Below are 57671 nucleotides of genomic sequence, written 5' to 3'. Positions count from 1 at the left end.
AAACTCCTCGGCGCCGAGCAAGGCGCCGATGATGACGTCGCGGCCGGTCTTGAGCTGACCGTCAACCTGTACCACCACGCGGTCGCGCATGCCATTGAGCATGAGCGTCTGCTGGGTCTCTGCGAGGCCCAGCTCCCATGGCGTTCCGGCGTGCTTGAGCGAATTGAGCGGGCTCGCACCCGTTCCGCCATCGTGGCCGGAGACCAAGATCACATCAGCGAGAGCCTTTGCTGTGCCCGCGGCGACCGCACCAATACCCGACTGACTCACGAGCTTGGCGTGCACGCGGGCACTGGGATTGGCGCGCTTCAGATCGAAGATCAACTGCTTGAGGTCTTCAATCGAATAGATGTCGTGGTGAGGGGGCGGCGAGATCAGGCCAACGCCTGCCGTCGCGTGACGCGTTCGCGCCACCCAGGGGTAGACCTTCGTCGGCGGGAGCTGTCCGCCTTCCCCAGGCTTCGCACCCTGGGCGAGCTTGATCTGGATGTCGTCCGCTTCGGTCAGGTACAGGCTGGTCACACCAAACCGGCCGGAGGCAACCTGCTTGATGGCGCTGCGACGTTCTGGATCGAGTAGGCGATCAACATCTTCGCCACCCTCTCCGGTGTTCGACTTGCCACCGATGCGGTTCATCGCGATGGCGAGAGTCTCGTGCGCTTCGCTCGAGATAGAGCCATAGCTCATCGCGCCGGTCGAGAATCGCTTGACGATCGCCGACACTGGTTCGACCTCGTCGATGGGGATTGGAGTGCGACCCTCAGTGCGCAGCGTGAAGAGTCCGCGAAGGGTCTTCAGCTCCTCTGATTGGTCATCGATGAGCTTCGTGTACTCGCGGAAGATGTCATACCGGCGCGTACGCGTCGCGTGCTGCAGCCGGAATACCGTGTCGGGGTTGAACAAGTGAGGAGCGCCGTCGCGACGCCACTGGTACTCGCCGCCGGTCCAGAGGCGCTCGTGAGCGCGCACCGCGGCATCTTCGGGGTATGCGTAGGCGTGACGCGAAGCGTTCTCGGCCGCAATGACATCGAGGCCGATGCCACCGAGCTTGGTCTCCGTGCCGGTGAAGTACTCCTGGACGAATTCCGCCGAGAGCCCGACGGCTTCGAACACCTGTGCACCGGCGTAAGACGACACGGTAGAGATGCCCATCTTCGACATGATCTTCAGCACGCCCTTGCCGAGCGCATAGATGAAGTTCTTGACGGCTTTCTGCGGGGTGACGCCGTTGATGTATCCAGCTCGCACCAGATACTCCACGGTCTCCATGGCGAGATAAGGGTTCACAGCTGATGCGCCGTATCCCATCAACGTTGCAACGTGGTGTACTTCGCGCACGTCACCGGCTTCGACGACGAGTCCGACCTTCATGCGCGTTTGGTTGCGGATCAGGTGGTGGTGCACTGCTGCGAGCATGAGCAGCGACGGAATCGGTGCAAGGTCTTTGTTGGAATCGCGGTCGCTGAGCACGATGAACTCAGCGCCGTCTTCGATCGCGTCATCGACCTCGCGGCACATCTGCGCGAGGCGTTTCTGCATGCCCTTGTGTCCAGCCTCGACACGGTAGAGCCCTCGAATGGTCACCGAGGAGCGACCGGGCAGCGCCGTGTCGATGTGCTGGATCTTCGCCAGTTCATCGTTGTCGATCACCGGGAAGTCGAGCGTGACGATCTGAGTGTGGCCGGGGCCCCACTGCAAGAGGTTGCGCTCAGGGCCGAGACCGATCGATAGCGACGTCACGACCTCTTCGCGGATCGAGTCGAGCGGCGGGTTCGTCACCTGCGCGAACTGCTGAGTGAAGTAGTCGAACAGCAAACGGGGACGATCGCTGAGCACGGCCACTGGGGTGTCGCTTCCCATAGCGCCCAACGGCTCCGCGCCGTTTTGCCCCATGGGTGTGAGCATGATGCGCACTTCTTCTTCGGTGTACCCGAACGTGCGCTGGCGTCGTGTGATCGATGCGATTGGATGAACGATGTGCTCGCGCTCGGGCAGGTCTGCAAGGCGCACGCGGCCAGCCTCCACCCACTTCTCCCACGGTTCCAGCTCAGCAAGCTCTTGTTTGAGCTCGGTGTCGGGAACGATGCGCTGTTGGGCGGTGTCGACGAGGAACATCCGCCCTGGGCGAAGACGACCGCGACGCTTGATGCGCTCGGGCTCGAAGTCGAGAACACCGGTCTCGCTGCCGATGACGATCAGACCGTCGGTGGTCTCTGTCCAGCGACCAGGGCGCAGACCGTTCCGGTCGAGGGTGGCACCGATCATCGTGCCGTCGGTGAAGATGAGCGCCGCCGGGCCATCCCACGGCTCCATCTGCATGGAGTGGAAGTCGTAGAAAGCGCGCAGCTTCGGGTCGATATCGTTCTGCTTCTCGTACGCCTCGGGCACCATCATCATGATGGCGTGAGGCAGACTGCGACCAGTGAGGGTCAGCAGCTCGAGAACTTCGTCGAATGATGCCGAGTCGCTGGCACCCGTAGTGCAGATCGGCAGGATCGGGGCCAGGTCGCCGATCAGCTCGGACTCGAGCTGAGACTGGCGTGCGCGCATCCAGTTGCGGTTTCCGTTGACCGTGTTGATCTCGCCATTGTGGGCGAGCATGCGCAGCGGCTGAGCGAGCGGCCACGACGGGAACGTGTTGGTCGAGTAGCGCGAGTGCACGACGGCGAGTTCAGAGGCGAACCGCTCGTCTTGCAGATCAGGGTAGAACGGCTCGAGCTGGAGGGTGGTGACCATGCCCTTGTAGCCCAGCGTGCGTGCAGAAAGCGAGACGAAATAGGCATCGAGCTCGTTGCGTGAGCGCTTGCGCAAGCGGAACGTGCGCCGGTCCAATTCAATCCCACTCAGCGCAGGCTGGTCACCGACGGCTGGGCGTGAGACGAAGACCTGCTCAAACACCGGGCGAGCCGCGAAGGCAAGCTTGCCAAGGTTGTCTTCGGCAGTGGGCACTACGCGCCAGCCAAGAATCGTGAGTCCTTCCGACGCCGCGATTCGCTCGACGCCATCCTTCACCGCGGCCCGCGCGTCGTCGTCGCGTGGCAGGAACGCCATGCCGGCGGCGTACTCCCCCATGGGCGGAAGGTCAAAATCAACAACTTCACGAAGAAAGGCATCCGGCATCTGCGTCAGGATTCCCGCACCGTCGCCAGTGCCGGAATCAGAGCCGATCGCACCGCGGTGCTCAAGGTTGCGAAGCGCCGTCAGCGCCAGATCGATGATGTCGTGTCCGGCTTCGCCTCGCAGAGTGGCGACCATGGCGAGGCCACAGGCGTCCTTCTCAAAGGCGGGGTTGTACATCCCTTGCTTCGCGGGAAAGCTTCCCACATGCGACTGCGCGTTGATGATTCCCTCAGACGAGGGCTCGCGACGGGGGCTCGGTGCCATACCAACCGTCCTCACTTTGATGATCAAGATGGGACGACGTCGGCCCTGTGCTGATAGTTAATCTCGTCCCCATGGACGAAAGTCTCAGTTCGTGTCGGCTGTGCTTGTGGCGGTGCCCTTGACTACTTGGACGTAAGCGGTTCGCTGACGTCGACGAAGTCGTCGGTGTCTTGCGATTGTAGCGTGCCTTCTGCGTGCCACTCACGACCGGGTACGTACGGCGAGGGCTCCAAGCCCGGGTGGCGTCGCCTCTGCACGGTGAGCAGCACCAATCCGATGAGCACGCCGAAGATCGCGGCCCACACGTTCGTGCGCAGGCCGAAGATGATGTCGCTCGGATCGATGCGGATCGACTCCCACACGATTCGACCGGCGCTGTACCAGATGAGGTAGAGCGCGAACAGCCGGCCCCACTGCATCGAGAGCTTGCGTCCGGCCCACAGCAGCACCAGAACGCCCAGGCCGTTCCAGAGCACTTCGTACAAGAAGGTCGGGTGAAAGAGGGTGCCCTCGGCAAGTCCAGGAGGGAAGGCAGGATTGTCGTAGTCGATCTCAAGGCCCCAAGGAACGTCGGTGGGCAGCCCGAACAGTTCCTGGTTGAACCAATTTCCGAAACGTCCGATTGCCTGAGCCAAGAGCAAACCAGGGGCCAGCGCATCCGCGAATGTCCAAAAGCGAATGCCGGTCCACCGGCAGCCAAGCCATGCGCCGACTGCGCCACCGATGAGTGCGCCATAGATGGCAATGCCGCCCTCCCAGATGTAGAGGGCCGACAGCGGGTTGGCGCCTTCGCCAAAGTAGAAGTCAGAGTGGGTGAGCACGTGGTAAATACGCGCCGCGATGATCGCCAGCGGCACAGCCAACAGTGCGATATCGATGACTACCCACGGCTCAGCGCCGCGCTTAGTCAGGCGTCGGTTCGTCAGCAGGGCGGCGAAGACGATTCCCGTGATGATGCAGAGCGCGTAGAAGTGGATGCGGGGACCACCGTCCCACAGGTCGAAGTAGCTGACCGTGGGGCTGGGGATACTGGTGAGCACGCTGGCTGCGGCGGTGATCATGGGCGATCAGGTCCTAGCTGTTGTCGGTGACGGCGAGAAGCCGACGAGAAGAAGTCTAATTGCGACGTGTGCCAGCGGCGATGGCGCGGGTTGCCTCGGCAAGGCCCGCAAGTCCCCCGTCGCGCAGGGCGCGCACCAAGGCGGTGCCCACAATCGCTCCGTCCGCGTACTCCAGTACACCTGAAACCTGCTCGGCGTTGGAGATGCCGATACCGACGCAGGCGTTGACCTGGCCGTGTTCACGCATGCGTGCGACGAGGTTGCGCGCAGCCGCGTCGAGTTCCGTGCGCTCCCCCGTGATGCCCATGGTCGATACCGTGTACACGAATCCGGTGGAGTTCGCCAAGATCATCTGGAGCCGCTCATCGCTCGAAGTCGGCGCGGCGAGGAACACGCGATCAAGCCCGGTGCGCTCGCTTGCAGCGATCCAATCGGCCGCCGATTCGGGGGTGATGTCGGGTGTGATCAAGCCCGCGCCACCGGCCGCGGCGAGGTCATCAGCGTAGCGATCAACGCCGTACTGCATCACCGGATTCCAATAGGTCATGACGAGAACTGGAATGCTCACACGCTTGGCGATCTCGCGAACCGCCGTGAACGTATCGCGTAAGCGAAAGCCCGCGGCCAAGGCGTGCTGTGTTGCTTCCTGAATGACGGTGCCGTCCATGACCGGGTCAGAGTACGGCGGGCCGAGCTCGAGAATGTCGACGCCGTTCTCAGCGAGTGTGACGGCCGCATCAATGCTCGTTTGCAGGTCAGGAAAGCCCAGCGGAAGGTAGCCGATGAACGCACCGCGCCCGTCGGCAGCAGCAGCATCGATGGCCGCTGAGACGCGTGAGGTCATGAGCTGGCTCCATCATCGTAGAGGCCGAAATAGCGAGCGGCGGTGTCCATGTCTTTGTCGCCACGGCCAGAGAGGCAGACGGCTAGCACTGCGTCGGGGCCCATTTCGCGGCCCAGCCGCATCGCACCCGCAAGCGCGTGCGCGGACTCGATCGCTGGAATGATTCCCTCGGTCTGAGTAAGCAACCGCAATGCTTGCATCGCCTCGTCGTCGGTGGCAGGGATGTATTCCGCACGCCCGATTGAGGCGAGCCATGAGTGTTCGGGGCCAACGCCCGGGTAATCCAGTCCTGCAGATATCGAGTGCGACTCGGTGGTCTGGCCGTCTTCGTCTTGCAAGACATAGGTCTTTGATCCGTGCAGAACTCCCGGGCGTCCGCGCTCGATGGATGCTGCGTGACGTGGGGTGTCTACGCCGTCGCCCGCGGCTTCGACGCCGTAGAGCTTCACATCGGCGTCGTCGAGGAAGGCATCGAACATGCCGATCGCGTTGGAACCACCGCCCACACAGGCGATGACCGCGTCGGGCAGTTTGCCTACCTCAGCGAGCAGCTGGTCGCGTGCTTCTTCTGAGATGACCTTCTGGAAGTCGCGGACCATCGCAGGGAAGGGGTGCGGTCCAGCGGCCGTGCCGAAGATGTAGTTGGTGGTTTCAACGCTCGCTACCCAGTCGCGGTACGCGTCGTTGATTGCGTCCTTCAGCGTGCGGGAGCCTGTTTTGACGGGAATCACCTCGGCTCCGAGCAGACGCATGCGTGCGACGTTCAGCGCCTGGCGTTCGGTGTCGACTTCGCCCATGTAGATCGTGCAGTCAAAGCCGAACAACGCAGCCGCGGTAGCGGTAGCGACGCCGTGCTGCCCGGCGCCCGTTTCGGCGATGACACGGGTCTTGCCGAGACGCTTGGTAAGAAGCGCCTGGCCGAGCACGTTGTTGATCTTGTGCGAGCCGGTGTGGTTCAGGTCTTCACGTTTGAGGAACACTCGTGCGCCGCCTGCGTGTTCGGCGAAACGCGGAACTTCGGTGATGATCGACGGGCGGCCTGCATAGGTGAGCAGCAGGCGAGCGAATTCGGCGTGAAAGGCCGGGTCGGCTTTCGCCGAGTCGTATTCAGCAGCGAGCTCGTCAATCGCTGCAATGAGGGACTCAGGCATGAAGCGGCCACCGAAGTCGCCGAAGAACGGGCCTTGGGCGTCGCGCAGACTCATGAACCAGCCTCCAAAAATGCGGTGAGAGTAGTCACAGGGTCGTTTGTCACGAGGGCCTCTCCCACGAGCACAACGTCTGCCCCCGCGGAACGATAGTGCGCGACGTCGGCGGGTGAGAGCACCGCGGACTCCGCGATCTTGACGGCGTCTGCGGGAATTCGGTCGGCCAGAGATCCGAAAAGATTGGTGTCGAGCTCGAACGTGGAGAGGTTGCGGGCGTTGATACCGATCAATCGGGCGCCGATATCTGCTGCGCGGTCGAGCTCTTCGCCAGAGTGCGTTTCAACGAGGGGCGTCATTCCCAGCTCAAGCGTGAGCGTGTGCAGGCGGGCCAGCACATCTTCATCGAGCGCAGCGACAATCAACAGCACCAGATCAGCGCCTGATGCCCGTGCTTCGAATACTTGGTATTCGTTGGCGATGAAGTCTTTTCGCAGCACCGGCACGCTGACGCGAGATTTCACAGCTTCGAGGTCGGCGAGACTGCCCTTGAATCGGCGACCTTCGGTGAGAACCGAAATCGCGGAGGCGCCTCCCAGCTCATACCGGCTCGCTTGAAATGCCGGATCGGGAATGGTCGCCAAGTCTCCGCGCGATGGGCTCGCGCGCTTGACTTCAGCGATGATCTTCACCCGATCAGCGGGTTCGAGCGCTCTGAGTGCATCGAGCGCGGGTTTCTGTGCGAGCGCGGCTGCCTCAACGACAGCCAAGGGGCGTTCTGAAGCGCGAGCTTCGGAGTCTGCAACCGCGCCGGCCGTGAGGTCGGCGAGCACCTCAGTGGGCTTTCGGCGAGTACTTGGGCCCAGAGGCGCCGTACCCGGCTTTGGCCATGATCCAGCCGACGATGAGGCCGATGACGAGAAGTCCCGCCGATGCCCACACCAACGCGGGCATGTCAAAGAAGAAGAAAAGTGTGCCGAGAGCGACGGCGACCAACATGATTACGACTGCGGTCCAAGCCGCCGGCGAGTGTCCGTGGCCGGGGTCGTCGATGGGGTTGCTCATTGATGTCCTCCGAGGTAGCGCGGGCTTGGTCAGTCTAGCGGTCGAGCGGTGGGATCGTCGCCACGAGACAGGTCATCCCACGAGTCGATCGCATCGTGCGGTCGTGAACTATCTGCGCCAGCGGTGGCCGCAGGAGCGCTCTGGTCGGTGCGAAAGCGACGCGACGAGCCTGACCATGTTCGAGCCGTGGCGAGCGTGAAGATGCCGACAGCCACCAGCAGCCCGCCGGCGACCATCGTCATCGCTGGCCATGCGGTTGGCGTGATTGACGAGACGAGGGCAGAGACAGCGCTTTGACCGCTGATTCCGGTTGCGACCGACACCGTGGCAACGACCGCTGAGGTCGGCTGTTCGAATGCGATGGCAGCGGAAAGCCAGCCGACTATGGCCCCGATGATGACGGTGAGTACGCCGAAGGCGTAACGCAGTATCGTGCCGACGATGGTGAGAGCCAGACCGAGCGCGAGCACGGCAAGGCTGAGCGGAGCAAGCACCACCACGGCGTCGGCGCCTGAGACCGCAAGATCATCACTGCCGCCGTCTACCAGAGCTACGTGCAGCCAGGTCTGTGTGGACGAGATCACCGCCATTGCTCCACACAGCACGATCGCGCTGACAGCGATCAGGCGAGCGCGCTGGATCACGCGGGGGGCTCCGCCGCCGCGAAAGGCTCAAGGTCGACCGCGTCGAAGCACGTGCGAGTGCCGGTGTGGCACGCCGCGCCGACCTGTTCTACGGACACAAGAATCGTGTCGCCGTCGCAGTCGAGTCGTGCACCACGCACATACTGAGCGTGTCCAGAGGTGTCGCCCTTGCGCCAGTACTCGTTGCGCGAGCGCGACCAGAACGTCACTCGTCCTTCGATCAGAGTGCGTCGCAGCGCTTCAGCATCCATCCAGCCCATCATGAGCACCTCGAGGGTGTCCCACTGCTGAATGATGGCAGCAACAAGTCCCGCATCGTTGAACGTGACGCGGGCGATTCGTTCGTCAATCGATTGGTTCATGCGTGTACTTCTCTCACGGCGATTCCATCAGCCATCATGACTTCTTTGACATCTGCAACCGTGAGCTGGCCGGAGTGAAAGACAGATGCTGCCAACACTGCATCGGCGCCAGCAGCGATCGCCGGCGCGAAGTGTGAGGCATCGCCAGCGCCGCCCGAAGCGATCACCGGCACCGCTGAGATCTCACGCATCAGTCGCACCAGTTCGAGATCAAAACCTTCTTTGGTGCCGTCGGCGTCGATCGAGTTGACCAACAACTCGCCCGCACCGCGATCGATCGCTTCACGCGCCCATGCAAGAGCGTCGAGTGTGGTTTCGGTGCGCCCGCCATGCGTGGTGACCACGAAACCAGACGGGGTAGCGCCTGAGCGCTTTACGTCGAGCGAGAGCACGAGAACCTGCGCTCCGAATCGGTCAGCGATGTCATCGATAAGCTCTGGCCGCGCGATCGCTGCAGAGTTCACACCAATCTTGTCGGCGCCGACGCCGAGCAGCCGTGCGACATCTTCTGCGGAGCGAACGCCACCGCCGACTGTGAGCGGAATGAACACTTGCTCAGCCGTTCGTCGCACGACGTCGTACGTCGTCGAGCGCGCGTCGACCGTGGCCGTCACGTCGAGAAAGGTGATTTCATCTGCGCCCTGCTCGAAGTAGGCCTGGGCGAGCTCGACCGGATCGCCCATGTCGCGAAGGTTCTGAAAGTTGACGCCCTTCACCACGCGACCGGCAGCGACATCAAGGCACGGGATGACCCGGCAGACCAGGCTCATCACTAAAGCCTGGCGTTGTGGATGGCGGTGACGAGAATTGCGCGTGCACCGATCGCATAGAGGGAGTCCATGACGCGGTTCACGTCTTTGCGGGGGCTCATGACGCGTACCGCAACCCATTCGGGGTCGCGCAGCGGTGAGATAGTGGGCGACTCGATGCCAGGAGCAAGTGCTACGGCCTCATCGACAAGGTTCGCGGGCAGGTCGTAGTCGATCAGCACGTAGCGTCGCGCAACCATCACCCCGCGCAGTCGGCGCAACAGCGTTTCGGCGCCCTCAGCTTCGGTGGGCCCGGCGATGAGCACCGCCTCGGATTCCAGAATGACTGGACCGAAGATCTCAAGACCCGCCTGGCGCAGCGTGGTACCGGTGGAAACGACGTCGGCGACCGCATCGGCGACACCCAACTGCACGGCAGACTCGACGGCACCATCGAGCGGCACCAGGTCTACTGCGACCCCGTGAGCGTCGAGGAAGCCATCGACCAAACCAGGGTAGGCGGTGGCAACACGCAGGCCTTCGAGGTCTTTGATATCGGCGTAGACGCCGGGGCGGCCAGCGAATCGGAAGGTCGAGCCCCCGAAGCCCAGCTGCTCCACTTCTTGCGCACCCGGCATTCGGGCGTCGAGCAGCAGATCGCGACCCGTGATCCCAACGTCGAGCGCGCCGGAGCCAACATAGGTGGCGATATCTTTCGGGCGCAGGTAGAAGAACTCGACATCGTTCACCGGATCGATGACGTGCAGATCTTTCGGATCACGACGACCGGTGTAGCCGGCCTCGTTGAGCATTTCGGTTGCGGTCTCGGCGAGCGAGCCCTTGTTCGGCACAGCAATTCGCAGCATGGGAGCGTGGCTTTCTTGAGTCGAGGTGGGTGAGCGGGGTGAACTCACAGATGTCGGTAGACATCCTCCAGAGAAAGGCCCTTCGCGAGCATCATGACCTGCAGGTGATACAGCAGCTGCGAAATCTCTTCTGCTGCAGCATCCGTCGACTCGTACTCGGCAGCCATCCACACTTCGGCTGCTTCTTCGACGATCTTCTTGCCGATCGCGTGGACACCGGCATCCAGCTCCGCGACGGTTCCCGACCCCTCAGGGCGCTCAGCGGCTTTCGCGGCGAGCTCGGCATACAGAGTGTCGAACGTCTTCACAGTCCTAGGGTATCGAACCGAGAGGATGCTTCGGACGCTGTGACAGATTGGGTCGCGCTTGGGCCGGTCAATATGTGTGACGGTGGCGCGTTGCGATGTTGCGCAGATTCACGATCGCGGTGTCAGGATCGTCGGATCCAAACACCGCGGAACCCGCCACAAAGGTGTCGGCGCCTGCTTCGGCAGCTTCGGCGATGGTCGACTCGCCAATGCCGCCGTCTACCTGCAACCAGACCGCGCTCCCCCGTCGCTTCGCATGCTCCGCGAGTGAGCGAAGCTTCGGCATGGTCTCTGGCATGAATGACTGACCGCCGAAGCCGGGTTCTACGGTCATCACGAGAATCTGATCGAACTCATCGAGCACGTCAAAGAGGTTGTCGACGGGTGTTCCTGGCTTGACTGCCACGCCCGCGCGCGCCCCAATTGAGCGAAGCCGCCGTGCGAGCGCTACCGGCTCGGCAGCCGCTTCCAAATGGAATGTGACCGAAGCAGCACCGATCTCGGCGTACTCGGGCGCCCAGCGCTCGGGGTCATCGATCATGAGATGAACATCGAGCGGAACCGGGCTGGTCTGTTGGATTCTCCCCACCATCTGCGGTCCGAATGTCAGGTTTGGAACGAAATGGTTGTCCATGACGTCAACGTGAGCGAAGTCAGCGCCCGAGATGCGCGCGAGTTCGGACTCCATGTTCACGAAATCGGCCGCGAGAATGCTCGGGTTTATGCGAATGCCGTCGACGCGGCCTGTCTCATCGAGTGGGGGCACGGCTCCATTATGGCGTTCGCAGCGCTCAGGCGCGCTGAAGCAACGAGATCGACATCGCGTCAGTGTTGTGGCGGTGCGGCCACAACTGCGCACGAGCCGTGCCGTCTGACTGCGTCAGAAGCTCAGGGTCACTCGTCGAGAGCCTCGTGATGACATCGCGAGCCGACAGCTCGATGATGGCGTCACCCCACTCGCGCTGCACTTCGGCGACCACGCCCGCGGTTTCTGCCAAATGGGGCGAGCAGGTGATGTACGCCACCACGCCCCCGGGACGCAAAGCGCTCACTGCCGTCGAGAGCAGCTCGGTTTGGAGCGCGGTGAGCTCTGGCACGTCGCCCGGTGACTTTCGCCAACGCGCCTCGGGGCGGCGTCGCAGTGCCCCGAGCCCGGTGCAGGGCGCGTCAACGAGGATTCGGTCATAGGTATCGGCGGAGTTCGAGGCCAAGGCGCGCCCGTCTTCTTCAAAGACGGTCACCTCGAGCGGCACGCCCGCGATCGCCTGACGCACGAGCCCCGCACGCGCTGGTGAGATTTCGTTCGCATCGAGCGCAGCACCGAAATTGAGCGCCTCGGCAGCGAGCATCGCAGTCTTGCCGCCCGGTCCCGCACACAGGTCAAGCCAGCGTTCGCCTTCGCGCACGGGCAATGCACGCGTGAGCGCGAGCGCCGCCAGCTGGGAGCCCTCATCTTGCACGCGCACGCGACCGTCGGCAGCGCGAATGACCGATTCGGGGTCTCCCCCGCCGAGGCGGAACCCGAACGGCGAAAAGGGGGTGTGTCGGGCGTCTTCTGGAAGGTGCGCGAGCCCGGGCAACGCTGCCATTGTCACGCGCGGGGCGGAGTTGTCGGCGGCGAGGAGCGCTTCAAGCTCATCGGCCCTGCCCTCGGCCGCCAGCGCCCGACGGAAGGCACGCACAATCCAGACCGGGTGAGAGAACAGCAATCCAAGTCGTTCGTCGTCAGAGCGCGCGCTGTCACTCACCCGCGTCATCCAGTCACCAGGATTGTCTCGTGACACCCGGCGCAGCACAGCGTTGGCGAACCCCGCGGCGCCGCGGCCGCCCGCGGATCGGGCGAGTTCGACGGACTCATTCACCGCGGCGTGCGAGGCGACACGCGTGGATTGCAGCTGATGCACTCCGAGTCGCAGGGCGTCCAAGACGGCAGGATCGATATCGGCGATGCTGCGATCGGCCGCAATGGAAATCACAGCGTCGTAGGTGCCTTGACGTCGCAGCGTGCCATACGTCAGCTCAGTAGCGAGGGCCGCGTCAGCGGTCGAAAGGCCAGCACGCTCGATCGATTTCGGCAGGAGCAGGTTCGCGTAGGCGTCGGACTCATTGACGGCGCGCAGCACATCAAAGGCAACCTGGCGAGCAGGGGCAACTTTGCTCATGATCCGGCGACCACCGTCTCGCTTCGAAGGCCGCGGAACCAGTCAGCGGCCCGCATTGGGCCCTTGCCTGCGGGCTGCACGATATCGACCTGGATGGGAGCGGTTGCCGTTCCGATGATGACCTCTTTGTGGTGAAGGGCGACCTGCCCTGGCGGAAGGGAGGGGGCGTCGGCCGGTGCGGTGCGGGCCTCGAGCACTTTCACGCGCGCGCCATTGATGGTGGTGTGCGCGCCCGGTGCGGGCGTGACCCCGCGGAATCTGTCGAGAACGCGGTCGCTGGACTGCGCCCAGGTCAACTGACCGTCGATGTCTTCCAGCTTCGACGCATACGAAGGTTCTCCGGTTTGGGGCTGAGCCGTCGCGGTGCCGCGGGCAATCTCATCGACGACGCGGGCCAACAATGTTGCCCCGCTGACGGCGAGATCTTCGAGGAGCTCCCCCGCCGTCGAATCTGGCTTGATCTCGTGCACGATCTCGTCATACACATCGCCAGCATCCAAACCAGCAACCAGCTGAAACACGCTCGCTCCCGTGACGGGATCGCCCGCGATGAGAGCATGTTGCACCGGGGCCGCACCGCGCCACTTCGGCAGCAGCGAGAAGTGGAGGTTGATCCAGCCGTGTCGCGGCATCGACAGCAGTGGTTCGCGAACCAAGCCGCCGTACGCCACGATCACGCCCAGATCGGGTGCGAGCGCTTCCACCTGCGCGGTCGTGTCGGCGTCGAGCCTGTCGGCTCGAATGACCTCGATCTCGAGCTCTTCGGCTCGGCGAGCCACAGGCGATGGTGTGAGCACACGCTTGCGGCCCACGGGAGCATCGCGGCGAGTGATCGCAGCGAGCACCTCGTGGTGGCTCGCGGCGAGCAACTCAAGAGACGGTACTGCCGGTTCCGGTGTGCCGGCGAAGACGAGGCGCATGGGGCTCCTCACAGTTCTAGGTCGGGTACGTCAACCCGCACTCTGAGTGTATTGCCGGGACGGGTCGGACGACCCTTCGGCGGTTTACGAGATTTCATGGCTTGAGAAACGACGGAGGCGCGAAGACTCTCGGTGACTTTCGCTCCGGATGCGTAGTCAAAGCGAACGAGTGCACGGACCGTCTGGTCGTGCGGAAGGGGACCCAGTATCGCCAACTCATCGAGGGTGGGAACTGCTTCACGTAGAGCTGCGATTGCCGCGTCGACGGCGCGTCGGTCACCCTCAAGTGCGGCAACGCGCACGACAGGAGGCATTCGCAGCGGCGCGCGCTCGTTGAGTTCATTGCGTGCGTAGGCAGGCTGCGTCCAGGTTGCCAACGCGCGAGCGACAGGACCGGCTACGCCGACAAGATGGACGGGCGCACCTGGCGCGGCAAGGGCGGCGGCGTTGGACCACCAGCGCAGGCAAGACTCTGCGATGCGGAGGTCATCGGCGAGCAACATCTTGTCACCGTCGAGCAGAATCACCGCTCCGTATCCACCGGCCGCGATCGGTTCTGCACCGCGAGTCGCTACGACTAGTGCAGGTCTCGAATCGACATGCGTCACCAGGTGTTCGCCATCCGACACGATCACGCGCACGCCGGGGAAAGCGCGGCCCAGATCATCGGCCGTGCGCTCACTCCCCGACGACGCCATGCGGAAGCGAGTTGACGTGCAATCCGGGCACGTCCAAGACATGGCAGATCGGCCGCACCATGAACACGCTGGTACTGCTCCCTGCCGAGCCGCGTGCAATGGTCCGCTGCAGTGCGGGCAGCGCGCTGGGTGCCGGCACTCGGCGCAGACAAGCACCGGTGCATAGCCGGGACGTGAAACCTGCACGAGCACTGGTTTGTCGCTGAGCGCCTCCCTTGCGGCGGCGAACGCGGCCGAAGGCACACGTGCGCCTCTCGATTCGCCCTCGCGAGTGGCACTGAGCACGACTTTCGGTGTGATGCGTTTCGCTGGGGCGATCTCGCGCACCCAACCGACCGCGATCAGCCGTTCCACGTCGGTCGTGCGAGTGTGACCAGCGAACATCAGCGCGCCTGATTCGATCTCTTGTCGAAGCAAAGCGGCGTCGCGTGCGTGCACGCCGGGGCTCAACGGTTCTGACAACAGCGAGTCGCCGTCGTCCCACAGCGCGATCAGGCCCAGCGAGCTCACCGGCGAGTACACACTGCTGCGGTTGCCGAGGACTATGCAGGGCGCATCTGCGAGAGTGCGCAGAAACGCGCCGTATCTTGCCGGTGAAGACTGCGCGGCGTCGTGGCGAACGAGTGCGTATTCGGGCACTCTGCCCGCAAGGGCTGCCTCGATCTGGGCGCGGTCGCGATGATCCGGTACCACGATGACAGCGCTCTTTCCTCGAGCGAGAGTGTGGATCGCAGCCGCCGCGAGCAATGCGGCCCAGCCCCCCACGTCTTCGCCATCGTGCGCGCCGCCAACCAGCCGACAAAGTCGAGGCGGGGCGTCGATCGCCATGCGCTCGCCGTCTTGGATCGCAGAGCCGAGGCGGGGAAACGGCGCCATGACATCTGCAGCCCAGCTGAGTGAGGCGCTGTCAACCGTCGGCAGAGTCGGCACCTCTGAAGCGAGCCATGCGCGTTCGGCACGCACCATTCGTTTGGGGATCGCGAGGCGAAGAATATCGCTGGCTGATCCTGCGGCGCGGTCGGCCGCTCGCCTGGCCAGAGCGTAGAGCTCGGGGGTGAGCACCGGGATTGGCGACACCACGCAGTCGAGTTCTGAGAGCGGACGGTCTGAGTCGTCAGTGTCGCCGTGCTCGACGATGTAGCCATCGACCACACGCCCTGCCGAGCGCAAGGGCACCTTCACGCGCACGCCCGGACGGGCATCCTCAAGAAATTCGCGCGGAATCTCGTAATCGAACAGCCGATCGAGCTGCGGCAGTGGCGAATCGATCAGCACGCGCGCGACAGACCGCGCGGTCACCTCAGAGCCCGGCGGCCGAGCGCAACTCGTCTACTCGATCGGTACGCTCCCACGTGAAGTCAGGCAACTCGCGACCGAAATGACCGTATGCCGCAGTCTGCGCGTAGATGGGACGCAACAGGTCGAGGCGATCGATGATTGCTTTGGGGCGAAGATCGAAGACATCGAGGATCGCGCGGGTGATCGCTTCATCCGGCACATGTCCGCTGCCGAATGTCTCTACGTACATGCCTACGGGAGCTGCGCGCCCGATGGCATACGCGACCTGCACCTCTAGTCGGTCGGCGAGACCTGCCGCCACAGCGTTCTTAGCCACCCAGCGCATGGCGTAGGCGGCCGATCGATCGACTTTGGACGGGTCCTTGCCGCTGAACGCCCCGCCGCCGTGACGCGCTGCGCCGCCGTACGTGTCAATGATGATCTTGCGGCCGGTCAGGCCAGCATCGCCCTTCGGTCCACCGATCACGAACGGACCGGCGGGATTGATCACGTACTCAACGTTCGAAAGGTCAAGGCCGGTTGCTTCAAGCACCGGGTTGATCACTTCGACCTGCAGTGCTGCGCGCAATGCCGCCATGGAGATATCCGGATGGTGCTGGGTGGAAAGCACCACGGTTTCGACCGTGCGCGGAGTCGCTCCGTCGTACCCGAGCGTTACCTGGGTCTTGCCGTCAGGGCGCAGAAACGGCAATGCTCCATTGCGCCGCGCCTCAGTCAGGCCCTCCGCGATGCGGTGCGCCGCCCAGATCGCCGTCGGCATCAACTGGGGCGTCTCGTTTGTGGCGTAGCCGAACATGATGCCCTGATCGCCGGCGCCGAGTGCGTCAATCGGATCAGCAGAGCCGCCTTCCCGGTGTTCGAGAGCAGAATCCACACCCGCGGCGATATCACTGGACTGTTCACCGATCGACACCGTGACCCCGCAGGAGTCGCCGTCGAAGCCAGTCTCGCTGGAGGTATAGCCGATGCGATTGACCACCTGGCGCACGATGCCCGGAATATCCACATATCCGTCGGTGCGAACCTCGCCAGCGACGTGCACGAGTCCCGTCGTGACGAGCGTCTCGACGGCGACACGACTGTTGGGATCTGCGGCAATGAGCGCATCAAGAATCGAGTCCGAGATCTGGTCACAGATCTTGTCGGGGTGTCCCTCGGTGACAGACTCAGAGGTGAACAGACGCAATTCGGTCATTGGTGCTCCAGATAGAAGGCGGCGGACACCAGTATGCCCCTGAGGTCGGACAAATCCGACCTCAGGGGCATCTGAAGGTAATAACTATTCGACGGGCCGCAGGCGCAGCTTGTCTTCGTGAATCTCGTGCATCGCGATCGTCAACGGCTTGTCTTCGACAGTTGAGTCGACGAGCGGGCCGACGTTGTCGAAGAGGTTTCCCTCGTGAAGATCCGAGTAGTAGTCGTTGATCTGCCGCGCACGCTTGGACGCGTAGATGACCAACTGGTACTTCGAGTCGACCTTCTGAAGAAGGCTGTCGATGGGGGGTTCAATGATGCCCCCGTGGTTCGTTCCTGCCATGGCGAAACCTCCTGGATCGGATGACGGTGGAAAAGTCTTTGACGCCTCGAAGGATCAAGGCATCGGTACAGTCTACCTGAGAGTCGCGGAGGGTCGCCTACCGGCGCACCACTAGCGTGCGAGCGCGGCGATCTCGGTTGCTGCGCGCGCCACGTCGTCGTTTACGACGCGATAGTCGAACTCCGATTGCGCTGCCAATTCGACGCGCGCAGTGCGCAGGCGTCGTGCGCGCTCTGCATCGTCTTCGGTGCCGCGGCCGACGAGGCGCTGAACAAGCTCGTTCCAGCTGGGGGGCAGCAGAAAGACAAGAGCGGCTGAGGGGTCAGCTGCCCTCACCTGGCGAGCGCCCTGCAGGTCGATCTCGAGCAACACCGTTCGATTCTCGGCGAGAACTCGGTCGATCGGAGCGCGCGGCGTGCCATAGCGGTGCGAGTTGTGCACTGTGGCGTACTCGAGCAGCTCCCCCGCGGAAATCATACGATCGAACTCAGCATCGGACACGAAGTAGTAGTGCTCTCCCTCTACTTCGCCCTTGCGCGGGCTGCGTGTGGTTGCCGACACCGAGAGATAGATCTCGGGGTGACTCTTTTTGATCTCGGCAGCCACGGTTCCCTTGCCGACGGCGGTAGGGCCCGCCAGCACGAGCAGTCGGCTGCGATCCGACCGAGGCGAAGCTTCAGGCCAGCGGCTGTCGAGAAAGTCTGAAAGCACATCGCGCTGACGTGATCCGAGTCCTCCGATTCGCTTGACCGGCGAGATGCCGAGATCTTGCAGGATGCGATCCCTCTTGCCTTCGCCGATAGCCGGAATACTGGTGAGGAACTCGGTGACGCGCATCGCGCCAGCCGGTGTCTCGGGCGCTGCCCATGCCCGGCGCAAGAGTTCTTGCGGCGAGATGACACGCATGGTGACGTCTTTCTTGAGGGCAGCTCGTTCACGACGGGCGGCGACGGCACGGCGAGATGCCGCTACACGGTCGACTTCTGGTGGTGTGCGGGAATCAGGCACTGGGGAACTCCTGGAGTAGCGCGCGACGCTTGTCGATCGCCATCGCTACGCCTGCGGGGCCAGCCTGAAGAATGCCTCGGCTTTCGCTCACCAGTACTGCTGGAGAGTGAACGCCGAATAATGCCTCAAGGTCGGTGAGCTCGGCACCTTGGTGGCCGAACCCAGGAGCAAGGATGGGTGCGATCGGTTCGATCTTTTCGGGTAGATCAAACGCGTTCCAGTCGACGGTAGCACCGATAACGACACCGATACTCGCCCATTCCTTATCTTGTGTATGAGTGCTGTTAAAAACTGAGATTTGGCCGATGACAGCGGAAGAAACCGTCCGAGATTCGGGATCGGCAGTGCGTGCCGTCTGCAAACTGGGGGCATCTGGATTGCTCGTCGCAGCGAGCACGAAAAGACCCTTGCCGTGCTCATGAGAAAGCGCCATCGCCCCATCGAGCGCCCCCACCCCAAGATAAGGGTTCACGGTGAGCGCGTCAGCTTCGAGGGGCGAGCCGGGAAGCAGCCACGCTGCGGCATATGCGTCCATGGTCGTGCCGATATCGCCACGTTTAGCATCGGCGATCACCAGAAGGCCGGCGGCGCGGGCCGCAGCCAGAACATCCTCGAGGGCAGCGAAGCCCGCAGAGCCGAACCGTTCGAAGAACGACACCTGGGGCTTCACGACGGCGACTCGGCCGGCCGCGGCGTCAACCACCCGCAGACCGAACTCGCGCACCCCGGCCGGTGTCGCATCCAGATTCCAATCGGCGAGCAAATGCTCATGCGGGTCTATACCCACGCAGAGCTGCCCATAGCGCGTCACCGCGCTACGCAGTCGCTCGCCGAAGCTCGTCATGCGCGAGCCGCGCGATCTTGGGCGTACTCCTGAAGACTGCGCACGCGGAACCCCTCGCCCATCACACTCATCGCACTCACGGCGGCGCCGAGCGTTGAGATCGTCGTGAATAGCGCCTTATCTGCGGCGACCGCCGCCGCGCGAATCTCGTAGCCGTCAGCACGGGCAGACATGCCGCTGGGTGTGTTCACGATGATGTCGACTTCGCCCGCGTTGATCAGGTCGACGATGTTTGTCTCGTCGCTGCCCTGCGTCGCGCTGTATTTGTTGACGAGCGTCACGATCACTCCGTTGCGAGCCAAGATCTCGGCGGTGCCCTCAGTGGCAAGCAGACGGAATCCGAGCTGCTGCAAACGGTGCGCGGGCAGAATAACGGCTCGCTTGTCGCTGTCGGCAACAGAGATGAATACGGTGCCCGACAGCGGAATGCCACCGTAGGCCGCAGCTTGACTCTTTGCGAACGCGGTCGGGAAGTCGCGGTCGATGCCCATCACTTCGCCGGTCGAGCGCATCTCGGGTCCGAGCACTGAGTCGACCGTCTGACCGTCTTTTGTGCGGAAGCGCTTGAACGGAAGAACTGCTTCTTTCACTGATACCGGTGCGTCCAGCGGCACCCGGGAGCCGTCTATCGCGGGCAGCAGACCCTCTTCGCGCAGCGTGGCGATCGAAGCGCCCACCATGACTCGGCTCGCCGCCTTCGCAAGCGGAATGCCCAGTGCCTTCGACACGAAGGGCACGGTGCGGCTGGCACGGGGGTTCGCCTCGATGACGTAGAGCACTCCAGCGCTGATCGCGAACTGCACGTTGAGCAGACCACGCACGCCCACGCCCTTCGCGATGGCAAGGGTAGCGTCGCGCACGCGATCGATTTCGGAGCGTCCCAGCGATACCGGCGGCAGCGTGCACGCGGAGTCACCGGAGTGGATCCCGGCCTCTTCGAGGTGCTCCATAACTCCCCCGATGTAGAGCTCTTCGCCGTCATACAGCGCGTCCACATCGATCTCGATGGCGTCGTCGAGGAAGCGATCGACGAGCAGCGGCGTTCCGGCACCGACGATCACTTCGCCTTCGGTGCGCACGAAGTAGTCGCGCAGGCTCGCGGTGTCGTAGACGATCTCCATGCCTCGACCGCCCAGCACGAAGCTCGGGCGCACGAGCACCGGGTAGCCGATTTCCTCCGCGATGGCGACAGACTCCGCGACGTTGATCGCTGTGCCGTGTCGGGGTGCTATCAGTCCGGCAGCGTCGAGCAGCTGCGAGAACAACTCGCGCTCTTCTGCGAGATCGATCGCTTCGGGGCTGGTACCGAGAATCGTGTAGCCGGCGTCTTCGATGCCCTTGGCAAGCCCCAGCGGAGTCTGGCCGCCGAGTTGGCAGATGACGCCGAGAATCTCGCCGGACTGCGCCTCTGCGTGCAGAACTTCCAGCACGTCTTCCAGCGTGAGCGGTTCGAAATACAGTCGATCACTGGTGTCGTAGTCGGTTGATACCGTCTCGGGGTTGCAGTTGACCATGATGGTCTCGTACCCCGCATCAGACAGCGCGAACGAGGCATGCACGCACGAGTAGTCGAACTCGACACCCTGTCCGATTCGGTTGGGACCCGAGCCGATGATCACGACCTTCGTGCGCTCCGACGGCGTGACCTCTGTCTCGAAGTCATAGCTCGAATAGTGATAGGGCGTGAGCGCGGGAAACTCCCCGGCGCACGTGTCCACCGTCTTGTAGACCGGGCGCAATCCAACCTCGTGACGAAGAGATCGCACAGCGGTCTCTTCGATACTGCGCAGCTGCGCGATCTGCACGTCGCTGAAGCCGTGATCCTTCGCGAGGCGCAAGGTCGCAGCATCCAATTCATCAGCCGCGTGCACGAAATCAGCGACCTCGTTGATCAGCACCATCTGGTCAATGAACCACGGATCGATCTTTGTGGCGTCGAAAGCCTGCTCAGGCGTTGCACCCTTGCGCAGCGCCTGCTGCAAGACCACGATGCGACCGTCGGTCGGGGTCTTTGCGATCTCAAGCAGCTCCTGAGCTGAACGTGGTTCCTCGCCCCAGTGAAAACTCGAGCCGCGCTTCTCGAGAGAACGCAGCGCCTTCTGCAGCGCCGTTGTGTAGTTGCGGCCGATCGCCATCGCCTCGCCCACAGACTTCATGGTGGTCGTCAGCGTGGTGTCGGCGGCCGGGAACTTCTCGAAGTTGAAACGCGGCACCTTGACCACTACGTAGTCGAGCGTTGGCTCGAAGCTCGCGGGCGTGACCTTGGTGATGTCGTTGGGAATCTCATCGAGGCGGTAGCCGATGGCCAGTTTCGCCGCGATCTTTGCGATCGGAAAGCCGGTTGCTTTCGACGCCAGCGCCGACGAACGCGAGACACGGGGGTTCATCTCGATCACGATGATGCGTCCGTTGTCTGGATCGATGGCGAACTGGATGTTGCAGCCACCCGTGTCGACACCGACCGCACGGATGATATCGATGCCGATATCGCGCAGCTTCTGGTACTCACGGTCAGTGAGGGTGAGCGCGGGGGCGACGGTAATGGAATCGCCCGTGTGGACGCCGACGGGATCGACGTTCTCGATCGAACAGACGACAACGGTGTTGTCAGCTGTGTCACGCATCAGCTCGAGTTCGTACTCTTTCCACCCCAGAATCGACTCTTCGAGGAGCACCTCGGTGGTGGGCGAATCGCGCAACCCGGCACCAGCGATGCGGCGAAGATCGGCTTCGTCGTAGGCGAACCCCGATCCGAGGCCACCCATTGTGAACGAGGGGCGTACGACCAGAGGGTAGCCGAGCTCTTCTGCCGCGCTCAGGCAGTCGTCCATGGTGTGCGCGATTCGGGATGCTGCAACATCGGCGCCTGCGTCGAGCACCAGCTGCTTGAAGATCTGGCGGTCTTCGCCCTTGTTGATTGCTTCGAAGTTCGCACCGATGAGCTCGATGTCGTACTTCTCGAGGATCCCGTGGTTGTGAAGATCGATAGCCGCGTTCAAAGCGGTCTGACCGCCGAGCGTCGGCAGGATCGCATCGGGCTTCTCTTTAGCGATGATCGTTTCGATGACCTGCCAGTTGATCGGCTCGATGTAGGTGGCATCGGCGAAATCAGGGTCGGTCATGATCGTCGCTGGGTTCGAGTTGACGAGGATGACGCGCACGCCTTCTTCGCGCAGGACGCGACATGCCTGCGTTCCTGAATAGTCGAACTCGCACGCCTGGCCGATGACGATCGGGCCAGACCCGATGACCAGGACGCTCTTGATATCTTCGCGCTTCGGCATTACTCGGAGTCCTTCACAGAGTCAGTGCTCGAGCCGGTTTCTGCACGCACCATGTCGGCGAACCGGTCGAAAAGGTAATTGGCGTCGTGGGGGCCTGCGGCCGCCTCTGGGTGGTACTGCACCGAGAAGGCAGGAAGATCGAGGGCGCGAAGACCCTCTACGACGTTGTCGTTCAATCCGACGTGGCTCACTTCGACGCGGCCGTAGCCATTGGGGCTGTCGAACGTGCCGTCGATCGGCGCGTCGACCGCGAAGCCATGGTTGTGGGAGGTGATCTCCACTCGTCCCGTCGACTTGTCGACCACGGGCTGGTTGATACCACGGTGGCCGAAGGGCAGCTTGTATGTGCCGAGGCCCAGGGCGCGGCCCAGCAACTGGTTTCCGAAGCAGATGCCGAAGAACGGCAGTCGCTGGTCGAGAACTGCGCGAAGCAGCGCAACATGATCGCCAGACGCGGCGGGGTCTCCTGGCCCGTTCGAGTAGAAGACCGCGACCGGGTCGATTGCACGAATGTCCTCGATAGTGGCGTCCTGAGGAAGTACGTGCACGTCGAAGCCTCGAGCGGCGAGGTTGAGGATCGTGGCCTGCTTGACGCCGAGATCGAGCACGGCGAGGTTTCCGATGCGGGTGCCCACCGCAGCGGTCACCTGAGCGGTGCCCACAGAAACGGATGCCGAGAGGTTCTGGCCGGCCATCTGCGGCGCATCTTGAACCAGCCGCAACTGCTCGGCGGGATCGAGCGACGCTGCTGCGCCCGAGAAGATGCCACCACGCATGCTGCCGGCTGAGCGGATGTTGCGCGTCACCGCGCGGGTGTCGATTCCGCTGATTCCGATGACCTCATCCGCAACGAGAGCGTCGTCGAGGGTTTCGTCTGCGCGCCAGTTCGACACGATCCGAGACGGGTCGCGAACGATGTAGCCAGCTACCCAGATGCGGCGTGACTCGGGGTCCTCGGCGTTCATGCCCGTGTTGCCGATATGCGGCGCGGTCTGCAACACGATCTGGCCGGCATACGAGGGGTCGGTGAGCGTCTCTTGATAGCCGGTCATGCCGGTCGAGAACACCACTTCGCCGAGCGTGGTTCCGCGCGCGCCGTAGGCATGACCCGAATGGCGGCTGCCATCTTCGAGCACCAGGACGGCGGGGTCGGTCGTGAACTGAGAGGTCATGCGTCGGTTCCGATCTGAGACGGGGTGAGGGTGCCACGGATAGCATCGGCGACGGCGTGCGCCGATGCATCTTGTGGGCGAATGTAGCTGTCAACGGCGGTGGCGTCTGCGGTCAGCCATGTCAGTCGCACCAAGCCGTCGCGTTCAACGACGCGATCGATGGTGACGGTGGCTTGCGCGACGTCACGGATGATGTCGCGAGCGAAGAACACGCGCGGTTTGCCGGTGAGGTCGAGCGCCACGCCAGCCGTGGTCACGGTGACATCGGCGCGTGAGCGAAAGTCGAGACCGGCGATTGCGAGGCGCTCGAGTGGCTCGCCGTGGCGAGTGGTCGCCACATAGAGCGTTCTGAAGCTGGCAACGACCGTGGCTTCGTTCGGCATTTCGCCGACGGGCGCGGCGATTCCCGAATCGCGGCGAGTGCGCCGCATCCAAGCCCAGACGAGCACGCCGATGAGCACCAGCGCGAATGCGACGGTGATCGCGAGAGCGCCTTCGCGGGTCATGAGCGCACTCCCGGCTGGTCGAGCAGCGCACCGTCGGCAACGGTGGGTGTTCCCTGGTGCAGCGTCCAGCGCACCTCGCCTGGCAGCTCGCGACCGAGGTACGGCGAGTTGATGCTGCGGCCCCGCAGGTCGTCGGTGGTGAACGTGCGCACTGGCGCAGGATCGTAGAAAGTAAGCGAAGCCGCGTGGCCGACGGTCAAAGGGGTGCCGTGCCCAGCGAGCCGGCCGATGCGCGCGGGCTCGCGCGACATCACCCGAGCGATGTCGCCCCAGGTCAGCATCCCCGAGTCGACCATCGAGAGTTGCACCACGCGCAGTGCGCTTTCGAGCCCGACCATGCCGTTTGCGGCGGCGTGCCATTCGCACGATTTGGCTTCGGCCGGGTGCGGAGCGTGATCGGTGGCGACGATGTCGATCGTGCCGTCAGCCAAGCCCTCGCGCACCGCGAACACATCTTCGTCACGGCGCAGCGGCGGGTTCACTTTGAAGTGCGGGTCATATCCGCGCGCGAGTTCGTCGGTGAGCAGCAGGTGATGGGGTGTCACTTCGGCGGTGACATTGACGCCACGCTTCTTCGCCCAGCGGATGATCTCCACCGAGCCGGCCGTTGAGAGGTGACACACGTGCAACCGCGAACCGACATGCTCGGCGAGCAGCACGTCGCGTGCGATGATCGACTCTTCGGCCACGGCCGGCCATCCAGCCAGCCCCAGCTCAGCTGATACCGAACCCTCGTTGAGCTGCGCACCTTCGGTGAGGCGCGGGTCTTGAGCGTGCTGCGCGATCACGCCGTCGAAGGCTTTCACATACTCAAGAGCGCGGCGCATGATGAGCGGGTCCCACACGCAGAACCCATCGTCACTGAAGACACGTACTTGCGCGCGGGAGTCAGCCATGGCGCCGAGTTCGGCGAGGCGCTCCCCCTTCTGTCCGACAGTCACGGCACCGATTGGCTGCACCGTGACGAAGCCAGCAGCTTCGCCGAGAGCGAGCTCCTGTTCGACGACGCCCGCGGTGTCGGCAACCGGCGAGGTGTTCGGCATCGCGAAGACGGCCGTGTAGCCACCTGCGGCCGCCGCGCGGGATCCGGTCAGGATTGTTTCGGATGCCTCGAAGCCGGGCTCACGAAGGTGGGTGTGCAGGTCGACGAGTCCTGGCAGGGCCACGAGGCCGTCGACATCGATCTCGGTCGCGCCAGCGCGGCTCAAACCGGTGCCGACTTCGGTGATCTGTCCGTTTTCGACGAGCAGATCGGCCGTGCTGGCACCCTCTAGCGTCGCGCCGCGAAACAGGAAGACTTCGCTCATCGTGCGTACTCCTTGTCGTTCTTGTGCACACCGTTCGGGGCGGTGCTGGCTTCGTGCTCTGAACCTGACAGCAACAGGTAGAGCACAGCCATGCGCACAGACACCCCGTGTGTCACCTGCTCCAACACTGTCGAGCGGGCGGAATCGGCTGCCGCGGCAGAGATCTCGAGCCCCCGGTTCATGGGTCCGGGATGCATCACAATGCTATCGCTCCCCAGCGCCTCGAGTCTGAGTGGGTCAAGACCCCAGCGCCGGGAATACTCCCGTTCAGTGGGAAAATATGCCGCATTCATGCGCTCAAGCTGGATGCGAAGCATCATGAGAGCGTCAGGGCGCCGCTCGATTGCCTCATCGAGGTTGTAGAGAATAGTCGCAGGCCACAGCGACACGTCTTGCGGAACAAGAGTCGGCGGCGCCACCAGCGTCACCTCGGCCCCCAACGTAGCGAGCAGCCAGACGTTCGAACGTGCGACGCGCGAGTGCAGCACGTCGCCGACGATCGTGACACGCATGCCATCCAGATCGCGTCCGCGGCTGTCGGCGCCGAAGCGACGTTTGCGCATGGTGAAGGCGTCAAGAAGGGCCTGGGTGGGATGCTCGTGCGTTCCATCGCCCGCATTCACCACACCGGCAGTGATCCAGCCGCTCGAGGCGAGAGTGCGCGGAGCGCCAGAAGCCCCGTGCCGGATGACGACGGCATCTGCCCCCATCGCTTGGAGGGTCTGGGCGGTGTCTTGCAGCGATTCGCCTTTGGAGACGCTTGAGCCCTTCGCCGAGAAGTTGATCACGTCGGCACTCAACCGTTTGGCTGCCGCCTCGAACGAAATGCGGGTGCGGGTGGAGTCTTCGAAGAACAGGTTGACCACGGTCTTGCCGCGCAGGGTGGGGAGCTTTCTCACCTCGCGCAACTGCGTGTCAGCCATGTCTTCGGCCACATCGAGAATCTGAATCGCGTCGGCTCGCGAAAGCGTTTGCGTATCGAGCAGGTGCCTCATGATTCGATCGTCACCTCGTCTTTGCCGTCGGTTTCAGTCAACCGCACGTTGACACGCTCATCCCGCGCACTGGGGAGGTTCTTGCCTACGAAGTCTGGGCGGATGGGCAACTCGCGGTGACCTCTGTCGATCAGTGTTGCCAGACGCACGGCAGAGGGTCGGCCAATGTCTTGCAGAGCGTCGAGCGCGGCGCGAATGCTGCGCCCCGAGAAGAGCACGTCGTCGATGAGCACAACCGTCTTGCCGTTGATTCCGCCATCGGGAATCGAGGTCGGCCGTGGTGCTCGGGTCGGATTCTTGTGCAGGTCATCACGGTACATCGTCACGTCGAGAGCGCCGGTCTCGACAGCAACACCGCTGAAGGTCTCGATCAGCTGGGCGATGCGCGTGGCGAGCGTGACGCCTCGGGTGGGGATGCCCAGCAAAACAAGGTTGTCGGCCCCGCGATTGGACTCCAGAATCTCGTGAGAGATCCGAGTCAGGGCTCGGGCGATGTCGGCGTCCTGCAGCACGATTCTCTCGTGTGCGCTCATACCGCTCCCTTCTCCGCCTCACGGGACGGTGTTAAAGGTTGCTTGATGACTACTATCTTAGCGCGTGACGCTACGCGACTGGGTGCGCAGCTTCGCGGTTGAGTTGGTCTTCAGCCTGTGATGCCCGAATGGGGTGTCCGTGGGTGCTCAGACACTTACCTGAGGCGAGATCCCATTTCCAGTCGTGCAGACTGCACGTGAGCACACCATCTTCGATCTTCGCGGTCTTCGACAGGTCAGCGCGCAGGTGGGGGCATCGCCGCTGCACCACCCACTCTTCGAGCTGGATGTCTTCTGACACGTCAGACTGCTCGGCGTACCAGTTCTCAACATATTCAATGCGATCGCGTGAAAGACACTTGAAGAACGTGTAAATGAACTCGTTGAACTTGCCGATGCGACCAGCGCCAAACTGCATCGAAAGGAAGATGGAGTTCGACCAGTCGATCTCGTGATCACGAATGTTCGTCGAAACGAGATCGGCGGGGATCGTGAACCAGTAGTTCGTCTCTTCCCCCGCGAATTCACGCACCTTCGCTTTCGGGAAGTCGACCACAAGGTCAAGTTCGCCGATGGTCATGCGTACCGCGCCGCCGACGCCGTTGCGGAAGATGCGTCCACGACGCAGCAGGGGCTCCCACCATGACTTGAGCTCGGCAAGCATCTCGTCCGGAGCGAGCACCGGCGCGCGCGAGGCAACTTCTGCAGCGATCTCGTCTTGGCGCGAATCGCGCTGTTCGGCAAGATACGCCCACTTGTCGTCGAAGATTCGGTCGATCTCAGCATCGGTGTAGAGCGTCTGCGTGACCGAGATCTCGCCGTGGTTGAGCTCCACCGCCGTGCCTGGCACGAACTCGTACCCGTTCTGCTTGGGCCGCAGCTGTTTCATGTGCGCGAGAAACTGGCGTTGATCGGTGAAGATCGAATCGTCTTCGAGGCCGAATCCGTTGTAGCGGAACAGTTCTTCGCGCAAGAACATGGGCGGTCCGGCCATAGGGAAGACGTGCGCCGCGTCGACTTTCTCGATGTAGTACATGGCTCGTTTGTTCTGAGCGTCGCGCTTGAGCCGTGCGAAGTTCTGCTTGGCGTCTTGTGGCAGGTCATAGACCATCGGCCACCAGATAGCGCCCGAGACTTGAGTGAAGTACGCCTCTGGCTTGCTGAAGCGAAGCAGCGTCTCGAGATCGAGCGGGTGGGAGTCGTTTTGGTTCAGGATGCTGGCTGTGCCGTCGTCGACGCTCAACGACGAGTCTCCGATCGGGCCATCGCTCGGTGCGCGCAATGGCGTGACCATGATCTTCAGCTCGCCGAAGGTCAGCGGCTCCCCCGCCTGGGTGTGGATGATGTTGTCGTATCCCAGTCGGCGCAGATCGTTCTCGAGGTCATCGGTTGGGTAATCAGGCAACAGCACCTTGATGCTCTTTGGAACGTGTTTCTGCATCAGCGCAGGATCGAAGTGATCACGGTGACGGTGCGAGATGTACAGAAAGTCAGCGTTGCCGAAATGAGCCCAGTCGAGCGCGCGGTTGTCGGGAAAAGGGAACCACGATCCGAAGAATGTTGGTCCGACGACGGGATCGCACAGGATGCTTCCTCCGGCCGTCTCGATGAACATTCCGGCGTGGCCGAGGCCCGTGATGCGCATGAAATCCTCCTGATTGGAACAGCCCCAATTCTACGTGGCGTGATCGCGCACCAGCGCAGCGGCGCGGGTCGTGGGCGCTACGACTCAAAGAGGCCGCGAATATCGTCCGCGGTGAGCGCGCTGCCGAATAGCGCGTCATCGTCCATCACCGAGCGGAACAAGCGAGCTTTCCGCTGCTGGAGTGCCATCACTTTCTCCTCGATAGTGCCGTTCGCAATGAGTCGGTAGACCATCACCGTGCGTGACTGTCCGATGCGGTGGGCTCGATCGACCGCCTGTGCTTCAGCAGCGGGGTTCCACCATGGATCCAACAGGAACACGTAGTCGGCCTCGGTCAAGGTGAGTCCAAACCCACCCGCCTTGAGGCTGATCAAGAACACCGGCGCATCGCCCTCGCGAAACGCTCGCACCGCGGCGTCGCGATCCTTTGTCGAGCCATCGAGGTATGCGTACGGCACCCCTCGCCTATCGAGTTCTGCGGTGGCGAGCGCCAGAAACGATGTGAACTGACTGAAGATCAGCGTGCGATGACCCTCGGCGAGGATCTCGTCGAGCTGTTCGAAGAGCGCCGTGATCTTGCTCGGGGCGATGTGCGCATGCTCGGGATCTACCAACGCGGGTGCCAGCGCAAGCATGCGCAGCAGGGTGAGCGAGCGAAACACGATGAACCGATTGCGGTCCAGATCATCGAGCAATCCCAACACCTTCTGGCGCTCGCGCTGCAGCACAGTGTCGTAGAGCTCCCGGTGCGCTGCGCTGAGCTCAATGCGCACTTCTTGCTCTTGCTTTGGAGGCATGTCTGCCGCGACGACCTCTTTGGTGCGACGGAGCACCAGTGGACGAATGCGACGTCGAAGCTGCGCCAAACGCGCTGCTCGATATTCCCCGCCCTCGCGGTTGCTGGGTACCTTCCCCTGCTCGATCGGTCCGACATACTCTTCGCGGAAGCGCCGAGCCGACGGGAACAGCCCCGGCGCCGAGAGCGCAAGAAGCGACCAGAGTTCAGTCAAGCTGTTCTCCAGTGGTGTGCCCGTGATCGCGAAGGTGACCTCGGCAGTGATGTCGCGCGCAGCGCGATGCGCCTTCGTCTTCGCGTTCTTCACGAATTGTGCCTCGTCAAGCACGAGTATCGCCCACTCGACGGCGGTGAACTCACTTTCGTTCAGCCGAAGCAGCGTGTAAGAGGTGATCAGCACATCAGCCGCGGCGGCAACAACGGGCACTGAGACGCCGCGCTTGCTTCTTGTCGCGTCGACGATCGCCACCCGCAACTCGGGCGCGAAGCGAGCGGCTTCGCTTTGCCATGTCGACATCACCGAAGTAGGAGCTACGACGAGCACGGGTCGAGTCTCACCCGATTCGCGCAGGTGTTCGATGAGCGCGAGCATCTGCAGCGTCTTGCCGAGCCCCATGTCGTCGGCGAGGATTCCGCCAAGGCGGTGCCGCCATAGGAATGCAAGCCAGTCGAAACCCGCGTGCTGGTAAGGACGCAAGTCGGCGGCAATACCGCGGGGCACGGGCGTCGGCACGATTTGCTCGACGTCGCGCAGTCCTTCCGCAGTGCGTCGCCAAGATATGGCTGGCTCCGCTTCATCTGCGACGTCTTCAAAATCCGCCCAGAGATCGGTTTGGTACCGACTGAGACGAGGGGGCGTCTCCCATTCGCTCAAGCCGCCGGCTTCATGGATGAGGTCGCGAAGGCGCTGCAGCGCGGGGTGAGAAAGCGAGAAGTAGCGGCCATCGCTCAGCAGCATCTTCTTGCGGCCACGAGCAAGTGCGGTGAACAGGGGTGTGAACGGAATCGTGCGACCGTCTACCGTGACGATGATGCCGAGGTCAAACCAGTCTGGGTCCGTCGACTCCACCGTCGAGATCTTCACGTGCGGATCCGCGGATAGTTCGCGATATTTGGGGCGCTCGCCTCGCAACTCCACTCGCACCCCGCGGCAGGACTCGAGCTCAGGAAGCAGTTCGGCGGCGAACACGGCAGCATCCAGCCCGCTCAGCGATCCCTTGGCGCCCATCGGTACGGGCGAGATCAGATTCCACACGCGCTCAACACGCGTCAGAATCTCAGATTCAGCGTCGTGATCTCGGTGGGCCGCGGAATCCCAGCTGAAAGGTTCCCGCCGTCGCGAGCCATAGCGCCATTCCAAGGTGAACGACAGCCGATGTTGCGCAGAGAACTGCACAGCCAGCACAAGTTCGGGGCGAGGTGCCAGCGGAATCTCGACGCCCTCAGTCTCTACGGTGCTTTGACGGGCGAGCAGAGGCAGATGCTCATCGATGAACTCGTCCGCATCGGCCTCGGGTACCTCGACGGGAGTTCGCGCAACGAGCAACCCGTGCAAGGGCGCTGACAATGGCACTTGCGCGAGCGTCAGGTCGATGCGTTCGCGGTGCACCTCGAACCTGTACACACCCAGATGTCCGATTGGCCGCAGTGACTCGACGTCCGCAACCACGTCATTGATACGCACCCGTGGTGAGAGCTGAATTCCGCTCGCGGTGCGCTCGGCGCGAACGACAGCATCAGCGCTGTCGGCAATCGTTACGCTGCTCTGCTTCTTTGTCGCGACGATCGGAATGTTCCGTGCAGCGGCTTCACCGAGGTGTGCCCACAGCAGTGTCGATTCGACGTCGTCGATGGTGAGCCACTCTGACACGTCCACGAACGAGCCCAGGGAACGGACCTCGTGTGCGATGCTCCACAGCTGTGCGAACCAACGTGCCTGCGCGGGCTCGAACGGGTTGGCGGGGCGCCTGACCGTGTCCCACGAAGCGCCGCCTTTGATCCAGGTGTTGCTGCGACCGCTGAGTTCGAGAGGGCGCAGACCTACGAGCAGGTCGGCACCCGCAAAGTGCAGACTGCGAGCTGTCGCAGCTTCCGCGCGCAACGGTGCCCAGTTCGACGCGCCGCGCCTGATGCGCTGACGCAGTTCGACTCCGAGCGCGAGGGGTGTCACGCTTTCACGAGGCGATGACTCTTCGACAAATAGCGACCGCCAGCGGTCAGAGCGGGCCGTCGGTGCTTCTGAGACCTTCTCGGCACGTTGGTTGCTGGCGAGAAGCGTCGCTACGGTGTGCTTGCAATCTGCATGCAGCGGGCAGGTGCACCGGGCGGAAAGAATTGGTCTCTTGCTTCGGGCCGGGTCGAGATGAATGCGACAGCGGTAGGAGAAGTCTCCGCTGCCGGTCACCTCACCGATCAGCAAGGATCGGCGATCATCCCAGGTCAGGTTTCGCACCGCGCCGTCCGCAAAGTAGGCGACGCCTCGCTCGTACGCACCGCCCGATGCCTGCCGGCGGATGTGCGACGAATCGATGAAGGGCGCGTTCACAGCATCCATCCTGCTGCTCGCCCCTGACAATGCCAGAAGATCAGGAAGAGCGTGCGATGCGCGCGAGCACACCATGCACGAATGATCCCGCTTCGTCGGTCGAGAACTCTTTCGCGAGGTCTACCGCTTCATCGATGGCCACTGCCGTTGGCACGGCGTCGTTGTAGAGAATCTCCCACACTCCTAGCCGTAGCACAGCACGGTCTACGGCAGGCATCCGCTCGAGCGTCCAGTCCTTGGCGAAGGTAGTGATCTGCTCATCGATGGCTTCGCGGTTGTCGACGACACCATCGACGATCTCGCGTGCGTACAGCCATGAGGCCTCGCGAGACGGCTCATTTGCCGCGCGCTTGGCTTCGGTAGCGAGCATCTCTGCGAGCGCGACGTCACGAACGTCGGCTTGAAAGAGGATGTCGAGCGCGCGTTTGCGTGCTTTAGTGCGAGCACCCACGGCTAGTTCACACGGCCGAGGTAGTCTCCGGTGCGGGTGTCAACCTTGACCTTGGTGCCCGTTTCGAGGAACAGCGGCACCTGAATCTCGTAGCCGGTCTCAACGGTGGCAGCCTTGGTTCCGGCCGAAGAACGGTCGCCCTGGAGGCCAGGCTCGGTGTACGTGATCTCAAGCACAACCGACGGGGGCAACTCGACGTAGAGCGGGTTGTCGTTGTTGAGCGCAATCTGAACCTGCTGGTTCTCGAGCATGAAGTTTGCCGCGTCGCCGACCGTTGCAGCCTGCAGGCTGATCTGGTCGTACAGCTCAACATCCATGAAGACGAAGCTGTCGCCGTCGTTGTAGAGGTACGTGAAGTCGCGGCGGTCGACGTTCTCGACGTCTACCTTTGCGCCAGCGTTGAAGGTGCGGTCGATGACCTTGCCGCTGAGCACGTTCTTCAGCTTGGTGCGGACAAATGCTCCGCCCTTGCCGGGCTTGACGTGCTGAAACTCCACAACGTTCCAGAGCTGTCCGTCGATCTTGAGCACGACGCCGTTCTTGATGTCTGCGGTGGATGCCATGAGGAAAACAAGTCCGTTCGTGAGGGAAGTGGGCCGTGGCGGCCCGACGTGTCATTCTACGGGATGGGTTGCGTCGCGCGTGATTCAGGTCGTTGCGCGCGTGACAATGAGGTCTAGCAGCTGTTCCACCGCGCGGGCATATCCGGCCACACCCTCACCGATCACGTGCACCGAGGCGACATCGCGAACGTACGAGTGGTGACGAAACTCTTCTCGCGCCATCACATCCGAGATGTGCACTTCGGCAACCGGCAGCGCAACGCCAGCCAGCGCGTCGCGCAGCACCACAGAGGTGTGAGTCAGGCCGCCCGGATTGATGACGATCCCCGAACATCGCTGTCGCGCGTCGTGAATGGCATCGATGAGCACGCCCTCGTGGTTGGACTGGATCGTTCGAACATCGAACCCGCGCGCCTGGGCGGTGTCGGCCACCAGAACTTCAACGTCTCGCAGCGTTGCGTGCCCGTAGATTTCAGGCTGGCGCACACCGAGCAGATTGAGGTTGGGGCCATTGACGAGCAGCAGCGGCAGGTTCGATGTCACGCGCTCAGCCTACGACGCGGCGACTTCTTGGTACGCCGCAAACAGCAGCGATTCGTCGGGAGCTTGCAGCACAGTGGGCTTGGCGATGTCGTCAAGCACGATAAAGCGCAGCATGCCCCCGCGGCTCTTCTTATCGCGCTGCATCGACGCCTTCAGGGTGGGCCATGCCCCGGCGCGGTAGCTCACCGGCAGGCCCAGAGATTCGAAGATGTCGCGATGGCGCGCGGCGGCTTCATCAGAGAGCCTGCCTGCCAACCGCGAGAGTTCGGCGGCAAAGACCATGCCGATCGAGATCGCGGCGCCGTGGCGCCAGCGATAGCGCTCTGCGTGCTCGATAGCGTGGCCGAGCGTGTGGCCGTAGTTGAGGATCTCGCGCAGCCCTGCTTCGCGAAGGTCCTCCCCCACCACGCGCGCTTTCATGTCGATGGCGAGTTCGACGGTGCGCCGAAACTCGGCCGTCGTGGGATCGGTGGCCACGAGCGGATCAGCCTCGATGATGTCAAGGATCTCTGGAGCCCAAATGAACCCGGCCTTGACCACCTCCGCGTAGCCGGCGACCAGTTCGTTGCGTGAGAGCGTGTCGAGCAGTTCGAGGTCGCAGATCACTGCACGTGGCGCCCAGAATGCGCCGACCAGGTTCTTTCCTTCGGCAGTGTTAATCCCCGTCTTGCCGCCGACGGCGGCATCGACCATCCCGAGCACGGTCGTGGGAATCTGCAAGACCTCAACACCGCGCAACCAGGTGGCTGCGACGAAGCCCGCGAGGTCAGTTACCGCCCCACCGCCAAAACCGATGACCGCATCGGTGCGGGTGAAGTCAGCCTGGCCCATAACCTGCCAGCAGAAGGCCGCGACCTCGACGCGCTTGCCCTGTTCCGCATCGGGCACCTCTGCCAGAAGCACCTCGCGTTCGCCTCGAAGAGCGTCGCGAAGACCTTCGGCCTGGGCAGCGAGAGTCGGCGGGTGGATGATGAGGACTTTGCGTGCCGCGGCAGGCAGCAGCTCGCCCGCGGTAGCGAGAATGCCGCGGCCGACGAAGATGTCATACTGTGCGTCACCGCTGACCGAGATGGTGCTCACGTCTGTCATTGGTCCTCCGTGGTTTCGTTGTTTTTCGCCCACGCCACGATCTCTGTGACGATGTCGGCCAAGGGGCCGTGAGAGGTGTCGAAGGTGGCATCTGCGAGTGTTTCGTAGATCGGGCGCCGTGTCTCGAATATCTCGGTCCAGCGTTGAGCCGAATCGTCGCCCTGCAACAGCGGACGTTTCGAACCGGACACTCGAGTTGCCACCACGCGGGGCGCAACGGTGAGAAAGACCACGCGGTGTTCGGAGAGGTCGCGCTGTGTCGTTTCATCGAGCACAGCGCCACCGCCCAGAGCGACCACTCCGCCATTGCCCAAGGCGTCGCTAACCGCTTGGCGTTCCAGAGAACGGAAGTGTGCTTCACCGCGCTCGGCGAACAACTCAGCGATCGCGCCGTGTTCGCGCACAACAACAGCGTCGGTGTCAACGAATGGCAGTTTCAGAGCGCGTGCGACGCGTTTGCCGATACTGGTCTTGCCAGCTCCCATCGGTCCGATCAGAACGATCGAATCAGACCGTTTCGTCATCGCTCAGAGATGCATCGCTTGCGGCAGAGGTGTGAAGCGACTCAGGAATTGCTGCCAGATACGACTCGACGTTGCGACGCGTTTCTCCGATGCTGTCACCGCCGAACTTCTCGAGCACGACATCGGCGAGCACTACGGCAACCATCGCCTCAGCGACGACGCCAGCAGCCGGGACCGCACAGACGTCGGAGCGTTGGTGATGAGCGGTTGCATCATCACCGGTGGCGATATCGATCGTGCGCAGCGCCTTGGGCACGGTGGCGATCGGCTTCATACCCGCGCGCACGCGCAGCACGGTGCCCGTCGACATTCCGCCCTCCGTTCCGCCCGCACGATCGGTCGAACGAGTGATTCCGCCGTCGGTCGCATAGAGCTCGTCATGAGCTTTCGAGCCGCGACGCGTCGTGGTGAGAAAACCGTCACCGACCTCGACGCCTTTGATCGCCTGGATGCTCATGAGCGCCTGCGCGAGCTTGCCATCGAGGCGGCGATCCCAGTGCACGTGAGAGCCCAGTCCGGGCGGCAGCCCGTAGGCCAGCACCTCCACGATGCCTCCCAGCGTGTCGCCGGCCTTGCGCGCATCGTCAACTTCTTCGACCATTTTTGCGCTCGTTGCGGCGTCGAAGCAACGCAACGGATCAGCATCCAGTGCGTCGACATCGGCGGGCGCAGGAACGGGTGCATCTTCGGGGACCCGAACCGGGCCGATCGAGAGCGTGTGACTGACGAGCTCGATGCCGAGTTCCGCGAGGAAGCTGCGTGCGACCGCGCCGAGTGCGACGCGGGCCGCGGTTTCACGAGCGCTCGCACGTTCAAGGATCGGACGAGCCTCGTCGAAGTCGTACTTCTGCATGCCCACGAGGTCGGCGTGACCGGGCCGTGGGCGTGTCAGTGCTGCGCCACGCCCGCGTGACTTGTCGGTGAGTTCGACGGGCTCGGCGCTCATCACCTCGACCCACTTTGGCCATTCGGTGTTGCCAATGCGAAGCGCAATCGGGCTGCCCAGCGAGTAGCCGTGTACGACACCCGACGAGATCGTGAGCTCGTCTTGTTCGAATTTCATGCGCGAACCGCGGCCGTAGCCGAGCTTGCGTCGTTCGAGGTCGGCTTGGATGGCAACGCTGGAGACGGGGACGCCCGAAGGCAGACCTTCCATGACAGCGACAAGTTCGGGGCCGTGCGATTCGCCGGCCGTGAGTACACGGAGCATTGGTCTAGTCTCCCATGAGCGTCGCGCGCATTTCGGCGACGACGCTCAATTCGTTCTCGAGCGGCACGTCGATCTCGTCCGATGTGAATACCCGCACCTGCAGAACCGCTTGATGCAAGAGCATGCCGAGCCCTGATGACGCGGTGTGTCCAGCTCGGACCCAGGCGGCAGACAGCGGGGTCGGCCAGTTTCCGTATACGACATCGCAAAGGTGTCCGCCAGATTCTGCGAGAGCGTCAGAGCGAGCTTCGCTGAGCACTGTCTCGCCGGGCAGTGTGGCGATCGTCACGGTGGCAGCGTTGAATCGTTCGGCGTTGAATCCCACACCCTCGACCTGCATGCCGAGCTTCTCGCCAAGAGCTCGCAACGGCAGCACGGATTCCGGGCGGCGCGCCACGATCTGCACGTCTCGCGCATCGAGCTCGCTGAGAGCGATGAGCGCAGATGTCGCGGTGGCGCCAGCTCCGATGATTCGAGCGGTAGGCGCCGCAGCTACCCCGTCTTCGCGAAGTGCGCGCACCAGGCCGCCGACATCGGTGTTGAATGCGCGAGGACCGTCTGACGTGAGCAGGAGGGTGTTCGATACGCCGGCGAGGGCAGAGTGGCGATCGTGGCTGACGGCACAGTTGAACGCTTCAGTCTTGAGGGGCATCGTCAGCGACAGCCCGCGCCAGTGCTCGTCGAGGCTGGCGAGGGCAGCTGTGAACTCTCGCTCGTTGACGCGACGACGTCCGTAGTCCCAGTTCAGGCCGAGCGTTCGGTATGCCGCCCGATGAAGTCTTGGCGAGCGGCTGTGCTCGATAGGGTCGCCCCATACCGCGAGCTGGGCAGACGTCAGCACCCGGCGTCCGGGTTCTCAGAGCACCACGACAACCAGTCGTTCACGGCCGCGTTGTGATCGTTGAGGTTCGTGGTGAACGTCGTTTCACCCGTATTGAGGTTCACTGTCACGAAGTAGAGCCAGTCGCCTTCGGCGGGGTCCATCGCGGCGGCGATCGCGACATCGCCGGGGTTTGCGATCGGGCCCACAGGCAGCCCAGGGTTCACATAGGTGTTCCACGGGTTGTCATCGTACTGAGCGTCCGCTGACGTGCTTGCCGTGCCGTCGTCTTCGCCGAAGCCGTACTGGGCGGTCGAGTCCATCTGCAGGTACCCGAAGGTCTCTTGGTTGTCGGCCTGCAGCCGATTCTCGATCACCGTTGCAACCTTGCGCATGTCTTCTTCGTAGCGCGCTTCGCGCTGGATGATCGACGCGATCGTGAGGATCTCTTGGCGCTGGTCAACCGGCACCTCTGCGGCATCCAATGAGGTGATCGTTCGGTTGACGAGCCTTTGGATCACTTCTTCGGCGGTCACACCCGGATCGAACGAGTATGTGGCAGGAAAGAGCCAGCCTTCGAGGGTGTCGGCTTCGACCCCGTAGTCAGCAGGGTTCTTCACCGCAGCTTCGAGGTCTTCAAGCGGCAATCCGATGCCTTCTGCGAGCAGGGGCAGCGAGTCGTCGACCGTGAGACCCTCGCGAAGTTGTGCAGAGTTCTCCATCTTGTTCTCGGGATTCATCAGCGCGGCGAGTGCGGCTTCAGACGTCATCTGCTGCTGCATCGCGAACACACCGGGAACGAAATTGGGGTTCTGGCCGGTGTCGATCAGATAGTCGTAGAACGCCTCAGGCGTCTTGGTGACTCCGGCGTCATACAGCGACTGCGAGATAGGCGAACCGGTATCTCCTTCTGAGATGGTGACGAACGTCTCGCCCGTCGCGAGACCCTCCTCATAGTCCTGTGGCTCTTCCCAGCCCATGACCTCGCGGATCTGACTTTCGTATGTACTCCAGACATACCAGGTGGCGACGGCTGCTCCTCCGATGAGGAGCAGAAAGACCGCGAGAGCTATCCACCCGCCGATGCGGCGTTTGCGCCGGTTGCCTGGCGGCGGAGGCGTTCCCAGCGCATCAGCGGTCGCTTCTGCGCTGAACAGATCATCGAGCGTAGCGGTTGAGGCGCGCGGTGTCGGGTCGGTTGGGTTTTGCGCGGATGAGGTGCGAGCGGATGCTGCGTTGCCCGCGCGGTTGTACGACGGCGACGCGGTGGGACGTGTCGCGGGTGTGCCGAAGATCCACGAGTCGTCCGAGCTGTTCGATTCCGTTGATGCGCGCACAGGTGCCGCGGTCGGTGGCGGTTCGGGTGCGCCATCGGGAGCCTTCGCGGGCGCGGCCTCGCGGGCTGCCGCTTCGCGCGCGGCGCGTCGCGAAACGGGCGCAGCGCCGTCGGCGGGACCGGGCGTCGGGGTATCGGACATGTCAGGCGGGCTCCTGAGAGAGGGGGGTTCCAGGGGATCGCCCGGTGTTCTTCTCAACGTCGAGAGCCTGTTGCAACAGGACGACCGCGGCGACCTGATCAACAATGTTACGAGATGAACGCTGTGATCTGCCCGAACTGCGCAGGGCCGCGTGGGCCGAGACCGTTGACAACCGTTCGTCAACGAGCCGCACGGGGCGCTCTGACACCTGCGCAAGCGCTGCCGCGAACTCCCTCGCGTCTGTCGTTGATTGCGTATCGGTGCCTTGCATGTTCAACGGCAAGCCGACCAGAATCTCGAGCGCGTCGTACTCAGCGGCGATTGCTGCCACTCGCGCCACGCTCTGCTGCTCGCGGGCAACCGTTTCTACCGGAACGGCAAGCATTCCGTCAGGATCGCATCGTGCCACGCCGACTCGGGCACGCCCGACGTCGACGCCGATGCGCACGCCACGCCGAAAGCCGTTCACGCCTCGAGCGCCGCCGAAATCGCTGCGAACGCCGCAGGCAGAGCAGCAACGTCAGTGCCGCCACCCTGCGCAACATCATCGCGTCCGCCGCCACCACCACCGAGTACGGCGGAGGCAGTCTTTACGAGTGCACCCGCTTTTGCACCAGCGCGTCGAGCCGAATCGTTGGTCGCGACGATGACGATCGGCCGACCAGAGATCTCGGCGCCCAGGGCGACGACGGCTGCGCGATCTCCCAGACGCTCCCGGACCTGAAGCGCGACAGCACGAACATCGTCTGCCGAAGCTGCACTGCCGAGAGAAGATGCGACCACGGTGTACTCGCCGACGCTATTGGCCGCGGCGACGAGGGCTGGCAATTGGTCGCCCAACGCCTTGGACTCGAACGCAGCGATCTTCTTTTCGGCTGCTTTGAGGTTTGCCGTCAGCTCAGCGATCTTTGCGGGCAGACCTTCGCGCGGCGTCTTCAACGTTGTGGTGAGCTGCGATACCAGGGCGCGCTCTGCCGCCATGGATCGGAAGGCGTCCAAACCGACGAGCGCCTCAACGCGACGGTTTGACGCCCCGACCGATGACTCTCCCACGAGATTGATGATGCCAATCTCCGCGCTGGAAGCGACGTGCGTGCCACCGCAGAGCTCTCGCGACCAGGGACCACCGATGTCGACCATGCGAACAGTGTCGCCGTACTTCTCGCCGAAGAGCGCCATTGCGCCGAGAGCCTTCGCATCGTCCAGCGCCAGGACGTGCGTGGTGACTTCGAGATTGTCGTGCACCGCGTTGTTGGCGATCTCTTCGATCTCGGTCTTCGTTTCTTCAGAGAGCGCTTGGCCCCACCTGAAGTCGAAGCGCATGTAGCCTGCGCGGTTAAGAGAGCCCGACTGGGCGGCAGACTTGCCGAGGGTGTCGCGCAGCGCCGCGTGAACCAAGTGCGTGGCGGAGTGCGCCTGCTGCCCAGCACGACGATTCGCGGCGTCAACCACAGAGGTCGCAGCTTGCCCGATTCCTACTTCGCCCGAGCTCACCTGCACGGTGTGGCTGATGAGGCCGGCAACGGGGCGCTGCACATCGAGAACTTCGAGCTCGAATCCGGGGCCGACGATGAGGCCCTTGTCGGCGACCTGGCCGCCAGACTCCGCATAGAGAGCGGTTTCGGCAAGGATCACCTCGGCTATCTGCCCGACGGCGGCGCTCGTGACCGGCAGCCCATCGACGAGCAGTCCGAGCACCCGCGACTCAGTTTCGAGGTCGGAGTAGCCGGTGAAGATCGTCTCACCCTGCGAACGGAAGTCGCGGTAGACGCTGAGATCGGCCAGCTGACGCTTGCGCGACTTTGCATCGGCCTTGGCGCGAGCGCGCTGCTCTTGCATCAGCGTGTCAAACGCGGCGCGATCGACGCTGAGCCCGGCCTCTTCGGCGATCTCTAGCGTCAGGTCGATGGGAAAGCCGTAGGTGTCGTGCAGCAGAAACGCCTCATCGCCTGCGAGGCGTGAGCCGCCAGCATCCTTCGTCAAAGCCAGCGCATCGTCGAGAATCACCGAACCGGCCGCGAGCGTGCGCAGGAACGTCTGCTCCTCTGCATAGGCATAGGCAGAGAGGCGGTCGTACTCGTCACCGACTATGGGGTACGCCTCTTGCATCGCATCCCGCGAGGCGGTGAACAGGTCGGGGAATGTCGCCCCCTCTACGCCGAGGAGGCGCATCGAGCGGATGGCACGCCGCATGAGGCGGCGCAGAATATAGCCGCGGCCCTCATTCGACGGGGTGACGCCGTCGGCCAGCAACATCAGTGATGAGCGCACGTGGTCGGCCACGATGCGAAAGCGCACATCGTCTTCGTGCACGGCGCCATAGGTCTTGCCGCTCAGCTCGACAGCCTTGTCGAGAACAGGGCGAACCTGGTCGGTCTCATACATATTGTCGACGCCCTGCTTGATGAACGCGACGCGCTCAAGCCCCATGCCGGTGTCGATGTTCTTGTTGGGCAATTCGCCGATGATGTCGAAGTCGATCTTCGATCGCACATTGTGAATCGCATACTGCATGAAGACCAGATTCCAGATCTCCACGTAGCGGTCGTCGTCAGTGGCGGGGCCACCATCAATGCCATAGTCGGGGCCGCGGTCGAAGAAGATCTCTGAGCACGGGCCGGCAGGGCCGGGCACACCGGTGCTCCAGTAGTTGGTGTCTTTGCCGAGACGCTGGATGCGCTCGTCTGGCAAGCCCGCGATTCTCTGCCAGAGTCCGAACGCTTCGTCGTCGTCTTCGTAGACCGTGACCCAGAGGTCCTTGGGATCAAAGCCGAACTTTCCGTCGTCTTCAGAGCCGGTGAGCAAGTCCCACGCGAAGGTGATCGCGCCCTCTTTGAAGTAATCGCCGAAAGACCAGTTGCCCAGCATCTGGAAGAAGGTGCCGTGTCGAGGCGTCTTGCCGACCTCTTCGATGTCGTTCGTGCGGATGCATTTCTGCACATCTGCGGCGCTCGGGTAGGGCGCGGGCACTACGCCGCTGAGATACGGAATGAAAGGCACCATGCCAGCGACGGTGAACAGCAGTGTCGGGTCATCACTGACAAGAGACGCGCTCGGAACGATCGTGTGACCCTTCTTTTCGAAGTAGTCCAGATAGCGCTTCGCGATTTCGGCAGTCTTCATCGGGGTCCTCGTCATTCAGCGCGCCCGAATCGGTCCTGGTCGGAGCCGGGGCGCGAAGGTTGGGCAGCGTGTCAGTCGCGGATCTTGTCGGCGATGGCGGCCGCGGAATCGGCGGCGTCGGATGCCGCTGCGATGGCAGCCTCAGCGCCCGCAGCTGCGGCGTCTTTCACATCGTCTACGAGCCCGGTGAAGCGGGACTCTTGTTCACGGTAGGCGTCGCTCATGCGATCAGTGAACTCGGTGATACGAGCGTCAACGTCGGTGAGCACCTCGTGGCCACGCGGGTCTTTGTTGACCAAATGCGCCAAGACGAATCCACCGGCGACACCCGTCAGAAACCACAGGAACTTTCTCATGTCACCACTCTCTCGTGGGCCGCACATGCACGGCCTCCCCCATCGTAGGCGCAAACGAAGAAGGGCGCCGGAATTGCCCGGCACCCTTCTCGCTACAGCTTGCTTTGTTGCTTAGCGCGCTGCGTAGTACTCAACGACGAGCTGAACGTCGCACACGACCGGAACCTCGGCGCGCTTCGGGCGACGCTCAAGGCGTGCCTGCAGCTTGTCGAGTTCAACCTCGAGGTAGCCGGGAACGGGAGGCAGAACCTCGGCGTGACCGCCGGCTGCTGCAACCTGGAAGGGCTCGGTGCCCTCGCTCTTGGCCTTGACGTGGATGGTCTGTCCCGGCTTTACGCGGAACGACGGGCGGTCTACGGGCTGGCCGTCGACGAGAATGTGGCGGTGCACAACGAGCTGGCGTGCCTGCGCGGTGGTGCGGGCGAAACCCGAACGGAGCACGAGAGCGTCCAGACGCATTTCGAGCAGCTCGACCAGGTTCTCACCGGTCAGGCCGTCCTTGCGGCGGGCTTCGTTGAACGTGTTGCGCATCTGCTTCTCGCGAATGCCGTACTGCTCGCGCAAGCGCTGCTTCTCACGCAGACGAACGGCGTAGTCGCTGTCCTGCTTGCGCTTGGTGCGGCCGTGCTCACCCGGAGCGTAGGGACGCTTCTCGAGGTAGCGGGCAGCCTTGGGGGTCAGCGCGATACCGAGTGCGCGTGAGAGGCGGACCTTGCGGCGGTCCTGGGACTTCGTGGTCACGAAGGTGTCCTTCCGATGACGTGGCCGCGTCTTTCGCAGCTCACGGACGTATCGCCCATTCCCGCCATTCGGCGCGCACGTCGGGGCGAACCGGTGGTTTTGTGGGGAGTGGGGATGCCCGAAAACTGTGTTTCGAGCCGGTCTACCTTATCAGAGAAGCCCAGAGGGATTTCTGAGTGGATGCTGCGCTATTGCCGGTCCGACAGAATTCGCCGAATCTTCTCGAGCCGCGCCTGCACATCGCGCTCCGCACCGTGGTTGGTGGGCTCGTAGTACCGCTTGCCCACGAGCTCATCTGGCAGGTACTGCTGGGGCACCACGCCGATCTCAGCATCGTGCGGGTAGCGATATCCCTTTCCGTGCCCGAGCCGCTTCGCGCCGGCGTAGTGCGCGTCTCTGAGTGGCACGGGAACACGACCGAATCCGCCAGCGCGCACGTCAGCAATCGCCGCGTCGATCGCCACGTATGCGGCATTGGATTTGGCAGTCGTCGCGAGGTAAGCGGTTGCTTCCGCGAGCGGAATGCGACCTTCCGGCATACCGATGAATTGCACAGCATCGGCGGCCGCTACCGCGATGGTGAGCGCCTGTGGGTCAGCAAGGCCGATGTCTTCGGCTGCCGAGACAATCAAGCGCCGAGAGATGAACCGAGGGTCCTCTCCCGCTTCGATCATTCGTGCGAGGTAATGAATCGACGCATCCACATCAGAGCCGCGGATCGACTTGATGAACGCGCTGATTACGTCGTAGTGCTCGTCGCCTTGGCGGTCGTAGCGCAATAATGCCCGATCCACGGCCAACGACACATGCTCGGCGGTGATCAGCGGCGCGGAGGCATCGTCGCCCGCGTCGCCCGCGGGTTCGGCCAGCGACGCAGCGGCTTCGAGTGATGTCAGCGCGCGACGCGCATCACCCGAGGCGAGCTGAATGAGCGCAGCGCGTGCGGCGGGCTCGAGGGTTGCAGAATCCGCGAGCCCGCGAGGGTCTGACACGGCGCGGTCGAGCAGCGTTGCGATGTCTTCATCGGTGAGTGGCTGCAGAGTGAGCAGCAACGATCGCGAAAGCAACGGCGAGATGACCGAGAATGACGGATTCTCTGTCGTCGCAGCAATGAGCACGACCCAGCCGTTCTCTACTCCTGGAAGCAGCGCGTCTTGCTGCGCCTTTGTGAAGCGATGAATCTCGTCGAGGAACAGGATTGTTGACTGGTCGTAGAGGTCACGCTGGGTGAGCGCCTCTTGCATCACCTCTCGCACGTCTCGTACGCCCGCGGTGACTGCCGACAGCTCGACGAAACGCCGACCCGAGGTTCGGGCAATTGCTTGCGCCAACGTGGTCTTGCCGGTGCCGGGCGGCCCCCACAAGATGACAGAGGTGCCCGCCCTGGTGGCTGCACCCGGATCAGCGAGGGCTACCAACGGTGAGCCTTTTCGCAACAAGTGGCCCTGCCCCGCGACCTCGCTGAGCGAGGTGGGACGCATGCGCACCGCAAGGGGGGTCTGCCCCTGGAAGAGTGCGCTGGGAGTGGTCACCTTCCCAGGCTAATGCGCGAGTTGACCGTGCTCGGCGGTTTGGCTGTGAGCGAAGCCGCGCCGTAGGATCAACCCGGCCCGGGCATCGACCCGGAGTGAGGGAGGTTCCGTGGCCGCTGGTGGCAAGGATCGCGAAACACGCGAGTCCCGTGAACGTGCGCGTCGTTATTTGGCGCGCCAGCAATATCAGGCGGGCCTCAGCACGCGGCGGACGCGCGACAACGTTGTTGCAGCCGTGGTCGGTGGATTACTCATCGTCGCAGCCTTCGTCGCGCAGTCGTTGTACTTCACTACGGGTCCGGGCGCCCCGGAGCCCGTGCCCACTCCCGTCGTCACATCCACTCCCACGCCCACTGCGGAGCCTACGGCCGAGCCGTCTGAGAGCGTTGAGCCCAACCCGACCGAGACGCCGGAACCCTGACGCGTAGCGAATCTCCCGAAAGAGCGGTCCTGGCGTACTAGGCTTGGGAGCCGTCCATCCCCCACAGGCGGCGTATGCCGCGATGAGGTGCATTCCGTGACTGCCGCAGCAGATTCAACTCCCGAACCGACAACAAGCGAGCCCTGGGGCCGCGTCGACGACGATGGCACGGTCTCCGTGCGCGAAGCCGACGGATGGCGGGTCGTGGGTCAATACCCCGACGGTTCGCCCGAGGAAGCACTCGGCTACTTTGAGCGAAAGTATGCCGATCTGGCCAGCGAGGTCGGCCTGCTTGAAGTGCGACACCGTCGCGCGGGGGCGTCTGCCGCCGACCTTCGTGGCGCGGCCCGCACTGTCAGCGGCAAGCTCAAGAACGCCGCGGCCGTGGGCGATCTGGCCGCTTTGGAAGCACGAGTGGCTGCGCTCAACGTGCAGCTGGCAGCAGAGTCTGAGACCGAGGCTGTCGCCGCCCGCGAGGCGGTTGATGAGGCGATTGCCGTGCGTACGACGCTGGTCGAAAAAGCTGAGGCTCTCGCCGCTCGTGATCCCAAGACCGTGCAGTGGAAGCAAGCCTCCGCTGAGCTCGCCGAGATGTTCGATCAGTGGCAAGCTCAGCAGCAGAGCGGTCCACGTCTGCCGAAGTCGACGGCCCAACAGCTTTGGAAGCGGTTTCGCGATGCGCGCGCCACGGTCGACAAGCACCGTCGGGAGTTCTATGCCGAGCTGGACAGTGCGCACAAGGTAGTTCGCGACCAGAAGACCCGACTCGTAGAGAAGGCAGAAGCACTCGCGCCGAAGGGCGAAGACGGAATCGCTTCGTACCGTGAGCTTCTTGACCAGTGGAAGAGCGCAGGTCGTGCTGGCAAAAAGGTCGACGATGCTCTGTGGGCTAGGTTCAAGGCCGCGGGTGACGCGCTCTACGGTGCCCGCATTGAGCGAGAAGCAGCGGAGAACGAGGCCTCAGTCGAGAAGATCGCCGCTAAGCGTGAGCTTCTCGAAGAGGCCAAAGCCGTCGCTGACGAGCGTGTCATCGCCAAGGCACGCACTCTGTTGACCAGCATTCAACGCCGTTGGGACGAGATCGGTCGCATCTTTCCACGCGATACCGAACGTGGACTCGATGACAGCTTGCGCAAGATCGAAACGGCACTGCGCACCCGTGAGGACGCTGACTGGAAGAGCAACAACCCAGAGACGAAGGCTCGCGCCAACGACATGACGCGTCAGCTCACCGATGCGATCGAAAAGCTTGAGGAAGAGCTCGAGGCTGCGAAGAAGTCTAGCGACAAGCGCGCAATTGCTGCGGCTACCGATGCGCTCGAAGCTCGCCGCACCTGGTTGAAGGCGCTCGGCGGATAGCGAACGTCCGGGACTGATCTGTCCACAGATCGCCCCGCAAGCGCTTCTGGACGCGACACGTCGGGCACGATGCCGGTATGGCATCGCCGTTTCTCTACTTTCCCGATGATCGCTTGTCTCTCGCAGAGCTGACGGCAGCGTGCCTCGATGGCGACCTCGTCGAACTTGGCCCGGCTTTCATGCCCGCGGATGCCGTTGAGACCTCCGCGTTGCGCGCGGGCTCGATGCAATTGCTGCTCGGCGGTTCGCTGGCGGCGACGCATCTGAGCGCCGCATGGATCTACGGAACGCGCCACAACCCACCTCTCCGCCACAACGTGCAGCGGGCCGTACCGCAGCGGCGCAACCGACTCCCCGCGCGAAGCGTGATCTACCGTGACGTCCAGCTGCCCGGACCAGATCTGCAACGTATCGGCGGCGTGTGGGTCACCTCGCCCGCGCGCACGGTTGGAGACCTCGCCCGCACGCATGACGAAGAGTACCGAGCTACGGCCAGGCAGATGGTCGCCTATGATCTGCCGTTGCTGCGAGCGAGCATCCGCCAGCTGGAGGCGAGCACACTGCCGCACAAGCACGAGGCGCTTGCTCTCTTGTGTCAGCAAGACGTTGCCGGCTAAGAGGATTTGACCCGATACACGTCGTAAACAGCATCGATTCGACGTACCGCATTGAGGACGCGGTCGAGGTGCACAATATCTCCCATCTCGAACACGAACTTGCTGATGGCGAGTTGGTGCTTCGAGGTCGCGACCGTAGCCGAGAGGATATTCACATGGTGCTCACTGAGCACGCGCGTGACGTCACTGAGCAGTCCCGAGCGATCAAGAGCTTCCACTTGGATCTGCACCATGAAGATGCTCTTCGTTGACGGGGCCCACTCGACGTCGATCATTCGCTCGGGCTCGTCGCGCAGCGCGCTCACGTTGGTGCAATCGTCGCGATGCACCGACACTCCGCTCCCCCGAGTGACAAAACCGAGAATCGCGTCCCCGGGAACCGGGGTGCAGCACTTTGCCAATTTCACGAGGATGTCGGGTGCCCCACGAACGAGGACTCCAGAGTCTCCGGTGCGAGGCTGGCGGGCACGACCGAGCGGAAGATCAATGGGGCCAGTGTTGGTATCTTCTTCGGCGCTCACCAGCGCAGTGACCTTTTCAATCACCGACTGGGTGGAGATGTGCCCCTCGCCTACGGCGGCGTAAAGGGCCGAGACATCTTCGAAGCGCAGCTGTCGGGCTACCTCGGTGAACGAATCCTGGCTCATGAGGCGCTGAAGCGGCAGGTTCTGACGTCTCATCGCACGAGCGATGCCCTCTTTGCCCTGCTCTACCGCTTCTTCGCGGCGCTCTTTCGTGAACCATCCGCGGATCTTGCTGCGTGCTCTGGTGCTCTTGACGAAGCTCAGCCAGTCCTGGCTCGGACTCGCGTCAGGGTTCTTCGAGGTGAACACTTCGACGACATCGCCGCTCTTCAGCTCAGACTCGAGGGGAACCAGCCGACCGTTGACCTTTGCTCCCATCGTGCGATGACCAACTTCGGTGTGCACGGCATAGGCGAAGTCGACAGGTGTGGCACTCGCGGGCAGACCGATCACACGTCCCTTAGGCGTGAAGACGTAAACCTCTTTGGCGCCGATCTCAAACCGGAGCGAATCGAGGAACTCGCCAGGATCGGCGGTCTCAGCCTGCCAATCCGAGATGTGCGCGAGCCACGCCATATCGGTGTCGTTCGCTTTGACATCGAACTTGCCGCCGGCGATCTGCTCTTTGTACTTCCAGTGCGCCGCGACACCGTACTCAGCCTGCTGATGCATCTCGTGCGTGCGAATCTGGATCTCCACGGTGCGGCCGCCGGGTCCGATCACCGTGGTGTGAAGCGACTGATAGAGGTTGAACTTCGGCGTGGCGATGTAGTCCTTGAACCGGCCAGGCAGCGGAGTCCAACGCGCGTGAATCGAGCCGAGCACGGCATAGCAATCGCGCACACTGCCGACCAGAATGCGAATGCCGATCAGGTCGTAGATGTCGTCGAACTCGCGACCGCGCACCACCATCTTCTGGTACACCGAGTACAGCTGTTTGGGACGACCCATTACGCGTCCGCGAATGCGCAGTTCACGCAGGTCGGAGTCAACAGCGTTGATGACGTTCTGCACGTACTGCTCTCGCTGTGGCGTGCGCTGGGTGACCAAGCTGTTGATCTCGGCAAAGATCTTTGGATGCAGCACAGCGAACGAAAGGTCTTCCAGCTCTGACTTGATTGCCTGGATGCCGAGCCGGTGCGCGAGCGGAGCGAAAATCTCGAGCGTCTCAGTCGCTTTCTTCGCTGCTTTCTCTGGGGGCACAAAACCCCACGTGCGTGCGTTGTGAAGTCGGTCGGCGAGTTTGATCAGCAGAACGCGAATGTCTCGTGACATCGCCACGATCATCTTGCGAACGGTTTCAGCCTGTGCGGAGTCGCCGTACTTGACCTTGTCGAGCTTCGTCACACCGTCGACGAGCATGGCGACTTCGTCACCGAACTCTGCGGTCAGCTCGTCCAGCCCATACGACGTGTCTTCGACAGTGTCATGCAGCAGGGCTGCGGCGATGGCCCTGGGTCCCAGCCCGAGGTCTGCGAGAATCTGCGCCACCGCGAGAGGGTGGGTGATGTAGGGCTCGCCGCTTTGACGCGTCTGCCCGGTATGAGCCCGCTCGGCGACCGAATAGGCGCGCTCGATAATCGACAGGTCGCCTTTGGGGTGGTGTGTGCGCACCGTCCGCAGCAGTTGCTCGACGTCGTCTCGGCGCGCGGAACGCGAAAAAATGCGCGGAACCAGGCGACGCAGTGAAGACGGCGGCGCAGGAGGAGAAGTCTCTGCCACTAGATCTCTCCCCTCTGCTGAGTGCCACAATCCTATGCCCGCCCGCGGGCGGAGAACTTCATGCTGAAGTGACGGCTAGCTCCCGTGCGGCGACGATGCGTGCATCGCGTTCTTTGAGCGCGGGCTCATTCTCGCGGAACAACGAATACAGCGGCGCAGCGACGAAGAGCGTGGAGTACGCCGCGACGATCGTGCCGACGAAGATCGACAGCGACAGGTCGGTGAGTGTTTCGGCACCAAGCCAGAGCGCACCGATGAACAGAATTGCCCCGGTCGGCAAGATCGCGACAACCGTGGTGTTGATGGAGCGGATCAGCGTCTGGTTCACGGCGAGGTTCACTGATTCGCCGAATGTGCGGCCAGACACTTCACCGTCTTCGCTGGTATTCTCGCGAATCTTGTCGAAGACAACGGTTGTGTCATACAAGGCATACGACAAGATCGTCAGGAAGCCGATGACGGCGGCGGGCGAGATCTCGAAGCCAAACAGCGCGTACACGCCGATGGTGATGACTAGCACGTCAACCAGGCCGATGATCGCCGAGACTGACATTTTCCAGGTGCGAAAGTACAGTGCCAATATGGCGAAGGTCAGTGCGAGGAAGATGGCCAGACCCCAGAGAGACTGGCGCGTCACGTCGGCGCCCCAGCTAGGCCCGATGAACGAGTAGCTCACTTCTGCAAGAGGGACGTCGTAAGCGGTAGCGAGCGCGTCGCTCACTTCGCTGCTGTCATCTGCGGTCAGCTGGTCGGTCTGAACACGCACCGCATCTTCACCGATCACGACAACCTTGGTGGTCGCGTCGGGTACGACAGAGCGCACGGCGTCGGTGGCCAGCTGCTGGTCGGGGGTGGCGACGCTGTTTACCGTGAACTGCGATCCGCCCGTGAACTCGATGGAGAACTGAATCGGTCGGAACAGCGGCACCAGGGCGGCCGCGATCACAAGGATTGCCGCGATCATAAACCACAGTCGGCGTCGCCCAACGAAGGGGAATGACGCTTTGCCGGTGTAGAGATCATTACCGAGCTGACCCATGGAACGCATCAGTTGCCTCCCTCATTGCCGGTCGTGCCGGGTTTGGTCTTGTTTGACGCTGCCGCGAGTTCCGCTTGCTTGCGTTCTGCGATGGTCTGCCTGCGAACTGCCTCACCGCGTGATTTAGAGGCGCGCTTGCCTGCCGGCGTGGTCGCTGACGCCGCCGCCGGTTCGCGGAATTGCGCTCGCCCGCGATAGACGGCTCCCAGAGCAGTCGGATCGAGGCCTGAGAGTGGATGGCCGCCACCGAAGAACCTGGTGCGAGCAAGCAGCTGCATCACCGGGTGCGTGAACATGATGAAGATGAACACGTCGATAGCGGTGGTGAGTCCGAGAGTGAACGCGAACCCCTTGACGGTCGAATCGGCGAGCAGATACAGAACGACGGCTGCGAGCACGTTGATCGATTTGGAGATGTAGATGGTGCGCTTTGCGCGACCCCAGCCGTCTTCTACAGCCGCGGTGATCGACTTGCCATCTCGTAGCTCATCTCGAATGCGTTCGAAGTAGACGATGAACGAGTCAGCGGTGAAGCCGATCGTCACGATCAAACCAGCGACGCCGGCGAGCGAGAGGCGGAAGCCAATTCGCCACGCAAGGATCGCCAGCGCGAGATAGGTCAGGATTCCCATCACCACGAGAGAGGCGATGATCACTGCGCCGAGCGCGCGGTAGACGATCAGCGAGTAGATGGCCACCAGAACGAGGCCGATAAGCCCGGCGATGAGGCCGATCTGCAGCTGCTGCGACCCGAGCGTGGCAGAGATCGTGTCGGAGCTCACGACCACGAAGCTCAGCGGCAGCGCACCGTACTTCAACTGGTCTGCGAGAATCTGAGCCGTTTCTTGCGTAAAGCTTCCGGTGATGCTGGGCTTGCCGTCGAGAATGACGCCATTCATCGATGGGGCCGAGAGTACGGTGCCGTCCAAGACGAAGGCGAATTGATTGAGCGGCGCTTCTGCGCCGTAGAGGCGCTGACTGATCTCGCCGAAGGTTTGAGTGCCCTCGCTGTCGAAGGTCAGATTGACCGACCACAGTCCGTTGGTCTGCTGTAGCCCGAACGTAGCGTCATCGATCGATGACCCGTCCAGTTCGACCGGACCGAGGATGTACTTGTAGAGGCCGTCCACGTCACAGGTGATCAGGGGCTCATCGACAGGTTCAGATGCGGGGTCGTTGCTGGGGTCAGCGCAGTCGTAGGCGAGGAACTCGGCCTGCAGTGCGGGCGTGATCCAGTTCAGGTCGCTGCCGCTGGTCGGCGCCACGGTCGGCGTTGCTTCGAGCGTGGGATCTGGTGTCGGGAACGGCGTCTCAAGCCCGTCTTCGCCGACGTAGCTGGTCACCGGTTGGCCGGTGTAGAGCACCGCGCGCAGCTGAAGCTGCGCCGATGCTTCGATGCGTGCACGGGTTTCGTCGTCGGCTTGACCCGGAATCTGCACCACAATCTGGTTCCCAGACTGCGTGGTCACATCGGCCTCGCCCACACCCGAGGCGTCAACGCGCTGGCGGATGATCGTCACCGCCTGCTGCATCTGCTCGGACGACGGATCAGCACCGTCTTCGGTCTGCGCTTCCAGGACGATCTGCGTTCCGCCCTGCAGGTCAAGCGCCAGCTCTGGTGTCCAGGAGCTCTCTTCGAACCCCCATACACCGAGGGCATTGATGCCGAAGAGCACGGCAATTGTTACGAGAAGGCCGGTCAGCGCACGCCAGGCATGCCGGACAGGAGTAGAAGTCGCCACGAGGGTCAGCTTTCTGCAGGTACCCCGAAGGGCGTTCGGTCAGGCCTGGGGCTTGGTTCCGGCGTCGGAGTCCGGCTCGCTTGAGTCGCGCACCGTTCCTGTCGCGTCGTCAGCGGCCAGATCGATTCGTTCGTGGGAGCCGTCAGCGTAGCCTGCGACCGTCTCGTCGACCTCGACGAGCTGATCGTCGTCATCGTCGGCCTCTTCGAGATCTGACACCACGCGCAGGATGGCCTGGCTGTGCACCTCGATCTGCACTCCGGGCGCAATCTCCACGACTGCAGGCTGGTCGAGGTTGTCGGGATCAAACGCGACGATTGTGCCGTAGAGACCACCCTGCAAGAGCACCTTTGCGCCAGGAATTGTCTGGCGAGCCTTCTGTTCCTGTTCGGTCTTCTGCTTCTGCATACGGCGACGCGAGCTCCAGAACATGAAGACGAGCAACGCACCCAAGAGAAGAATCAGGCCGTACTGGTTGAAGAATGTCGCGAGATCCATGGAGGAGGGAGCGCCTTTCGGGTCAGACACGCGCCGGGCGGCACTGCCAAAGTAATCGGGGCAAGAGATGCCCTCAGCGATTATAGGTCATTGAAGCGCAGCACCGATTCGGGACTGGGCAGGCCAAGGTGCTCGTAGGCCTCTGGCATGGCGATGCGGCCTCGAGGTGTGCGCCCGATAAAGCCGATGCGCACGAGATACGGTTCCACCACTGATTCGATGGTTTCGCCCTCTTCTCCCACCGCGACCGCGAGGGTACTGAGGCCGACCGGGCCGCCGCGGAACCGGCGAACAAGGCTGTCGAGCACAGCGCGGTCGAGCCGGTCGAGGCCGATCGAGTCAACGTCGTACAGATCGAGCGCTGCGTCGACGATGCCCATGGTTGCTCCCTGGTCTGAGCCATGAACGATCACGTAGTCGCGTACTCGGCGCAGCAGCCGGTTGGAGATTCGCGGTGTGCCACGTGACCTCTTCGCAATCTCTGCGCGGGCCGCTGGAGGAAGCTGAACATCGAGCATCACGGCGGATCGTTCGATCACGCGTTCGAGCTCGCCGGGTTCGTAGTACTCAAGATGCGCGGTGAAACCGAAGCGGTCGCGAAGTGGATTCGGCAGCAGTCCCGACCGTGTCGTAGCGCCGACGAGCGTGAAGGGCGAAAGGTCAAGCGGAATGCTGGTTGCGCCCGCGCCCTTGCCCACCATGATGTCGATGCGAAAATCTTCCATCGCGAGATAGAGCATCTCTTCGGCCGAGCGCGCCATGCGATGGATCTCGTCGATGAACAGGACCTCTCCCGGTGTGAGGCTAGACAGCAGCGCGGCGAGATCGCCGGCGTGTTGGATGGCCGGTCCGCTCGACAAGCGAAGAGGGCGATCGCTTTCGTGAGCAACGATCATCGCCAGGGTGGTCTTGCCTAGCCCAGGCGGGCCAGAGAGCAGAATGTGATCGGCGGGGCGCTGCTGAATCTTCGCGGCATCCAACAGCAACTGAAGCTGCCCGCGCACCTTCTGCTGGCCGACAAACTCAGCGAGCGACTGCGGGCGCAACGCACCCTCAACAGCGAGTTCGACCTCATCTTCGGGTTCGGCGGTGTCTCGAAGGTCATCCATGCACGGCCTCCTTCCGGCTCGGGCCGAGCTGAGCGAGGGTCAGACGCAGCAGAGCGGGCACCGACTGCTGGTCGGCTGAGTCGGCATCCACCATCACACCCTCGAGGGCTTCAATGGCAATACGCTCGCTCCACCCGAGACCGATCAGCGCCTGCACAACCTGTGGGGTGATCTGTGCCCGGCCGGTCGTGGTGCCCGCTGACGCGGTCGGGTTCGACACAGTGACCTTGCCCGCGAGCTGAACCACAATGAGCTTTGCTGTCTTCGGACCGATGCCAGAGACGCGCCGAAAAGGAGCGTCGTCGTCAGCAGAAACAGCATCGGCGATTTGGGCGACCGACAGCGTCGCCAAGACGCCGAGGGCAGACTTTGGGCCTACTCCCGTCACGCCAAGCAGCAGCGTGAACACGGCAAGATCGTCGCGGGTATCGAAGCCGAAGAGTGAGAGGGAATCCTCTCGCACGATCAAGGTTGTGTGCAGTGCGATCTGGTCGCCGGTATGAGTCTGTCGTGCAAGCTGCGCGGTCACCGCGACGGAAAGGCCGACCCCGCCGACCTCGATCACCACGGCGTCAGACTCGACGTGCACCACGGTGCCACGAAGCGAAGAGATCATGAACCGAGCCTACGGAGGAGTTAGGACATTTGTTCGAGCGACACGCTTATCGCTTGGCCGAGCGTTCGGCATCTGCCCATGCCTGTTGCGCGGGGGTGAGTGATTGCGCGGTTGCGCTCGGCCCCGCCGACCGCCATGCGTGGCACAGTGCGAGCGCGAGGGCGTCGGCGGCATCTGCGGGCTGAGGAAGAGCATCGAGGCGCAGAACACGCGCGACCATGGCCTGCACTTGGCGCTTGTCGGCAGCGCCGTACCCCGTGATCGCTGCCTTCACCTCGGTAGGGGTGTGGGTCGCCGCGCGCAGTCCACGCTCCCCCGCGACCAGAAGCGCGATGCCACTCGCTTGAGCGGTTCCGATCACGCTTTCACGGTTGTGCTGTGCGAAGACACGCTCAACCGCGATCACCTGGGGTGAATGAGCGTCAACGATCCCTCGCAGTCCGGCCGCGATCGTCGCCAAGCGTTGCTCGATGGGGGCGTTCGCGTCTGATCGGATCACGCCGACGTGCACGAGTGTTGCTGAGCGATCGCGCGAGACATCCACAACTCCGACTCCGCATCGCGTCAGACCTGGGTCGACGCCGAGCACTCGAAGGGTTCCCTTGCCTGGCGTTGTTCTCACGCCCTCACGCTACGTGACCTCGGCTAGCAGGGCCGCAAGGCGCGCACCAGTGAGGCCTACTCGTCGTGATCGGTTTCGAGTTCTGCCTGCACCTCGGCGGTCAGATCGAAGTTGCTGAACACGTTCTGCACGTCGTCGCTGTCTTCGAGCGAGTCGATGAGCCGAAAGACCTTTCGTGCGGTGTCAGCGTCGATCTCGACTTTGAGGTTGGGAACGAACTCGACGTCTGCCGACTCGTAGTCGATTCCTGCTGCTTGCAGCGCGCTGCGCACTGCGACAAGATCTGTCGCCTCAGTAATGATCTCGAATCCCTGGGCGTGAGGCTCGACGTCATCAGCGCCAGCTTCGAGAGCGACGAGCATCACCTCGTCTTCGGTGGTGCCGTCTTTCGACACGACGATCACACCTTTGCGCGAGAAGTTGTAGGCAACGCTGCCGGGGTCGGCCAGGGTGGCGCCGTTGCGGCTGAGCGCCGTGCGCACCTCTGCAGCAGCGCGGTTTTTGTTGTCGGTGAGGCACTCGATCATCAAAGCCACGCCGTTGGGTCCGTAGCCTTCGTAGACGATCGACGTGTACTCGACAGCTTCACCGCCGATTCCGGCGCCACGCTTTACGGCACGGTCGATGTTGTCGTTGGGAACCGAGGTCTTCTTGGCCTTCTGAATCGCGTCATAAAGCGTCGGGTTGCCAGCGAGATCGGCGCCGCCCATCTTGGCCGCTACTTCGATGTTCTTGATCAGCTTGGCGAACGACTTGGCACGGCGGCTGTCGATGATCGCCTTCTTGTGCTTGGTCGTCGCCCACTTGGAATGCCCGGACATTGTGCTCCTGAAATCGCTTGCCGACGGGTCTGTCGTCGGCGACCCATTCTAAGACAGGCTAGGCGATGACGCTCAGCCGACCACTTTTCGCATGGTTCGCAGGTTGCGGTTCGTCGTGCGCGTGCGGAACGTCGGCTTCGCCAGCAGCTTCGCAAACGGCGTGTCGGTCGAACGGCCCTTGGCGGGGTTCCAATACACGACGTCGCCGCCGCTGGCCACCGGATCGGTCGCAGCATCCATCTGCACACTCATGCCCACCAGCTCATCGCGCGTGGCGTTGTCGACACAGAAAATCACCCATGGCTGGCGCTGCGCATCAGTCTCGTCGTAGGGAAAGTCGCTGATGGCGACGGCTGCCTCATCGCGCGTGACGAGCACGATCCACGCGTCATAGTCGAACGTTTCACGGAGGGCGGCTTCAATACGAGACTTGAGAACTGCGCGTTCATTTACCGATTCGGATGCTGAGAATGTCACATTTCCGCTCGCGAGCACCGTGCGCACATCGCCGAATCCGAGTTCGACAAACATCTCTGCGAGGGCGGCGTTGCGGATTGTGACCCCGCCGACATTCACCCCGCGCAACAGTGCGACCCACGCCGTGGCACTCGTCATGCGGCTGCCTCCACACGATCGAGGAACAGCCGGTGAAACCGGTACTCCCCCGTGACCTCGGGGTGAAACGCTGTCGCCAACAGATTTCCCTGTCGCACCGCAACGACTCGTCCGTCTTGAAGCTGAGCGATGCGCTCGACTCCGGCTCCTGCTTCTTCGACGAGCGGTGCTCGAATAAACACCGCGCGAACGGGATCGCCGCCGAGCACGGGCACGTCAAGATCAACCTCAAACGAATCGACCTGGCTGCCGAATGCGTTTCGACGAACCTGCACATTGAGGCCGCCGAACGTTTGCTGGCCATCGATGCCATCGCTGATCGAGTCGGCAAGCATGATGAGACCGGCGCAGGTGCCATACATGGGCATACCGGCGGCGATCGCGGCTCTGATGGGTTCGCGCATTCCAAAGATGCGTGACAGCTTGTCAATGACGCTCGATTCGCCTCCGGGAATCACTAGCCCGTTCACGCTGTCAAGTTCATCGGGGCGGCGCACCAGGGTGACGTCTGCGCCGATGTCCGTGAGCGCGCGAGCGTGCTCACGGACATCGCCCTGCAACGCGAGCACGCCGACTTTGGGGCGTGTCGACACTCCGCTACCAGCCGCGCTCGGCGAGGCGGTGGGGTGCGGGCAGGTCCGAGACGTTGATACCCACCATTGCTTCGCCCAGGCCCCGCGATGCCTCGGCGATCACCTTGGCATCGTCGAAGAATGTGGTTGCCTTGACGATGGCGGCTGCGCGTTCTGCAGGATTGCCTGATTTGAAGATTCCAGACCCAACAAACACGCCGTCAGCACCCATCTGCATCATCATCGCGGCGTCTGCGGGTGTTGCGACGCCGCCAGCCACGAAGAGGACGACCGGAAGCTTGCCCGTCTCGGCGACTTCGGCGACAAGTTCGTAGGGAGCCTGCAGATCTTTGGCTGCGACGTAGAGCTCATCCTTCGTCATCGAACGGAGCATGTTGATCTCGCCGGTGATCTTGCGGATGTGCTTCGTCGCTTCCGACACATCGCCGGTGCCCGCCTCGCCCTTCGAGCGGATCATCGCGGCACCTTCGTTGATGCGGCGAAGCGCTTCTCCGAGGTTCGTCGCGCCGCACACGAATGGCACGGTGTAGCCCCACTTGTCGATGTGATTGACGTAGTCGGCGGGTGAGAGCACTTCAGATTCGTCGATGTAGTCGACGCCGAGCTCCTGCAAGATCTGGGCTTCAACGAAGTGCCCGATGCGAGCCTTTGCCATCACCGGAATCGACACCGAGTCGATGATGCTGTCGATCATGTCGGGATCGCTCATGCGCGAAACGCCGCCCTGCGCGCGGATGTCTGCGGGAACGCGTTCGAGAGCCATGACCGCGACTGCGCCAGCATCTTCCGCGATCTTTGCCTGCTCTGCGGTGACGACATCCATGATGACGCCCCCTTTGAGCATCTCTGCGAGACCGCGCTTGACACGGTTGGATCCGGTTGAGGTTGCAGTGGTCACAGGGTTTCCTTCGGGACGGCGCGGCGTCGGGTGCTCCGCGATCGGGGTTATTGGCCTAGGCCAAAACATAGCACGCACTAGGCCGTACACTTCGAACCATGAACCACGACGTCGCGGCGCGCATCACAGGGAGCTCAGCGATCGAGATCGCCGACAGCGTGCGTGCGCTCACAGAGCGCGGGGCTTTCTTTCCCGGCGACACACTGCCTTCAGTACGCGCCCTTGCCCAAGAGCTTGGTGTGAATCGCAACACCGTGATCGCCGCCTACCGGCAATTGGCACAGAGCGGTCTCGTAGAGTCCCGAGGGCGCGCGGGCACCCGAATCACCGACCGAGCTCCGGTCGCACAAGAAGGCTTCGCGTCAG

Annotated in this window: 54 protein-coding genes and 1 pseudogene (2 of these 55 running past the window's edge); 4 read left to right on the top strand and 51 right to left on the bottom strand. The window is 63.0% G+C overall.

Features of this window, described 5'->3' with window-relative positions:
- From gltB to SJY18_RS02890, 40 genes and pseudogenes are all read right to left on the bottom strand, one after another.
- Positions 1–3384, bottom strand: the 5' portion of a protein-coding gene (gene gltB / locus SJY18_RS03085; RefSeq protein ID WP_396668347.1) for a glutamate synthase large subunit. The gene continues 1224 nt to the left of window position 1, outside the view; the window shows 3384 of its 4608 coding nt (coding positions 1–3384); it begins with the start codon at positions 3382–3384; its stop codon lies off the left edge, out of view.
- 84 nt (positions 3385–3468) lie between these two features.
- Positions 3469–4445: pseudogene (gene lgt / locus SJY18_RS03080) on the bottom strand (prolipoprotein diacylglyceryl transferase).
- A gap of 55 nt (positions 4446–4500) precedes the next feature.
- Positions 4501–5289: a tryptophan synthase subunit alpha gene (gene trpA, locus SJY18_RS03075; protein WP_396668346.1), complete on the bottom strand. Its 789-nt coding sequence runs from the start codon at positions 5287–5289 to the stop codon at positions 4501–4503.
- The gene (gene trpB / locus SJY18_RS03070; protein ID WP_396668345.1) at positions 5286–6494 is read right to left on the bottom strand and encodes a tryptophan synthase subunit beta; all 1209 of its coding nucleotides are present in this window, start codon (positions 6492–6494) and stop codon (positions 5286–5288) included. The genes trpA and trpB overlap by 4 nt, the downstream gene beginning before the upstream one ends.
- Entirely contained in the window at positions 6491–7267 is a 777-nt protein-coding gene (trpC, locus tag SJY18_RS03065; RefSeq protein ID WP_396668344.1) for an indole-3-glycerol phosphate synthase TrpC, read from the bottom strand. The genes trpB and trpC overlap by 4 nt, the downstream gene beginning before the upstream one ends.
- A gap of 1 nt (position 7268) precedes the next feature.
- A complete protein-coding gene (locus SJY18_RS03060; protein ID WP_337337884.1) occupies positions 7269–7499 on the bottom strand; it encodes a DUF6704 family protein in 231 nt (76 codons plus the stop codon).
- A gap of 29 nt (positions 7500–7528) precedes the next feature.
- Positions 7529–8143, bottom strand: coding sequence for a Trp biosynthesis-associated membrane protein (locus tag SJY18_RS03055; protein ID WP_396668343.1), 615 nt, complete (start codon positions 8141–8143; stop codon positions 7529–7531).
- The gene (gene hisI, locus SJY18_RS03050) at positions 8140–8505 is read right to left on the bottom strand and encodes a phosphoribosyl-AMP cyclohydrolase (protein ID WP_396668342.1); all 366 of its coding nucleotides are present in this window, start codon (positions 8503–8505) and stop codon (positions 8140–8142) included. Before hisI ends, SJY18_RS03055 begins: the two co-directional genes overlap by 4 nt.
- Complete coding sequence (hisF, locus tag SJY18_RS03045) at positions 8502–9275, bottom strand: imidazole glycerol phosphate synthase subunit HisF (protein WP_396668341.1); 774 nt, start codon at positions 9273–9275, stop codon at positions 8502–8504. Before hisF ends, hisI begins: the two co-directional genes overlap by 4 nt.
- 2 nt (positions 9276–9277) lie before the next feature.
- Positions 9278–10120, bottom strand: a complete 843-nt coding sequence (hisG, locus tag SJY18_RS03040) for an ATP phosphoribosyltransferase (RefSeq protein ID WP_337337888.1) — start codon at positions 10118–10120, stop codon at positions 9278–9280.
- A gap of 44 nt (positions 10121–10164) precedes the next feature.
- Positions 10165–10428: a phosphoribosyl-ATP diphosphatase gene (locus tag SJY18_RS03035; protein ID WP_337337889.1), complete on the bottom strand. Its 264-nt coding sequence runs from the start codon at positions 10426–10428 to the stop codon at positions 10165–10167.
- A 67-nt stretch (positions 10429–10495) separates the two neighbouring features.
- Complete coding sequence (gene rpe, locus SJY18_RS03030; RefSeq protein ID WP_337337890.1) at positions 10496–11194, bottom strand: ribulose-phosphate 3-epimerase; 699 nt, start codon at positions 11192–11194, stop codon at positions 10496–10498.
- 25 nt (positions 11195–11219) lie between these two features.
- A complete protein-coding gene (locus SJY18_RS03025; RefSeq protein WP_337337891.1) occupies positions 11220–12590 on the bottom strand; it encodes a transcription antitermination factor NusB in 1371 nt (456 codons plus the stop codon).
- Positions 12587–13510, bottom strand: coding sequence for a methionyl-tRNA formyltransferase (gene fmt, locus SJY18_RS03020; protein WP_396668340.1), 924 nt, complete (start codon positions 13508–13510; stop codon positions 12587–12589). The genes SJY18_RS03025 and fmt overlap by 4 nt, the downstream gene beginning before the upstream one ends.
- Before the next feature lie 8 nt (positions 13511–13518).
- Positions 13519–15507, bottom strand: a complete 1989-nt coding sequence (locus SJY18_RS03015; protein ID WP_396668339.1) for a primosomal protein N' — start codon at positions 15505–15507, stop codon at positions 13519–13521.
- 1 nt (position 15508) lies between these two features.
- Entirely contained in the window at positions 15509–16702 is a 1194-nt protein-coding gene (metK, locus tag SJY18_RS03010; RefSeq protein WP_396668338.1) for a methionine adenosyltransferase, read from the bottom strand.
- 84 nt (positions 16703–16786) lie between these two features.
- A complete protein-coding gene (gene rpoZ, locus SJY18_RS03005; RefSeq protein ID WP_337337895.1) occupies positions 16787–17044 on the bottom strand; it encodes a DNA-directed RNA polymerase subunit omega in 258 nt (85 codons plus the stop codon).
- A gap of 111 nt (positions 17045–17155) precedes the next feature.
- On the bottom strand, positions 17156–18052 hold the full coding sequence (gmk, locus tag SJY18_RS03000) for a guanylate kinase (protein ID WP_337337896.1): 897 nt from the start codon (positions 18050–18052) through the stop codon (positions 17156–17158).
- A complete protein-coding gene (pyrF, locus tag SJY18_RS02995; protein WP_396668337.1) occupies positions 18045–18896 on the bottom strand; it encodes an orotidine-5'-phosphate decarboxylase in 852 nt (283 codons plus the stop codon). Before pyrF ends, gmk begins: the two co-directional genes overlap by 8 nt.
- Complete coding sequence (gene carB / locus SJY18_RS02990) at positions 18893–22180, bottom strand: carbamoyl-phosphate synthase large subunit (RefSeq protein ID WP_396668336.1); 3288 nt, start codon at positions 22178–22180, stop codon at positions 18893–18895. The genes pyrF and carB overlap by 4 nt, the downstream gene beginning before the upstream one ends.
- On the bottom strand, positions 22180–23352 hold the full coding sequence (gene carA, locus SJY18_RS02985; protein ID WP_396668335.1) for a glutamine-hydrolyzing carbamoyl-phosphate synthase small subunit: 1173 nt from the start codon (positions 23350–23352) through the stop codon (positions 22180–22182). The genes carB and carA overlap by 1 nt, the downstream gene beginning before the upstream one ends.
- Positions 23349–23858 carry a hypothetical protein gene (locus tag SJY18_RS02980; protein ID WP_396668334.1) on the bottom strand — a complete coding sequence of 170 codons (510 nt, stop codon included), beginning with the start codon at positions 23856–23858 and terminating at the stop codon, positions 23349–23351. The genes carA and SJY18_RS02980 overlap by 4 nt, the downstream gene beginning before the upstream one ends.
- Complete coding sequence (locus tag SJY18_RS02975; protein WP_337337901.1) at positions 23855–25165, bottom strand: dihydroorotase; 1311 nt, start codon at positions 25163–25165, stop codon at positions 23855–23857. The genes SJY18_RS02980 and SJY18_RS02975 overlap by 4 nt, the downstream gene beginning before the upstream one ends.
- Positions 25162–26160: an aspartate carbamoyltransferase catalytic subunit gene (locus tag SJY18_RS02970; RefSeq protein ID WP_396668333.1), complete on the bottom strand. Its 999-nt coding sequence runs from the start codon at positions 26158–26160 to the stop codon at positions 25162–25164. Before SJY18_RS02970 ends, SJY18_RS02975 begins: the two co-directional genes overlap by 4 nt.
- Entirely contained in the window at positions 26157–26693 is a 537-nt protein-coding gene (gene pyrR, locus SJY18_RS02965) for a bifunctional pyr operon transcriptional regulator/uracil phosphoribosyltransferase PyrR (RefSeq protein ID WP_337337903.1), read from the bottom strand. The genes SJY18_RS02970 and pyrR overlap by 4 nt, the downstream gene beginning before the upstream one ends.
- A 70-nt stretch (positions 26694–26763) precedes the next feature.
- The gene (locus tag SJY18_RS02960; RefSeq protein WP_396668332.1) at positions 26764–28338 is read right to left on the bottom strand and encodes a Rieske 2Fe-2S domain-containing protein; all 1575 of its coding nucleotides are present in this window, start codon (positions 28336–28338) and stop codon (positions 26764–26766) included.
- A gap of 77 nt (positions 28339–28415) precedes the next feature.
- Entirely contained in the window at positions 28416–31679 is a 3264-nt protein-coding gene (locus SJY18_RS02955) for an SNF2-related protein (RefSeq protein WP_396668331.1), read from the bottom strand.
- 40 nt (positions 31680–31719) lie between these two features.
- Positions 31720–32130, bottom strand: a complete 411-nt coding sequence (gene nusB / locus SJY18_RS02950; protein WP_396668330.1) for a transcription antitermination factor NusB — start codon at positions 32128–32130, stop codon at positions 31720–31722.
- A gap of 2 nt (positions 32131–32132) precedes the next feature.
- Positions 32133–32693, bottom strand: coding sequence for an elongation factor P (efp, locus tag SJY18_RS02945; protein ID WP_337337907.1), 561 nt, complete (start codon positions 32691–32693; stop codon positions 32133–32135).
- 84 nt (positions 32694–32777) lie between these two features.
- Entirely contained in the window at positions 32778–33236 is a 459-nt protein-coding gene (aroQ, locus tag SJY18_RS02940; RefSeq protein ID WP_396668329.1) for a type II 3-dehydroquinate dehydratase, read from the bottom strand.
- 9 nt (positions 33237–33245) lie between these two features.
- Complete coding sequence (aroB, locus tag SJY18_RS02935; RefSeq protein ID WP_337337909.1) at positions 33246–34325, bottom strand: 3-dehydroquinate synthase; 1080 nt, start codon at positions 34323–34325, stop codon at positions 33246–33248.
- Positions 34322–34849: a shikimate kinase gene (locus SJY18_RS02930; RefSeq protein ID WP_337337910.1), complete on the bottom strand. Its 528-nt coding sequence runs from the start codon at positions 34847–34849 to the stop codon at positions 34322–34324. The genes aroB and SJY18_RS02930 overlap by 4 nt, the downstream gene beginning before the upstream one ends.
- The gene (aroC, locus tag SJY18_RS02925) at positions 34833–36059 is read right to left on the bottom strand and encodes a chorismate synthase (RefSeq protein ID WP_337337911.1); all 1227 of its coding nucleotides are present in this window, start codon (positions 36057–36059) and stop codon (positions 34833–34835) included. The genes SJY18_RS02930 and aroC overlap by 17 nt, the downstream gene beginning before the upstream one ends.
- A 4-nt stretch (positions 36060–36063) precedes the next feature.
- Positions 36064–36900 carry a shikimate dehydrogenase gene (locus SJY18_RS02920; RefSeq protein ID WP_396668328.1) on the bottom strand — a complete coding sequence of 279 codons (837 nt, stop codon included), beginning with the start codon at positions 36898–36900 and terminating at the stop codon, positions 36064–36066.
- Complete coding sequence (mltG, locus tag SJY18_RS02915) at positions 36894–38357, bottom strand: endolytic transglycosylase MltG (protein ID WP_396668327.1); 1464 nt, start codon at positions 38355–38357, stop codon at positions 36894–36896. Before mltG ends, SJY18_RS02920 begins: the two co-directional genes overlap by 7 nt.
- Position 38358: 1 nt before the next feature.
- Complete coding sequence (gene ruvX, locus SJY18_RS02910; protein WP_337337914.1) at positions 38359–38826, bottom strand: Holliday junction resolvase RuvX; 468 nt, start codon at positions 38824–38826, stop codon at positions 38359–38361.
- Positions 38823–41480, bottom strand: a complete 2658-nt coding sequence (alaS, locus tag SJY18_RS02905) for an alanine--tRNA ligase (RefSeq protein ID WP_396668326.1) — start codon at positions 41478–41480, stop codon at positions 38823–38825. The genes ruvX and alaS overlap by 4 nt, the downstream gene beginning before the upstream one ends.
- A gap of 71 nt (positions 41481–41551) precedes the next feature.
- Positions 41552–41836, bottom strand: a complete 285-nt coding sequence (locus SJY18_RS02900; RefSeq protein WP_337337916.1) for an ATPase — start codon at positions 41834–41836, stop codon at positions 41552–41554.
- Between the two features lie 111 nt (positions 41837–41947).
- Entirely contained in the window at positions 41948–42577 is a 630-nt protein-coding gene (gene rpsD / locus SJY18_RS02895) for a 30S ribosomal protein S4 (RefSeq protein WP_337337917.1), read from the bottom strand.
- Positions 42578–42765: 188 nt separating this feature from the next.
- On the bottom strand, positions 42766–44109 hold the full coding sequence (locus tag SJY18_RS02890; protein ID WP_396668325.1) for a replication-associated recombination protein A: 1344 nt from the start codon (positions 44107–44109) through the stop codon (positions 42766–42768).
- 109 nt (positions 44110–44218) lie between these two features.
- On the opposite strand from SJY18_RS02890, the gene SJY18_RS02885 reads away from it, so the two are divergent.
- The 3 genes from SJY18_RS02885 (at position 44219) to SJY18_RS02875 (ending at position 46506) form a co-directional block, all read left to right on the top strand.
- Positions 44219–44530, top strand: coding sequence for a dioxygenase (locus tag SJY18_RS02885; protein ID WP_396668324.1), 312 nt, complete (start codon positions 44219–44221; stop codon positions 44528–44530).
- 87 nt (positions 44531–44617) lie between these two features.
- Entirely contained in the window at positions 44618–45889 is a 1272-nt protein-coding gene (locus SJY18_RS02880; RefSeq protein WP_396668323.1) for a DUF349 domain-containing protein, read from the top strand.
- Between the two features lie 77 nt (positions 45890–45966).
- Positions 45967–46506: a type IV toxin-antitoxin system AbiEi family antitoxin gene (locus SJY18_RS02875; protein ID WP_396668322.1), complete on the top strand. Its 540-nt coding sequence runs from the start codon at positions 45967–45969 to the stop codon at positions 46504–46506.
- On the opposite strand, the gene SJY18_RS02870 is transcribed toward SJY18_RS02875, so the two are convergent.
- From SJY18_RS02870 to pdxS, 11 genes are all read right to left on the bottom strand, one after another.
- On the bottom strand, positions 46503–48752 hold the full coding sequence (locus SJY18_RS02870) for a bifunctional (p)ppGpp synthetase/guanosine-3',5'-bis(diphosphate) 3'-pyrophosphohydrolase (RefSeq protein WP_337337922.1): 2250 nt from the start codon (positions 48750–48752) through the stop codon (positions 46503–46505). The genes SJY18_RS02875 and SJY18_RS02870 overlap by 4 nt on opposite strands.
- Positions 48753–48810: 58 nt before the next feature.
- Positions 48811–49800 (bottom strand): protein translocase subunit SecF, encoded by a 990-nt coding sequence (gene secF / locus SJY18_RS02865; RefSeq protein WP_337337923.1) that lies wholly within the window; start codon positions 49798–49800, stop codon positions 48811–48813.
- Positions 49800–51533, bottom strand: coding sequence for a protein translocase subunit SecD (secD, locus tag SJY18_RS02860; RefSeq protein ID WP_396668321.1), 1734 nt, complete (start codon positions 51531–51533; stop codon positions 49800–49802). Before secD ends, secF begins: the two co-directional genes overlap by 1 nt.
- A gap of 39 nt (positions 51534–51572) precedes the next feature.
- Positions 51573–52031 (bottom strand): preprotein translocase subunit YajC, encoded by a 459-nt coding sequence (gene yajC / locus SJY18_RS02855; RefSeq protein WP_337337925.1) that lies wholly within the window; start codon positions 52029–52031, stop codon positions 51573–51575.
- 80 nt (positions 52032–52111) lie between these two features.
- Complete coding sequence (ruvB, locus tag SJY18_RS02850; protein ID WP_396668320.1) at positions 52112–53140, bottom strand: Holliday junction branch migration DNA helicase RuvB; 1029 nt, start codon at positions 53138–53140, stop codon at positions 52112–52114.
- Entirely contained in the window at positions 53133–53756 is a 624-nt protein-coding gene (gene ruvA / locus SJY18_RS02845) for a Holliday junction branch migration protein RuvA (protein WP_396668319.1), read from the bottom strand. The genes ruvB and ruvA overlap by 8 nt, the downstream gene beginning before the upstream one ends.
- Positions 53757–53802: 46 nt before the next feature.
- On the bottom strand, positions 53803–54378 hold the full coding sequence (gene ruvC / locus SJY18_RS02840) for a crossover junction endodeoxyribonuclease RuvC (RefSeq protein WP_337337928.1): 576 nt from the start codon (positions 54376–54378) through the stop codon (positions 53803–53805).
- A gap of 56 nt (positions 54379–54434) precedes the next feature.
- Positions 54435–55199 (bottom strand): YebC/PmpR family DNA-binding transcriptional regulator, encoded by a 765-nt coding sequence (locus SJY18_RS02835; RefSeq protein WP_337337929.1) that lies wholly within the window; start codon positions 55197–55199, stop codon positions 54435–54437.
- 72 nt (positions 55200–55271) lie between these two features.
- Positions 55272–55814: a DUF1697 domain-containing protein gene (locus SJY18_RS02830; RefSeq protein WP_396668318.1), complete on the bottom strand. Its 543-nt coding sequence runs from the start codon at positions 55812–55814 to the stop codon at positions 55272–55274.
- Positions 55811–56407 (bottom strand): pyridoxal 5'-phosphate synthase glutaminase subunit PdxT, encoded by a 597-nt coding sequence (gene pdxT, locus SJY18_RS02825; RefSeq protein WP_337337931.1) that lies wholly within the window; start codon positions 56405–56407, stop codon positions 55811–55813. Before pdxT ends, SJY18_RS02830 begins: the two co-directional genes overlap by 4 nt.
- Positions 56408–56411: 4 nt before the next feature.
- Complete coding sequence (gene pdxS / locus SJY18_RS02820) at positions 56412–57347, bottom strand: pyridoxal 5'-phosphate synthase lyase subunit PdxS (protein ID WP_396668872.1); 936 nt, start codon at positions 57345–57347, stop codon at positions 56412–56414.
- 56 nt (positions 57348–57403) lie between these two features.
- On the opposite strand from pdxS, the gene SJY18_RS02815 reads away from it, so the two are divergent.
- On the top strand, positions 57404–57671 hold the beginning of the coding sequence (locus SJY18_RS02815) for an aminotransferase class I/II-fold pyridoxal phosphate-dependent enzyme (protein ID WP_396668317.1). It continues 1076 nt past the right edge of the window; only the first 268 of its 1344 coding nucleotides appear in the window; it begins with the start codon at positions 57404–57406; its stop codon lies off the right edge, out of view.

The organism is Microbacterium sp. R86528 (assembly GCF_044596335.1).
Classification (GTDB): domain Bacteria; phylum Actinomycetota; class Actinomycetes; order Actinomycetales; family Microbacteriaceae; genus Microbacterium; species Microbacterium marmarense.
Note: the sequence above shows the minus strand (reverse complement) of the source record. Positions and strands in the feature narration are given on the sequence as shown.

Coding starts and splice junctions, on each gene's coding strand:
- hisG (WP_337337888.1), bottom strand. CDS start 10,120: ATGCTGCGAATTGCTGTGCCGAACAAGGGCTCGCTCGCCGAGACCGCA.
- SJY18_RS02970 (WP_396668333.1), bottom strand. CDS start 26,160: ATGAGGCACCTGCTCGATACGCAAACGCTTTCGCGAGCCGACGCGATT.
- pyrR (WP_337337903.1), bottom strand. CDS start 26,693: ATGAGCGCACACGAGAGAATCGTGCTGCAGGACGCCGACATCGCCCGA.
- SJY18_RS03060 (WP_337337884.1), bottom strand. CDS start 7,499: ATGAGCAACCCCATCGACGACCCCGGCCACGGACACTCGCCGGCGGCT.
- secF (WP_337337923.1), bottom strand. CDS start 49,800: ATGCGTTCCATGGGTCAGCTCGGTAATGATCTCTACACCGGCAAAGCG.
- ruvB (WP_396668320.1), bottom strand. CDS start 53,140: ATGGATGACCTTCGAGACACCGCCGAACCCGAAGATGAGGTCGAACTC.
- trpA (WP_396668346.1), bottom strand. CDS start 5,289: ATGACCTCACGCGTCTCAGCGGCCATCGATGCTGCTGCTGCCGACGGG.
- SJY18_RS02980 (WP_396668334.1), bottom strand. CDS start 23,858: ATGACCCGCGAAGGCGCTCTCGCGATCACCGTCGCATTCGCGCTGGTG.
- hisI (WP_396668342.1), bottom strand. CDS start 8,505: ATGAACCAATCGATTGACGAACGAATCGCCCGCGTCACGTTCAACGAT.
- metK (WP_396668338.1), bottom strand. CDS start 16,702: ATGACCGAATTGCGTCTGTTCACCTCTGAGTCTGTCACCGAGGGACAC.
- SJY18_RS02900 (WP_337337916.1), bottom strand. CDS start 41,836: ATGAGAAAGTTCCTGTGGTTTCTGACGGGTGTCGCCGGTGGATTCGTC.
- aroB (WP_337337909.1), bottom strand. CDS start 34,325: ATGACAGACGTGAGCACCATCTCGGTCAGCGGTGACGCACAGTATGAC.
- hisF (WP_396668341.1), bottom strand. CDS start 9,275: ATGAGCCTGGTCTGCCGGGTCATCCCGTGCCTTGATGTCGCTGCCGGT.
- SJY18_RS02975 (WP_337337901.1), bottom strand. CDS start 25,165: ATGAGCGAAGTCTTCCTGTTTCGCGGCGCGACGCTAGAGGGTGCCAGC.
- aroC (WP_337337911.1), bottom strand. CDS start 36,059: ATGCTCCGTGTACTCACGGCCGGCGAATCGCACGGCCCCGAACTTGTC.
- fmt (WP_396668340.1), bottom strand. CDS start 13,510: ATGCGCCTCGTCTTCGCCGGCACACCGGAACCGGCAGTACCGTCTCTT.
- pyrF (WP_396668337.1), bottom strand. CDS start 18,896: ATGACGAGCTTCGGCGAGCGACTGCGTAGCGCGGTGACGCGCTATGGG.
- alaS (WP_396668326.1), bottom strand. CDS start 41,480: ATGAAGACTGCCGAAATCGCGAAGCGCTATCTGGACTACTTCGAAAAG.
- SJY18_RS02835 (WP_337337929.1), bottom strand. CDS start 55,199: ATGTCCGGGCATTCCAAGTGGGCGACGACCAAGCACAAGAAGGCGATC.
- SJY18_RS02875 (WP_396668322.1), top strand. CDS start 45,967: ATGGCATCGCCGTTTCTCTACTTTCCCGATGATCGCTTGTCTCTCGCA.
- SJY18_RS02830 (WP_396668318.1), bottom strand. CDS start 55,814: ATGACGAGTGCCACGGCGTGGGTCGCACTGTTGCGCGGGGTGAATGTC.
- yajC (WP_337337925.1), bottom strand. CDS start 52,031: ATGGATCTCGCGACATTCTTCAACCAGTACGGCCTGATTCTTCTCTTG.
- carA (WP_396668335.1), bottom strand. CDS start 23,352: ATGACCTCTCAGTTCACGACCGACCCCGCCGTCCTGGTGCTCGAAGAT.
- mltG (WP_396668327.1), bottom strand. CDS start 38,357: ATGTCCGATACCCCGACGCCCGGTCCCGCCGACGGCGCTGCGCCCGTT.
- SJY18_RS03025 (WP_337337891.1), bottom strand. CDS start 12,590: ATGAGCAAAGTTGCCCCTGCTCGCCAGGTTGCCTTTGATGTGCTGCGC.
- trpB (WP_396668345.1), bottom strand. CDS start 6,494: ATGAGTCTGCGCGACGCCCAAGGCCCGTTCTTCGGCGACTTCGGTGGC.
- ruvA (WP_396668319.1), bottom strand. CDS start 53,756: ATGATCTCTTCGCTTCGTGGCACCGTGGTGCACGTCGAGTCTGACGCC.
- SJY18_RS02930 (WP_337337910.1), bottom strand. CDS start 34,849: ATGACGAAACGGTCTGATTCGATCGTTCTGATCGGACCGATGGGAGCT.
- carB (WP_396668336.1), bottom strand. CDS start 22,180: ATGCCGAAGCGCGAAGATATCAAGAGCGTCCTGGTCATCGGGTCTGGC.
- rpoZ (WP_337337895.1), bottom strand. CDS start 17,044: ATGGCAGGAACGAACCACGGGGGCATCATTGAACCCCCCATCGACAGC.
- SJY18_RS02960 (WP_396668332.1), bottom strand. CDS start 28,338: ATGCGCATCACGGGCCTCGGCCACGCCGGAATGTTCATCGAGACGGCC.
- efp (WP_337337907.1), bottom strand. CDS start 32,693: ATGGCATCCACCGCAGACATCAAGAACGGCGTCGTGCTCAAGATCGAC.